Annotated in this window: 27 protein-coding genes and 3 pseudogenes (1 of these 30 only partly in view); 18 read left to right on the top strand and 12 right to left on the bottom strand. The window is 34.9% G+C overall.

Annotated elements, in window-relative coordinates; all coding sequences use genetic code 11:
- From uvrD to tusA, 3 genes and pseudogenes are all read left to right on the top strand, one after another.
- Positions 1-93, top strand: a pseudogene (uvrD, locus tag GFK82_RS02910) (DNA helicase II); its annotated part reaches 1947 nt to the left of the window's first position; the annotation flags it as partial.
- Between the two features lie 428 nt (positions 94-521).
- On the top strand, positions 522-1472 hold the full coding sequence (gene corA, locus GFK82_RS02905) for a magnesium/cobalt transporter CorA (RefSeq protein WP_226810434.1): 951 nt from the start codon (positions 522-524) through the stop codon (positions 1470-1472).
- Positions 1473-5818: 4346 nt separating this feature from the next.
- A complete protein-coding gene (gene tusA, locus GFK82_RS02900; protein WP_226810432.1) occupies positions 5819-6076 on the top strand; it encodes a sulfurtransferase TusA in 258 nt (85 codons plus the stop codon).
- Between the two features lie 27 nt (positions 6077-6103).
- Here tusA and GFK82_RS02895 read toward each other — a convergent pair whose 3' ends face one another.
- On the bottom strand, positions 6104-6730 hold the full coding sequence (locus tag GFK82_RS02895) for a lysoplasmalogenase (protein ID WP_226811292.1): 627 nt from the start codon (positions 6728-6730) through the stop codon (positions 6104-6106).
- Between the two features lie 393 nt (positions 6731-7123).
- Between GFK82_RS02895 and GFK82_RS02890 the strand changes: the two genes are divergently transcribed.
- The gene (locus GFK82_RS02890; RefSeq protein WP_226810430.1) at positions 7124-7294 is read left to right on the top strand and encodes a hypothetical protein; all 171 of its coding nucleotides are present in this window, start codon (positions 7124-7126) and stop codon (positions 7292-7294) included.
- A gap of 2054 nt (positions 7295-9348) precedes the next feature.
- Here GFK82_RS02890 and rsmD read toward each other — a convergent pair.
- Entirely contained in the window at positions 9349-9957 is a 609-nt protein-coding gene (gene rsmD, locus GFK82_RS02885) for a 16S rRNA (guanine(966)-N(2))-methyltransferase RsmD (RefSeq protein WP_226810429.1), read from the bottom strand.
- A gap of 1557 nt (positions 9958-11514) precedes the next feature.
- On the opposite strand from rsmD, the pseudogene ftsY reads away from it, so the two are divergent.
- Positions 11515-12435, top strand: a pseudogene (ftsY, locus tag GFK82_RS04110) (signal recognition particle-docking protein FtsY); the annotation flags it as partial.
- A gap of 2343 nt (positions 12436-14778) precedes the next feature.
- Here the strand turns inward: ftsY and GFK82_RS02875 are convergent.
- Complete coding sequence (locus tag GFK82_RS02875) at positions 14779-15003, bottom strand: hypothetical protein (protein ID WP_226810427.1); 225 nt, start codon at positions 15001-15003, stop codon at positions 14779-14781.
- Between the two features lie 416 nt (positions 15004-15419).
- Here GFK82_RS02875 and epmA point away from each other — a divergent pair, with 416 nt between their 5' ends.
- Positions 15420-16397, top strand: a complete 978-nt coding sequence (gene epmA, locus GFK82_RS02870) for an elongation factor P--(R)-beta-lysine ligase (protein WP_226810426.1) — start codon at positions 15420-15422, stop codon at positions 16395-16397.
- 1466 nt (positions 16398-17863) lie between these two features.
- Here the strand turns inward: epmA and coaD are convergent.
- The 5 genes from coaD to GFK82_RS02845 all read right to left on the bottom strand — a co-directional run bounded on the left by coaD (position 17864) and on the right by GFK82_RS02845 (position 25656).
- Positions 17864-18346 carry a pantetheine-phosphate adenylyltransferase gene (gene coaD, locus GFK82_RS02865; protein ID WP_226810425.1) on the bottom strand — a complete coding sequence of 161 codons (483 nt, stop codon included), beginning with the start codon at positions 18344-18346 and terminating at the stop codon, positions 17864-17866.
- Positions 18339-19121 carry a glycosyltransferase family 2 protein gene (locus GFK82_RS02860; protein WP_226810424.1) on the bottom strand — a complete coding sequence of 261 codons (783 nt, stop codon included), beginning with the start codon at positions 19119-19121 and terminating at the stop codon, positions 18339-18341. The genes coaD and GFK82_RS02860 overlap by 8 nt, the downstream gene beginning before the upstream one ends.
- A gap of 12 nt (positions 19122-19133) precedes the next feature.
- On the bottom strand, positions 19134-20390 hold the full coding sequence (gene waaA / locus GFK82_RS02855; RefSeq protein ID WP_226810423.1) for a lipid IV(A) 3-deoxy-D-manno-octulosonic acid transferase: 1257 nt from the start codon (positions 20388-20390) through the stop codon (positions 19134-19136).
- Positions 20391-22020: 1630 nt separating this feature from the next.
- Positions 22021-22716, bottom strand: a complete 696-nt coding sequence (queC, locus tag GFK82_RS02850; protein ID WP_226810422.1) for a 7-cyano-7-deazaguanine synthase QueC — start codon at positions 22714-22716, stop codon at positions 22021-22023.
- A 1326-nt stretch (positions 22717-24042) separates the two neighbouring features.
- Complete coding sequence (locus GFK82_RS02845) at positions 24043-25656, bottom strand: ABC-F family ATPase (RefSeq protein ID WP_226810421.1); 1614 nt, start codon at positions 25654-25656, stop codon at positions 24043-24045.
- Positions 25657-28263: 2607 nt separating this feature from the next.
- Here GFK82_RS02845 and GFK82_RS04105 point away from each other — a divergent pair.
- Genes GFK82_RS04105 through GFK82_RS04095 form a run of 3 tightly spaced genes read left to right on the top strand, consistent with a single transcriptional unit; the run spans position 28264 to position 28929 of the window.
- Complete coding sequence (locus GFK82_RS04105; protein ID WP_420885619.1) at positions 28264-28452, top strand: histidine phosphatase family protein; 189 nt, start codon at positions 28264-28266, stop codon at positions 28450-28452.
- Between the two features lie 8 nt (positions 28453-28460).
- Complete coding sequence (locus GFK82_RS04100; protein WP_420885612.1) at positions 28461-28640, top strand: hypothetical protein; 180 nt, start codon at positions 28461-28463, stop codon at positions 28638-28640.
- A complete protein-coding gene (locus tag GFK82_RS04095; protein WP_420885611.1) occupies positions 28582-28929 on the top strand; it encodes a histidine phosphatase family protein in 348 nt (115 codons plus the stop codon). Before GFK82_RS04100 ends, GFK82_RS04095 begins: the two co-directional genes overlap by 59 nt.
- Before the next feature lie 2607 nt (positions 28930-31536).
- Here the strand turns inward: GFK82_RS04095 and bamC are convergent.
- Both bamC and dapA read right to left on the bottom strand, forming a co-directional pair.
- Positions 31537-32583, bottom strand: coding sequence for an outer membrane protein assembly factor BamC (bamC, locus tag GFK82_RS02835; RefSeq protein ID WP_226810420.1), 1047 nt, complete (start codon positions 32581-32583; stop codon positions 31537-31539).
- Between the two features lie 16 nt (positions 32584-32599).
- Positions 32600-33478 (bottom strand): 4-hydroxy-tetrahydrodipicolinate synthase, encoded by an 879-nt coding sequence (gene dapA, locus GFK82_RS02830; protein WP_226811291.1) that lies wholly within the window; start codon positions 33476-33478, stop codon positions 32600-32602.
- Between the two features lie 2782 nt (positions 33479-36260).
- Here dapA and tehB point away from each other — a divergent pair.
- From tehB to mreD, 6 genes and pseudogenes are all read left to right on the top strand, one after another.
- The gene (gene tehB / locus GFK82_RS02825; RefSeq protein WP_226810419.1) at positions 36261-37130 is read left to right on the top strand and encodes an SAM-dependent methyltransferase TehB; all 870 of its coding nucleotides are present in this window, start codon (positions 36261-36263) and stop codon (positions 37128-37130) included.
- 1003 nt (positions 37131-38133) lie between these two features.
- Positions 38134-38751 (top strand): ribosome biogenesis GTP-binding protein YihA/YsxC, encoded by a 618-nt coding sequence (gene yihA, locus GFK82_RS02820; protein WP_226810418.1) that lies wholly within the window; start codon positions 38134-38136, stop codon positions 38749-38751.
- 1426 nt (positions 38752-40177) lie between these two features.
- Positions 40178-40782: pseudogene (gene fabR, locus GFK82_RS02815) on the top strand (HTH-type transcriptional repressor FabR).
- 837 nt (positions 40783-41619) lie between these two features.
- The gene (locus GFK82_RS02810; RefSeq protein WP_226810417.1) at positions 41620-42663 is read left to right on the top strand and encodes a rod shape-determining protein; all 1044 of its coding nucleotides are present in this window, start codon (positions 41620-41622) and stop codon (positions 42661-42663) included.
- A 97-nt stretch (positions 42664-42760) separates the two neighbouring features.
- Positions 42761-43834 (top strand): rod shape-determining protein MreC, encoded by a 1074-nt coding sequence (gene mreC, locus GFK82_RS02805; RefSeq protein WP_226810416.1) that lies wholly within the window; start codon positions 42761-42763, stop codon positions 43832-43834.
- A gap of 2 nt (positions 43835-43836) precedes the next feature.
- The gene (gene mreD / locus GFK82_RS02800) at positions 43837-44325 is read left to right on the top strand and encodes a rod shape-determining protein MreD (protein ID WP_226810415.1); all 489 of its coding nucleotides are present in this window, start codon (positions 43837-43839) and stop codon (positions 44323-44325) included.
- A gap of 2412 nt (positions 44326-46737) precedes the next feature.
- On the opposite strand, the gene rppH is transcribed toward mreD, so the two are convergent.
- On the bottom strand, positions 46738-47256 hold the full coding sequence (gene rppH / locus GFK82_RS02795) for an RNA pyrophosphohydrolase (protein WP_226810414.1): 519 nt from the start codon (positions 47254-47256) through the stop codon (positions 46738-46740).
- 2023 nt (positions 47257-49279) lie between these two features.
- On the opposite strand from rppH, the gene GFK82_RS02790 reads away from it, so the two are divergent.
- Positions 49280-50536 (top strand): glycoside hydrolase family 10-like protein, encoded by a 1257-nt coding sequence (locus GFK82_RS02790; protein ID WP_226810413.1) that lies wholly within the window; start codon positions 49280-49282, stop codon positions 50534-50536.
- A 2039-nt stretch (positions 50537-52575) separates the two neighbouring features.
- On the opposite strand, the gene rpsT is transcribed toward GFK82_RS02790, so the two are convergent.
- Positions 52576-52839, bottom strand: coding sequence for a 30S ribosomal protein S20 (gene rpsT / locus GFK82_RS02785; RefSeq protein WP_226810412.1), 264 nt, complete (start codon positions 52837-52839; stop codon positions 52576-52578).
- 1816 nt (positions 52840-54655) lie between these two features.
- Between rpsT and murJ the strand changes: the two genes are divergently transcribed.
- Positions 54656-56188 carry a murein biosynthesis integral membrane protein MurJ gene (gene murJ / locus GFK82_RS02780; RefSeq protein ID WP_226811290.1) on the top strand — a complete coding sequence of 511 codons (1533 nt, stop codon included), beginning with the start codon at positions 54656-54658 and terminating at the stop codon, positions 56186-56188.
- Positions 56189-56931: 743 nt separating this feature from the next.
- Positions 56932-57150, top strand: coding sequence for a translation initiation factor IF-1 (gene infA, locus GFK82_RS02775; protein ID WP_226810411.1), 219 nt, complete (start codon positions 56932-56934; stop codon positions 57148-57150).
- Positions 57151-57671 lie beyond the last annotated feature (521 nt).

The raw sequence follows: 57671 nt of genomic DNA, 5'->3' as shown, positions 1-57671 counted from the left end.
AATGTGAGTTATCCAAGCACTTATTATCCGATGGGGATTTTTCTCAAGGAGAACGATAGTGAGTGCCCCCTTACTGAGAAAAGTACATCACCTAACATTTTAGGTGAATACAGTGGTTAAGATGGAAAGTAGTAGCAATATACCCGCTGATAGATTTTGTTAAAAAAGTGAGGTATTAATGTCTATTTGAAGTATCTTTAATACTTCCGTATGTCGTATATTTAACTTGAAAATAGTCAAACGTTTTTTCATATATTGACAGTCTTTTTCTTATCAGCGTCACATGCGCGCACTACTCGTAGTAGTGGGTCTCTTGGAGACCCTTAGTATATGTTAGCTTAATAACTAATTTATCAGATGCAACTAATAAAGCTACCTCCGTGGTTGTCAGCGACCTACAGTTAGCGGCGCGCAGAGTCTGATCTTGAACGATCTGAAACTTAACGGTGATTATTGCTCACCCCGTCTTTCTACGATCTAGTGCGTTTCCCATTTAGTTACCGTAAAGGAAACGAGGGTTTATGCTTAAGGCATTTCAACTAGAAAACCATCAGTTATCGCGTCTTGACATCGATGAGCTGGGAACTTTACCTGAAGCAGTATGGGTGGATTTAATTGATCCTGCTGATGATGAACGTGAGCGGGTGCATCACGAGCTAGGGCAGAGCTTGGCGACACGTCTTGAGTTGGAGGATATTGAGGCATCGGCCCGATTTTTTGAAGATGAGGATGGGCTCCATATACATTCCTTCTTTTTTTACGCTGATGCGGAAGACCATGTTGGTAATGCTACCGTAGCATTTACCATCCGTGATGGTCGACTTTATACCTTGCGTGAGCGAGAACTACCAGCATTTCGCCTGTACCGAATGCGTACTCGAAGTCAGACGCTCATTGATGCTAATGCTTATGAATTGCTGCTGGATTTATTCGAGACAAAAATCGAGCAGTTAGCAGATGCTATTGAGAATATCTATAGTGATCTGGAGGCGTTAAGTTTGGTTATTATGGAGGGGCACCAAGGCGATGAGTATGACAATGCCCTTTCTACGCTTGCTGCGCTGGAGGATGTAGGCTGGAAGGTAAGGCTGTGTCTGATGGATAGCCAGCGAGCCTTGAATTTTCTTGTGCGAAAAGCTCGCCTTCCGGCAGGACAGCTAGAGCAGGCAAGAGAGATTCTACGTGATATCGAATCGCTACTCCCCCATAATGAATCTCTATTTCAGAAAGTAAACTTCCTGATGCAGGCGGCAATGGGATTTATTAATATTGAACAGAATCGTATTATCAAGATCTTCTCAGTGGTGTCTGTGGTTTTTTTGCCACCAACACTGGTGGCATCAAGTTACGGCATGAACTTCGAGTTCATGCCGGAGCTTAAATGGCCTTTTGGGTATCCCAGTGCGATCATATTAATGATCTTAGCTGGGCTAGCGCCGTATTTGTATTTTAAACGAAAAAATTGGCTATAGGTTTCCAAGTCGGAGATGTTTATTGCTGGATAATTTACGTGACTCTGGTGTTAAGGTTAAGTGTGTGTAATTTTTCTTACAAAAACACGATCGTGAAAAATTGATATCGCCTTTTTTTATTTTAGAGAAGCGAGAGACGAAGATATAAGAATTATTACTATCAGAACTTATAGGCACCTCTAGTTAGCGGTGTCTATTCCATCAAATATTTTGGTAATCCATCGTATTGGATTTGCAAAACAAAGATGATTTTTCGTGTCAGATAGGTATATAAATTTCAGTAAGCTCTATCGATTGCCTATAAATACTTATCCAGATGTAATAAGTGTGTATTTTAAATATAAAAATAGACTTAGACTTGTGTGTTTATGCTATTTTCTTCTTTAAAAAAAATTACCACTTCATTTATAGTGTTGCTATCCAGAAATCTGCCAGGATCACATTGTAGACTAATACAAAGCCACATTTCCATGCGTCTAGAGCTAAAGTTATTAATGATCATTTGTATATAATCTTTCAATCGTTGTGATTGGAGAGTAGAAATAAGGTTAGGATCTTTTAAAAAAAGTTTGTAGAGCTGGAATTAAGTGAGTGAAGAGCAGATATCTCTGCTCCTGAACAGCATTGTTTTTACTATTGGGGAGAGTAGAGATTCTTGCATCGTTGCGTTTTAGCTACTTAATATTGATGATACTACTGTAAGCTTAGAAGAAGGTGTCTATTTATAACGGATAGCTATTTTATGATTCCTATCATTTCAATTGCATCATGCTTAATTTAGTTTATGGTAAAAAGAAACATTGAGATGCATGATCTAAATATACCTAAAATAAGAATATGTTTGTCTTAATTTTCCTTTTCTTTACAAGGAAAATTCTATCATCTGTATACACTCTTATTAAGGTTCTGAGATGAATATTAATCGGTAAAACCCTGGGTTACCTAAGGAGTGACTGAAGTATCTAAAAGTATTTTATTAACAGTAACGGTATGATGATTAATGTAGACGATTTTTGATACGGTGCTGCAAGTATGTAGACGTCTTTTACTATAACTAATAGATTTTAAAAACTTTTTAAAAATAAGAATCAATATTCCTAGCTATCCACCAGGAAGAATGTGATTGCTAATAATAGCAGAGGGGTTTAGTAGATAAATCGTAGTTATCTTTTTTCAGTGTGTTTTAAACAGGTTATAATTGCGATAGAGGAAATTTTCCTCTGAAAATTTTGTTTTTAACAAACTATTATTAATATAAAGTATTTGTTAATCATGAGATATACTGTTCAGTATTAGACCTGAAGGTCACTAAAAATAGTTATATCTCTTAATTAGAGGCGTTCTTCTATGTTTAGTATATAAGATATCGCGCTAATTAAACGAATTGGCGATATGATTTAACATGTCTTTTTGAATTAGTTTTATCATACTGTATATGTATATGTATATGTATATGTATATAGTTAATAATGTTGCTTTAATAGATGTTATTATGACTACTGAGTAAAGCATGGATTTCTTATATTAAAGAATCTAAATTTGATTGTGTGTGAAGTATATCTAAACTGGAATGGGTGTTGTTTTTTACGTTTAAGTATGTGAATGTTGATATCGAAGCTAAAAATATTAGTGTTGTTTTTCACATTCTTTAATGCATGCTGAAATGGATGTACCCGGTATTTTTTATACGTCAATTACATTTATCCACTATACTCGTTGTTCACAGATTATGTCGTGAAAAGAGAATGCTTCTACATTAAGTTTTAGGTAAAGATTGTTAAATTTATATAGGTCTATAATATTGTATTTTCCTAGGTTAACAATCCGACTTGAAAATAAGTAACCGGTTATATCATTCTAATCTTTTTGCTGTAAATCAGAAGAAATGGGTAAAGCGATGTAGATAAGTAATGCTAGATGAAATATATCATCTGAATTATACGCAATACATATTGCAGTATATTACTGTCTTCCGCGTTTACACATAGTTTCCGTCTAATCGAGCAGAAAAGATAACGGAAAACTTCCTGACCACGAATAATCGATATTATACGAAGAGGGGGTCAAGCATACTCTGGTATTAAAGTATATATTATATCATTTCTAGACTAGTAATGGCTATTAAGCCACTGCCTTATATCCGTCAGGATTAATCCTTCTCTTTCACGTTTTTAATATATTAAGCTGTAATACTGGTATTAGCATACATAGTCGATACGTACTATCTATTGCTGGGCAGGATGGCTGTAAGCTATACAAAAAGATATAATTACTCTTTACTCTTCTTACCCGCATCGTGACAGTTAACTCATACTTCACTTGGCTTATGCCAGTAAAAATCAGGCCTATAGCTTGTGGCATAATGATCTGGGGACATCAGAGTGCACATATTATTGATTAAACATAGTAAAATAATTCAAGAGAAAATTCTTATAGACCAGGTAGTTCAGCTGGTGAGCTCTGGGAACAGAGCGTGATGAGGGATACATTTCTTAGTATGAGATGCTAGGCTAATTTTCTAGGTCCCTTCAGTTTATTTACCCAATTTTTACTAGAATAGGATAAATGGATGGCGAGGATATATTATTAAGATAAGAGAAATATCTATATCTTTGTATACTAGGGAAGAGTAGTGAATAGGATTCAGAAGAACTTTCGTCAAGTATAAATTAAAACCTCTATTGCTCTTAGCCGTGCCATGTGTCTGGGATACTGCTGTAGTATAGACGATTTTAGCGTGTGTCTTCATTACGACGTAGGGTTATCGTGGTATGTGCGTCTATAGCACGTTGAGATGGAATTTTATTCCAATAGTTTCCTGGATCATAAGTGATGGTAATTCTTATAGTCCAAGATACTCTAGTCTTAAATGGAGCTGGTGCAGGATGGTGGCCACTAATATTAGCGAACGCAATCCCTAAAATCGAGTTTTACGAGTTGGGTAAGCCAATGTTCCTATGTAGATCGTAAAATTTTAGATTTGAAAGATTTCTTTCTCGCCGAATAGTGCCGATGTCCATCACCTCCCTCTCGCTCCTGAGCAGTAGAGATCTAAGGTGGGGTAATGGTTCTGGCGAAGAGGGGTGCTATGCCTGAGAGAGAACTTAAAGGGAGGTGCTCTAGATTGGTGGAGAAATTACTGTAATTTTTTGGATTGAATAAAGGGGAATATTGGCATGATACTCTTAAATTCCTATGTTAAGTGAATTTAAAAAATAATTCCACCCAAATTATTTTCTGGAACTTTATTGAGAATGATATTATGTTGGAGTCTAGAGATGCTATTTATACCGTGATATGCGGAGGGTTTTGTTGAAATTTATTGAGTACTTAACTGCGTGGAAAAGTAACAGGGGATTTTTCTAAGTTGTGATTTTAAAGGATTGACTTACATAGTAATTACTAATTGCATCTTTTCTATTGGTTTGAATACGTGCATAATAAAAATTATGATTTTTAATCAATTTAGATAGCTAAGAGGGGTAGGAAGAGGACAGGAGGAAAAAACAGATTAAAGACATAACAAGAGTATCTGTTACTATATAAATAGTTTTTTTTGATTTTTAAAATCTGAGTGGTTATATTAACTCTCCTTGCTTAGGTTGATTCATGGTAAAAAATTAATGCGAACGATATGTCTTAAAGACATTAACGTCATGCAAGAGGCGTGTTGTAGCCAGGTAACGATACATTCTAAAATCAATCATTTTAGGTAAGGAATAATCTTAGATTTACTTTAGGTAAATGTTGCTAGATTTAGAATGAATCATGGATTTTATAGGAGTATTTAACTCCAAGTGATTGTACAGTATTTAAAATTACTTTGCTAATCCATCTGCTAGTAATTTTTTCTAAAAAAGTGACAGTGAACAATCTTTATCTAGATAAAGATTGTTCACTGTTATATTGAGTTTTTTATTTTCCTTTAAAAATCAATTGTAGTGAATATATTAGAGTTTTTTGTTTAAGCTCAGGCAGCAACTTCCTATTTATATTTGTTAAAACTACAAAAGATCATGATAAGAAATAGATAAAATTTTTTAGGATGTCTACCCGTAATTCATCAACCGAAATATAAATTCGATTATCATTATTTCAACCTATGACCTATCTGAAAGGCAGGTGGTGATCAGGTATTACATTTGTTTATTAAAACATCTGAAAGAGCCAGATGGATTTTAGTAAAACATTGAGATTCTACTAATCTACTCTATAATTAACAGCGTCTTTAACCAGTATGCCTTCATAAAATATCATGGTACGCCGTGAAGGATTTATGGATATTTTGAATCTACATGCTTAATAATGAATTATGTTTTCGCATAAAAAGTAACAGGAAATTCGGCATGTTTGATATTCTTACCGCTGCAGATCAAACCTTAGATGTAAGTGGATTGCGCTGTCCGGATACTATCGTGAGGATACGTCAAGCTGTACGAAAGATGGTGGATGGCCAGACATTACTGATCATCACCGATGATCCGGCAACCACTCGTGATATTCCGGCTTTTTGCAGGTTCATGGAACATACTCTACTACTACAGATTACAGCCCACCCACCTTATCGCTATTTATTACGAAAAGGAGTAACGACGATGTCTTGACGTCTTTACTCCCTTCGCAATAGGGGATTACAGATAGAGCGAGCGCACTATAAGAAAATGTCCGGCGAAGTAGCACGCGGCAGTTATCCCCCGGGCAGCATTAAATGGATAGCGATAATGGTTAATCAACCATACCCCCGCGGCTGTTCCCAGCAACATGGTACCCAGAAGCAGTGAGATACTGTAGTCATCACCGAGGCGGATATATTCTTCGCCTGCGACCCATATCATCAACAGTGTAATACCAATATAGGTGACAATAGGCCAGCGTGATTTCTGAAGTCGAGGCCAAAGCATCATACTTATGGCGATGCCGACGATAAGAAGCGCGAGCGGAAGTGGCCAGTACGCTGATAGCGTAATATGCTTAGCAAAAGCAATGGTATACAGAAGATGAGAGAAAAAAAACGCGCTTATAGCGTGCAGTGTTCGTTTACTGGACACCATCAAAATCGTGTTTCCAATGAGTGTGGAAAGTAAGCCGAGGATAATCAGATACCCACTTGCAGTGAGGTTCGGTGCTTCCCAGGCTAGAGTTGGTAGCAATAGCAAAGTTATGGGTTGAAATAGCCATTTCTGCCAGACCGGCCCCCGGTAAGAAGCGTCCACATATAGCCATCCCGAGAAAACTACTGCCATAAAAGACCAAAGCATTGGCGTTCCTTTTAGTGCGTGGTGAATTGGTTGTGGCATTTTACTCCGTATGTTCGATGGTCTCTGGCACATGGAGAAATATTTTTTACTTTGGCGTGTTTACATGTCAAAGTGCTGTACTTAGCATGTTTCTAAGTATCATAATGCTATTATTAGTACCGCTTTTCTCTAGAGAATTTAAATCTATACAGGATAAAATATATAGTGAATCATGGACTGATTAGCAATATTTTTATGATAACAAGCTAATTTTATTTTTTCTGCTGCGTAATTGATTGCAGCCTTCACCTTAATAATATTCTTGCATACATGCCCAATGTTGTAAGCAAGTTATATAGTAGTATACTAATATCTTGGTTTGTTGGCCAATTGAGAGGTAGGCCTGATTGCTTCTTGCTAACTAAAAATGGATTCATTATAAGCTCAGCGGGGTTATGTTATCGACGCCGAGTTAGCTGTATTGCTGCTATTGTATTAACAATTTTTCTTGTTGATGGTCGTGACTTTCCTCTTGAAATCTTTAATTTCCTCTGCTACAAGAACGGGATATTTAATCTTCTGTAACAGCTCAGAATGCAAATGCAGTGCATGTAATAAGTAAATACAGAGATTTTTTGTTGAGGTAAAACATGATATTTAATTGACTTATTATTTTAAAATTTAATCCGCTTTAATGGAAGCGAGCTCTTATCGCATTCATTCTTTTTATAAATCATGGCAAGGATATACTGTTTTTGAAGGATTCTAGTATGTATAGACTATCACATTAAAGTGTATCCCACGTGAATAATTTTATGTACTAGCAGTACAGTGAAAAATAAACCTTAAATTATTTCTTTAAAAGCAGCTATGAAAGATAAAAATCGTTAAAACACACATGTAATCATAATTATGTTTTAAAAATCAATGATTGTGATTAAATATCGTCATTTCAAGATAACCAATCTCATTCTTTCTAAATTTTATAGCAATTATCAATTGTATGCTAAGATAGCATTATATTTCAGGTAGAATGATTTCAAAAGATTCATATTACGACTCCATAACTGTTATTAATTTATATTGTTTCTTTTCACTTAATCAGCTTAAAATTCAATAAAGATGTCAGTAAATAGTCTACTGGATATCAAACTAATCAATGTTGTTGATATTATTAATACATGGAGTTTAACTAGGACTGACAGGAGCATATTGCTCCGTTTCTCTATTAAAGAAGTAAGTGTGTTTTTTCCATTTTATTATCAAAAACAGATTATTTACAAAATGATGAAGAGTCATTTTTACGATATTCATTACATTTAACATACTATCATAGTACACAATATCTCCGGAGTGCTACTTTTTTAGATATGTAGTATATCTGAACTTAATAAAATATAAGAAAAAAAGATATAACTCTAGGAGTTAGGTACTCTATTCTCCGTCTCTATAAACAATAAAAATCAAATCATTTAACTATATTTTTCCTGTTCAACTATGGCAGTAAGTTTAAAAGAGTGTTTTATGTTACGCTTTCATACAAGCACTTCAACTCATATTTTCCTGTGCCAGGGTATTTTTAGGCTGTGTAAAACTTTCCATAAATTTGTTCTGATTATCTATATGCTACTATAGATATAGTAGAGGAACATATAGTAAAGATTATGTAAGAAAAATCATGTAGTTACTTTTATATCCATTTGTTTAAAGATAGATATATTACGATCGCGTTATATAAGTTACATCGATGATAAAGGTAGACGTATGAGATTTTATTGAGAACCTTCAAATAAGAGTGCACATCGAAAGCTGTATGAGAAGATGCATTGAGGGTGAAAGATTCATGCTGAGGTTGAAGTATTTAGTGCGGTATAATATAAATATTTTTATTCTATATCGGTATATGCAGAAATGTAATCTAAATAGAAATATAATAGCAGATGGATACATAGGTATTTTCTCTAGAACATTACCTAGGGGGGAGAAAAGCGCTTATGTAAAGAAGATGTCGTAGAGGAATGATTAACATTCTTAATGTTATCATATATTTTATATTAATGTATCCTGAAGTAACATACTTCAGGATACTTATGTAAGTAGGTAGGGGGGGTGTCAATTTTTTTTGAGGTGTGAGTATAATCTTGCAAGTTGTTCTAGTCTTTTTATTTAGACTAATCAGAATCACTGTATATGCCATGAATGAGACTGACGAAGGAGCATGTATATAAGAATTTGGATTTGAAAAGTGCTCTTGCTAATCTTCTAAGTGATTATTTCGTGGGATAAGTGGTTGGTAAAGCTCAGAGATTGTTTAGGGTGCATTACCCCGCTACCCAAGCGGTATAGAAAATCCTTTTTGATTTTGTGTCGTTTATGCTTAGTATTCATAGATAGTTAATGCTTGCGATGTCCGCCGTGTCTGCTGTAATATACCCAAAATCCATGCTTGAACATTCTTTTCAGCCTAGCTACGCTAGTAGCTGGAGTGTATCTTTTACTCATGTATAAGTCACAGTATGAACTATAATGGAATAAATGATAAGCTAATACCAACGAAATAGTTTATCGGTTTATATAATGGTGCAGTCAAGTTAAACAATAAAAATTCTCAGATTATCAACATTACTGGATACGCTAAATTAATTATTAGCAGCATATGACTTTTCGCTTATGCGGTGACGCATATAAAGTCTGTAGACTACTTGCCCGGCAATCTTTTCTCGATATAACTTCCAATAGATAGGAACATCGGGGGCGGGAAATGTTATTTCAGTTTCAATATAAATCCAGGCATGGTCCTTCAGACGCCGGTAGTGCTCTAGCGCTTCTATTGTATTAGCTACCATAGCCTGATAGAAGGGAGGATCGATAAAGACGATATCGAATGTGTCGCCTGGCTTTGCAAGCCAGGCCAGACTATCAGTGGTTATTATCTCAACCTGCTGAGCCTCTAATATTACTATATTTCGAAGAAGTAGATCGCTAATTGTCCTATTTTTTTCTAGTAGCGTTACACTGGCAGCACCGCGCGAACGTGCCTCCAGACCCAAAGCCCCGCTGCCAGCAAAGCAATCTAGGCAGAACGCATCTTTAATAACTGGTGCTAACCAGTTAAATAGTGTTTCACGTACGTGCTCCATGGTCGGTCGAAGACCGGGACTATTAAGCACTGATAGTTTACGACTGCGCCAGTGCCCTCCAATGATACGGATTTGACTAAGCAAAAGTGTAGGCTTAATATTTACCATAAATCGCTTGTTGACAGTTATCGTGGATTAGGAGAAAAATGCAATCAATCTCCAAGAAAGCAAATTTTCTAAAAATAGGAATCGAGGGGGATTGTAAGCTTCATTTCATCTTTCTTTAAGATCAAATTTTCTTAAATTACATGTTATTCTCTAGGGAGAATGATAGATTATTAGAGTCTAGCGTAGATGAACGTATGAAGTAAAATCTATTTTTTAAAAAAAAATATGGTAGTGATCCATGATATTTTGTCTTGTTTTAATGAAAGTAATACAGTTATATGTAAAGTGAATTAATATTGTATTCTTCACGTTATATTTATAAATAATTTTCAATATATTGTAGCTATATTTCTCTTGTGGATAAGTGCAGCCTAGGATATATCAGAGTATAATATATATGAATAAAACCGATTTTAGTGTGAGGTATTATCCTAAATGATATTCTAATTCATAAAATGTGTCCAAATAGTGTCGTGATACTATAAAACCTAATATAATGAAGTGTAACTTTCTATTAAAAACAGATGAGTAGATTATAAACTGTAATAAATAATTCTTATTGGCTATTTTATCCGCATTGGTGCTATACTTATAAAAAGTATTTGGCTTTTGTTTTTAGACCGATATAATCGTAGTTGCCATAGTAATTATTAACGTTTCCAAATTAATCAAGATGGTTTTATACAGCGTAGATATATTTATTTTGTAATTATCATCTTAACTTGAGTAAGATTATTCGGTAAGTAATAACGGTTCCTAACCGATAGGCCGCCCTAATAAAAATTAGGTGTTCACATCAAGTATCTGGTACATAAAATCATCTATGTAAAAAACATATCAGAAGATAATTCTATTATCTTACCATTTTCTATCATGATAGCTCTAAATCTAAATCTAAATCTAAATTTAAATCTAAATCTAAGTTTAAGTAAACTCTAATTTTTATCCATTGTCTGTTTTGAATGAGGATTGTAATAACAAATGGAAAAAGGGAAAAAAACTGCTTTATTTTCATGGCTAGGTTTAAATCGTCATAGCAATATAACGGATAGCAAACTAGAAACTCAACAAGAGACTGATGTCTTTGATAAGGCAGTTACCCTTACTAGCATGCAAGACACATTAGTAGATGTCTCAAGATCGTCGTTGCCACATGCAGAAGAGGAACTTCCTTTTTCTGTTATTCCACCATCTCTACCGTGTACAGCTGTAACTGAATCTAGCTTGCAGAACTACACCACCACGTGCTGCGAATCAGAAATAGTTACTCGTACCGAACCGGTACTAAAGAAGAAGACTAATACTGTCGGTTCGACCACGCTCATGAAAGAAGAGCCGAGTTATAGTTCCCGAATAGATGTTTTCCATAAAAAAACCTCTATTGACGATAAGAGTCTCTCTACCCGTTTCTCCAGCGCTACTGCGAGGTTGAGTGCGCCTCTTACAAATGAGACGCCTTCGAAAAATTTTCAGTCTGTTTCTGAAGAGCGAAAGATGGTGTCGGCCTTCAGCTCAAATGAAGGTATTGTTCCCCGCCTAACGGCAGGGGGGGTGAGGTTCTTTAGCCGATTAAAAAACAGTCTTGCAAAGACCCGAAATAATTTGGGATTTGGGTTCATTCAATTATTTCGTGGAAAGAGCATTGATAATGCTCTATTCGAGGCATTAGAAGAGAAACTGCTGATCGCCGATGTAGGAGTCGAAACTACTCGTAAAATCATTAACAACTTAATCGATCATGTTAATCGCCGATCTCTAAAAGATACTAAGGCGCTATATAGTCAATTACGAGAGGAGATGGGAGATATCCTCGCTAAAGTTGAGGAGCCATTAAAGGTGGGGGGTAAAACTCCATTTATTATTTTAATGATTGGCGTTAACGGTGTGGGGAAAACCACTACCATCAGTAAATTGGCACATCAGTATCAGATTGAAGGTAAAAAGGTTATGTTGGCAGCAGGGGATACTTTTCGTGCGGCGGCGAGAGAACAGCTTCAGGTCTGGGGTGATCGCAACTGTATCCCGGTAATAGGGCAACACACCGGCGCTGATTCCGCGTCGGTTATCTTTGACGCTATCCAATCGGCTAAAGCGCGTGCCATGGATGTGCTGATAGTGGATACCGCAGGTCGTTTTCAGAATAAATTACCCCTGATGAATGAGCTGAAAAAAATCGTTCGGGTGATAAAAAAGCTTGATCCTGAAGCCCCGCATGAGGTTATGTTAATCCTTGATGCCAATACCGGTCAGCATGCTATAAGTCAAGTTAATTTATTCAATGATGCGGTGAAACTAACTGGTATAGCGCTTAGTAAGCTAGACGGCACCGCTAAAGGTGGTGTCATTTTCGCTGTGGCTGACCGTTTTGGTATCCCGATTCGCTATATTGGTATCGGGGAACGAATTGAGGATTTGCGATCCTTTAAAGCTGACGATTTTATAGAGGCGCTTTTTGTCCATGAGGATTACAAGGGATAATTAGTTTTTAAATAAAAACTTAATATTTTATTTTAACTAAAAAAGATTTAATGGGTAACAGAATATCCTATTTTCTAGAGGTATTCTCTTAAATCGAGTATAACGAATCTGTGGAAAGAACTTTAAAGAAACTTATATATGGCGGATTTATCGAGAAGGAATCATATTCCCGTTAAATTATTAGTTTCATATTAAAATAACTTGCAGTTATATTCTTATGTTTTATAGGCTAATGTGGAATTTCACCCCCCTACATTTTTATGTAATACATGATGATACATCTGAATATTGATTCTTAATAGCAAGCGATTTATTAGAAATATCAATATGGTTTTTTAAAACACGTTATATACGATTATAAATCGATTTGACTATACCTTTCCTTTCTCTTTTGGATAGGACAAAAACTTCCCATACCCCCTCTTAAGGTAACCCGATGAAGACATGTCTTTCTGACTTATAGAAGTGCATTATGGGTTCACAAGAAAAACTATTAATTTTTTAGTATTGAGTCTCAGGATTGAATATTATGAAAGATGCACTAGAGGCTATCGCGATAAGGGATAGCTACATATTGCACGTGTAAAAGATAGTTGGTAAGCTTTGTTTAAGTTGTATCTGAAATACTAGATATGTAGAGAGCATGATCTGGTATAAATTTTGCACTCTAGGTTTATGTGAAATGCGCTTTAAGCTTGTTTAAGGCGCGGTTTAGGAATATACATAAGACTACCGGAAAATAGTTTGGGGAGAAGAAACATCTTATTCAGGTAAATTATCATAGATAATCTACTTATTTATACACAATCAAAAAAATGACCTTTAGGATCAAAAAAATAGAATGTCTATTCTATTTAACCACGATGAGCGCTGAAAACTCATAATGATAACTGAAACTAGACTGAGATTCATTAATTACTAAAAGTGAAGCTTGGTGGTGTATATTTATCGTTACCGAACAATATCAGTAGATTATCATAATACTTTACTCTGCACTATATGCCTTACTTCCCTTCCTCCCCACAAATAACTAAGTGACTAAAACTTATATAATAATCAGGCATGGAAAATATAAGGAAGCGTTAATCGATTTTAAACGGTCTTAATATCACCAAGAGTACAGTGAATGTAAGATAGTTACTGACTGATCTTAATCAATTTTTCCTGTGAAAATCTATTGCATAGTTATATATAATAATTAGGAATTAACACAGCTGTTTTATTATGAAATAGCTGATGCAGGGAAATCTATATCCATTGATTCGTGTGTCGTGCATAATATAACGCACTGTTTCAACTCGTTTATTTAAATAAGAAATAAATATTTTATTAAGTGATTCATTAGGTATATATGAACTCTACTATGTATTCACTATATTAATTTTATCAATCATATTAGAATATGACTGCATTAATGTGTTTTAATTTTATGATTAAATCATCATTTTGATTAGAGTTCAAAAATCAAACTAATGTTATTACAAGTTAAAATATTTACTTAAGTAAATTAAATTTTTCATGATGTGTCCTAGAAATTAGCATCGATAGTTACGAATCAATATTTGTAAGGATACAGTAAGTACTACTTGATATAAGGATCGAAAGAGTTTTAGTTATTGTCATGCGAATATTTTCTGTTTTTAATCTTACGGATAGACATCATGTTGTATTGTCTGGAAATCTAATAAAACAGCGCGATTTAAGATAGAAAATTATTTAGAAGTCAGGTGTTTTGCTTTCTACCGCTAAGTTTAAGAAAGTGTTTTTAGTGCGTGTGGTACAGGAATAAAACAAAAAGTTGCTGTTACCATATTTATGGTACTAAAACCTAACAAGTAGTCCATTTCTTTTAATTCTTTCCTCGTAGAGGGAAATCTAAAAAACGAATGGTTAAATAGGAGCGAGATGAATTGTTCGTTGAAAAAATTCACTTGATCCCTGGTTTTCCCTTCCTAATTCGTACAATACTGTAAACTTATTTTTAAAGTAATCACGTGTTTGAATTAATAGCGGATTAGCAATGGTTTTTTGTTGATTGATTACCTGAATGATTGTAGGGTGAATCTTGTCTATAACCTATTCGAATCAAAGACTAAGAAAATGTTATAACGTTAGCAGTACACTAGTAAATAGAGCAAAGCTGCTTGAGGCTAGATGTGCTCTCGGTAGCGTGTAATACGATGGTTGACAGCGTTGTCTAGTCTCTGACCTACCTTTATTGGTAGTGATACAGGTATCGATAGTATTTATGCGGAATTCTGGATTGATACCCGCGACATGGTTGGCGATCACCGAATTTTTAATTTTCCCATGCAGTCTCGAAAATCGAGACTCTATCAAGTATTATTGGCGATGCATGTCAGATAGAGATGTAACGCTGATACCAATTCTAGTTGATGCTTCTATCTCCCAGGATCCTACCCCGTCCATGCCGATTATGCATACTGGAGAAACTGCGAGAACTGATAGAGTATCCCCGTTTGTATAGTCTGGCCGAAACACCCCTGAAGTGCTGTAGCAGCCATACCTGCGATAATGGATCTTACATTTACGTATGAATTTATACATATAGTGTAGTGTCATTTTATATTGAAAAAACGCGAGACGGTACTACTTGATGGAGAGATGTAATACTGTGCTAGAATTATTCTCTAAACTTAAAATTTTTAATTTTTCCATGGGTGTGTAATTAATGTTCATATGACTGCCTATTATTAATATCCGGTATCTAGTTAAGTAACTTTTTACAGATTCTCTAGATCTGAATTTAAGTCAGTATGAGTAAACGGTTACAATCTCCCCTATAATGTTAATACAAGATAATGGGATTAGCAGATATTAATTAAAATATATCATTTGATTTATGATAAATAATATCAACGTATTTTTTTACAATCGTGGCTTCCTTTGAAAAAGGAAATGGTGATTTTTATTTGTACCCATAGATACCAAGAGAGCGTGACTCTTTTATAATGGAGAAAAATATGAGTGATTTAGCTGATTGGCAACCAAGTGCGCCTATTTCTGTTTTGCTAAAGCGTGCTAAAATTGTGCATCATATCCGACAATTTTTTATCGATCGCGGATTACTTGAAGTAGAAACACCCACCCTAGGTCAAACAACAGTAACGGATGTTCATCTTTTTCCTTTTCAGACAGGTTTTATTAAACCGGGAGAAAGGAGTGCAACACCACTATATTTAATGACCAGCCCCGAATACCATATGAAACGGCTATTGGCAGCTGGTAGTGGTCCTATATTTCAGCTTTGCCACAGTTTTCGCAATGGAGAAATTGGTCGTTACCATAATCCAGAATTCACTATGCTTGAGTGGTATCGTCCACATTATGATATGTATCGCTTGATGAATGAGGTTGAGGATTTATTACTCCCAGTGCTAAATTGCGATAGTGTAGAAACACTTTCTTACAAGCAGGCTTTTACACATTATCTTAGGATAGACCCTTTATCGTCAGATAAGAGTGAGTTGTATGATGCAGTAATTAAATGGAATCTGACTGAAGCAGCATCGATAGACGACGATCGAGATACCCTCCTGCAATTATTATTCTCTATGGTGGTTGAGCCAAATATCGGGTGGAATAAGTTGGTTTTTATATATCATTTTCCTGCTTCTCAGGCTGCGCTAGCCGCAATCAGCACTGAGGATCATAGAGTTGCAGATAGATTTGAAGTGTATTTTAAAGGTATTGAACTGGCGAATGGTTTCCGTGAGCTAACTGATGCAGGTGAGCAACGAGCGCGATTTCAAAAGGATAATATCAAGCGAGCGGCGATGAATTTGAAACAGCAGTCTATAGATGAGAATTTACTGTCGGCTCTCTTACAAGGAATCCCGGAATGTTCTGGCGTGGCGTTAGGGGTAGATCGGCTAGTAATGCTAGCTCTAAAAGCAGATCGATTGAGTGAAGTAATGTCTTTTCCTATGGAGCGTGCCTAACTGTTAGTTATTATATAATAATCCCTTAGATTTTTTTGACATTGCCGCTGTGTTATCTGTCTTATTTTAGTAAGGCAATACTGATTTCAGTATCTAACAATGATTTGTCGTCCGAAATAGCATATTACTACTGAATCCTGATAAAACTTATACTCTAAGCATAATATGAAAAATATTGCTGAAATATGATATTAAGTATTTTTCAAGTTTTTCGACTATGCTACGGCTTTATATTTTCTCTCTATTAGACAAATATAACTAAGTTAAAAATATGGTCCTTAAATTTTTTGTTTTTATTTATATCAATGGCGATCAATGTTAGAAATCTTTATGTCTTAAAAGATACTGTTTTAAATTTCATTTAGAATTTGTAGAAAACAGTTTATATTCATCTCTAGAATACCAGGATTATCAGTTTTTAATTTGTAATATTTCCTTGTTTTAATTTTCTTCTGTGTTGAAAAATCTATTTTCATATTGTATATTTTTACGAAATATTTATCAAAACATTATCACGTGGTAGATACATGAAGAGAGAGGATGTTCAATGCAATATCCTCTATTGGAGTAATTTTATATAGTTTTTATTTATCGTATCTTAGGTAGATACAAGTGATTAGAAAATAGTAAAAAAGGAAAAAGAATAGAGATTTTTACAATAGAGTTGCTAGAGAAATATTGTCTATAAATCCTTAAAAAGGATATAAAATATACCGAGTGTCGTAAGAATATTTAAAATATCAAAAAAAGGAGAGAATACATTCTCTCCAGAGAAAAAGCGCCGCGGTGTCTATAAACCATCTAAAATGGTCAAGAACGTTTTAATAAATTCAGAGAGTCAATGAATTTTAGCTCAAGTGATAAAAAACTAGTGATTTATTTATACTGTATAATTCAAATCTTTGGAGTGGTATTTTCTGGATTTCTTAAAAGAAATTATTATGCAATTCTTTCTCTCACTAATAATCTTGCTAACTTAAGATTAATCTATGATGCCATAATCATCATGGCATCAATATATAAAGATGAGTGTATATCACAGTTTAACATAATAAGAATATTCTCAAGTTTGAATACGGCTGAGCCACTTTTAATGAAAAATTCCCTCTGCTTATTTATTAAATCGTTACCAATAAAGCCATAAATTTTTAGACTATCTTTTGATTTCAGAAAAAACATCTCACTAGATTCGATTTTCCTCCTCCCTAACTTTACATGTATAAAAATATGTAATCGAGGTATTTCTCATATTATCATAATTAATGTATTTTGTATTCTACAATGAGTCTCAATATGAATTGATGTGTATATACTGCTATATTTTATATAAATTATTTACTTAGTAAACTCTGACAAATTTTTTAAAAATATACTTTAGTATATGTTCGGTGCTCCGACCGGAGAACTGGATCCACTATTTGTAGTGATGGGTATATATTCTCAACGTGGCATAGCGGTTTTTGGTATTAGGGATGTAGCCTCGCCCGCACCTCTTGAGCGATCTTTGTGGGTAGAAAGTGTTCGACATCTCCGCCGTGGAGTGCAATCTCTTTTACGAGTGTAGAGGAAATATAAGAAACGCTCTTAGCAGGCATCATAAATATAGTTTCTAATTCCGGCATTAGATGTCGATTTATTTGCGCGAGCTGTGTTTCATACTCGATATCCATCATCGTTCGCATACCTCGGATTATGATATTTCCCCGTTGCTTACGAACAAAATTAGTCATGAGATCGCTAAAACCTATAACTGTGATATTAGGCAAGGAAGCGGTAGCTTGGTTTGCTAGAGCTACTCTTTCATCTAAATTAAAAAGCAAGCATTTACTAGGGCTTTCAGCAATCGCTAGTACTACTCGATCAAATATTTTCGCGGCTCGGCTTAATAAATCCAGATGACCATTGGTCAATGGGTCAAAGGTGCCGGGATAAATGGCTTTCTTAGTCATGAGTTTTTTCTTTTATGGTGTTATTTAATGCCCAGAGTATGGCATACTTATTAAAAGTATATTGCGCATTTATCATCGCGAGCAACCAGCCTTGCTTACCGTCTAAAAAACCAGCGCGTAAGATCCAGGTTTTTAGAAAAGCGCTGTAAGTATGGCTGATAATATTTAATAGGCAACACTTATGCTGTTGATGATAGTGTTCTCGTCCCCACGCTTCAGCATACTGTAGTTGTTTCCGTTGAAAAGTTACTAAATCACGACATGCTAAATGCTGTAAATTTCCCGAGAGGGCAACGACATTAGCACTCCCTCTCTCGAGAGATTCGTGAACGGGTAGTGTGTTGTAGATAAATCGCTCTCGCGCATACAGCCGTATTACCCAATCCGGATACCAGCCGCTGTGGCGTAGAAAGCGATCTAGAAATAGATTTTTCCGTGAACAACTATAGACAACTTCTGGGTTCGGTTGTTGTAGAATTTTTTGGATTTCTTGGCGTAACAACGGAGTAACGCGCTCATCGGCGTCAAGCATCAGGATATAATCGCCCCTGGCATACCCTTGAGCCCGTTGCCGTTGAATACCGAAACCTGGCCATTCTGTGGATTGAAATACAAGTCCGCCTTCTCGTGCGGCAATATCGCGTGTTGCATCGTTGCTACCGGCATCCAGGACTATTATTTCATCAGCCCATCTGACTGATGCAAGACAATCTGATAAAACCTCAGCTTCATTACGAGTAATAATCACCACTGACAAACGTTGTCTTTCCGACATTTACTAACTCCATTAGGGTAGATAAGGCTCGAGTAAATGCAGTAGATGTTGTAGCGCTCCTTGGTTTTGTTGAAGAACTTCAACGGCATGACGACCGTAATAAAGGCGATAATCTTCATCTTTTAGTAGAGTAGAGGCTGCATTTACTAGAGATGGTACGTCGGTTACGGTAATTAACCCACCAGCTTTCCACAGTTTGCTACATATATCTTGAAAATTCAAAGTATGTGGTCCCATCAGGACTGGAATCGCGTGTGCTGCTGCTTCGAGAGGGTTATGGCCGCCGCATGCGACTAAACTACCACCAACAAATGCTAGATCAGCAATACCGTATAGCATCATGAGTTCACCCATTGTGTCACCAACCACCACCTGCGTGTTTTTGGATGGAATTGCTCCGCTACTCCGCATAATGTAATTAAATCCTGCCTTCATCGTCATTTCCCGTGCTGCTAGGAAACGCTCTGGATGGCGAGGTACCAGGATCAGGAGTAAATCGGGAATATTCGCAAGAAGTTTACGATGTGCTTGTAATAAAAGTATCTCTTCTCCTTCATGAGTACTACTGGCGATCCATACTGAGCGGCAAGGTGCCCATTGACGTCGCAGGGTAAGCGCCTTTTCCGCTATTTCTGGAGTAACGGAAATGTCGAATTTTAGACTGCCGGTAACTACTAACTGATTCTTCTTTAGTCCGAGTGCAAGAAATCTAGCACCGTCTTCTTCGTTTTGTGCAGCTATGAGTGTGATACGACGCATGATATCGGCAACAAAACTGCTAAATATTTTATAGCCGGCAGCAGAGCGAGCCGAGAGGCGAGCATTAGCGATAATCAACGGTATACCTCGGCGATGTAAGCTTTTAATCAGGTCCGGCCACAACTCAGTTTCCATAATTATAACTAGTTTCGGATTAACGCGATCGAGAAAACGGCTGGTTGCCCCCGGCAAATCATAGGGTAAGTAGACATGATGTACATCATTGCCGAATATAGACTGTACCCGTTCAGAACCCGTTGGCGTCATCGTGGTGACCGTGATCGGAATCAGTGGATAGCGCTGACGAAGGGTGCGCACTAGTGGTATGGCTGCCAGTGTTTCACCAACTGAAACAGAATGCAGCATGATGCCACCAGGTTTTACTTTCCCCCGGCAAAATCCGTAACGTTCAGCCCATCGATGTCGGTAAGCAGGAGATTTTCTGCTGCGCCATAATAACTGTATCCATATTATTGGCTGAATTAGGTATATAATAATATTATAAATCATGATAGGTAGGTGTTATAAAACAGAGCAATTCATATCATAAGTGAGTTTTTAACTGGATAATGTAAACATCATACAATCGAAAACATGCTAGCAGATAAGTCATGATCTCTCATTATCAGGGAGGTGTTTATCTGATTAGTAATAAAATTTGATATCATTATATCAATGATTATCACTTTCTTATAAGTAGATGATTAGAAAGATATAGTTAATATAAATACATTATAATTATTAGTTCAGACTACTTCTGTTTAAACGATTAGATCTGTATTTTGGATAGGTATACCGAAGCAATTTATTTTTGATCATAGTATGTAGACAGTGATCCATTCTTTGTATTAAAAAAATATCTTTTAAATTGTTTGATTATCTCTATTTATACTGAATTTAGTTATCTATCAGCATAGTTCGATCTAGATGAATATTTTCGAAGAGATTCAAATCGAACATGCTAGAGAAGCATTGGGCTAATTTATCTTTTTTGACATCTTGTAAGGTGTCATGGTCTGGTAAGTAATTCATATTTCACTACGTGAAGAAATTTTATAAATCTCAATTGTCTTGCTTGTCTGATACTAATGCAGGTATTTTTTAATTGTGAAGTTATAAATATAGGATGCGATGTGTATCTTACGTTTTTTAGAAGAATAGAAAAAGATAAATTGTAGAGTATCTCATGAAATATAATCATGTTATGAGCTTGCTTATTTATGAAGATAAATGTAGAGGTACATTAAGAAAATACCTGGTGTTTTCTTAAAAAACAGTCGTGTTTATGTTTCTTTTTTTTCTGGATTTTTATAATATAACTATGGTTTATTAGAATAAAATAGAAAGATATAATAGATATACGTCTGTATTTTCATATGAAGCATTATAGCTTGACTATAAGCATGATACCTTGAATTTTTTATTTTAATGAGATATTTAATGTAAGTGATGAAATTGATTTTAGAGGTGACGCAATATCCACATAGAAGATATCGAAGAAGTACTGGATTTTACTGAATTGACATCAAGTAGTTTTATAAAACATGGTTAAAATTATTACTGAGTACTATAAAACAAGTCAATTCAAAATTTAAAATGTGCAACAATATGAATATTTTACTCATTATAATAAATAAGTTTTTTAATGGTATTTTTTCATAAAAATATAAGACTTCACACATCCTCATATTATACAAAAGATAAGGGAAAGGTATTGATGGTTTTGCAATAGACCACAGGACCAAAATAAAGAACATTATTATTTTTTCTAAAATTATTTTAGAAAAAATATCTTATAAGTTCGTGATTTTTTAGCCTAAAAACTCGAAAGATCAGAGGTGGAGAGAATGTTATCAATATTTGAATCAGTTGGATATTATCTGTTTAGTAAAGCATTTTATAGTGATGAAAACATTTTGTTTTATAGAATTCATAAAATCTGTTTTTCTATAATTGATATTAGGTATTCGCTTAAATATCTTATATGATTTATATTAAAAATCAATTATATAGTAGTGATGTATGGGTATGCTATATATATTTTAGTTGGTGTTGTATTCAGCATTTATTGCTACTTATCGTAAGTTTCGGTTTTCAGAAGATCCTCTATCCCCTCTTTTAGCGTAACTATTTTAAGATTTTAAAGTAGGCCGATTTTGGATTTTAACGAGGTCATTACCATCTCCGGTTTCTCGAGATATGTGGCCAATCCACGTGCACGTAAATGGCAGGCTGAGCATTGTCCGCATCCGTCACCTTTAATTCCGTTATAGCAGGTCAGAGTATCCTGACGCACTCGATTAAACTGATGATAATAATCCGCGAGCGCCCAGATTTCCGCTTTATCTAACCACATCAATGGTGTAGTGAATTGTAGTTCACGTGCCATACCTAGATTGACTGCGGTGTTTAGGGCTTTTATAAAGTCATTACGACAATCTGGATAACCGGAAAAATCTGTTTCACAAACGCCAGTAATAATGGTTTTTGCCTGGACTTGATAGGCATAAATAGCGGCTAGCGTTAAAAACAGGATATTCCGACCGGGTACAAAGGTGCTGGAAAGACTCTCAGAGAGAGGCTGGTAATCAGGAATTGGAATATCGTCGTGCGTAAGACTGCTGACTGCCAGCGTATTGAGTAGAGACACGTCAATTACCTTAATTTCGTAGGCGCCTAATTGGACTGAGAGATCTTTGGCGATACTAATTTCTGCTCGATGACGCTGACCGTAGTCAAAGATAATGCAATAAACCTTATTATACTGACTTAGTGCTTGGATTAGGCAGGTTGTTGAATCTTGTCCCCCACTCAATACAACTATCGCTCGTTTCATCTATTCAGTTCGCCATGCATAGAAAAAAGGTATAAAACACTATCACCTTCAAGGTGAATAATAATGTATTGGAGTGATTTTTATGCTAATTATCTTAGATAAATAATCTGTCATGTATTTTAGTAATCATGATTCTATCCAACATAGACACAATAATTCTTTAAATCATTGGAATTAAAGTATATGTCTGTTTTTTATAGACTGATATGGGATTTTACTCCCTACAATTTGAAGTGATTGAGAGTATGACAATGTTGGATTTGCTATATATAATAACCAAATCACTTCATCATGCTCTTTGTACATAGATAATCAGCAGATTACCTGCATGTTTTATATGAAGCTAGTCACTTTATCGGGTACATTCATGTTTTTTCTTATGGTAATGTTTTTTAGAAATCCAATCTATAGGCTATACATTCCTTAGTAGTGTAGTTCACTGTTAACATCCGATTAATTTATATGGAAAATACTTGCTTAAGAGTGAAAGAAGAAATTTTCGGTATTTACTATACTCTTAGTACCATCAGCATGGTAAACATGATTACTATATTATTTTTATCGTTTTTGCAAGTTAATACTTAGATGATTACTTAGAGAGATTGTCTAGGCTAAAAACGTGATAGCATTGAGGTCAGTTGTATATTGTCATGATTTTCAGAGGAGCAGTTCGCAACTGCAATAAACGATTGTCTTTCTTTTAAAGAAAGACAGTTCCTTCATTTTTAAAAACTACTAATCATCGTAGATGAATTTGTGTAATATAAAAAGATTGGTTAATCTTGAAAGATTTTTTTACATATATAAAGAATTGAGGATATTCTTGAAAGAAAAATAGAAAGCACTATGGTCTTACCATCCAGTGTTTAAAATTGATGAATTAGGTTATCCGCGTTTATATTTCAAGTATCTTTTAAAGATAGCACACATAATTACATGGCGTCCCCTGTTTATATCGTGTGATTATTTCTATTATATGGGTTTTTATTGGTCTTGATAACACCAAGATGGTTAGTCAATATTTCATGCTGTTTGTGCGTTCCAGATTACATTTCTTCCATCACTATATTTGTTGAGTATTGGTAAATAACGGTTTTATAGCGCACTATATCCGAAAAACATGGATTACTGATAATGTACTGAGATCAGATAGAAGATATGTTAAAAAATCGGCATTTCATCTTACGATAAAGATGATTGAGATCACACCATACCGATATATTGACCTCTATAATAAGAAATTATCTCAATTAGTAGTTAAGCATAAAACGTCTCTAACGGTTAGAAATAGCCGTATTTAATAAACGTTAAATATTTTAAAAGAAGCTACATCCCCTTCCGGGATGTAATGAAACTATAGCTACGTACATAATCTTCATAGTTTCCGATGAAATCGATCACCTGGTTCGGAAGTATTTCTATAATCCGGGTTGCTAATGAAGTAACGAATGTGCGATCATGAGAGATAAATAATAGTGTTCCTTGATAAAGCTCAAGGGCGGTATTGAGCGCTTCGATAGATTCCATATCAAGATGATTAGTCGGCTCATCCATCAGGAGAATATTGGGCTTTTTCAGCATTAATTTTCCACATAGTAGTCGGGCTTTTTCTCCACCGGAGAGTACGTCGACTAGCTTTTTCATATCATCCTGGCTAAATAAAAGACGTCCTAGGAGATTACGTACCGCCTGTTCATCATGGCTCGCTTTCTTCCACTGGTTCATCCAGTGGAATACGGAGATATTCTCGATGAATTCGCGACTGCGATCCTGGGGATAGTAGCCGATATCAGCGTTTTCAGACCATTTAAGCTCACCTGTTTTCGCTGACAACTCGCCTATAAATGTTTTTAGTAACGCGGTTTTACCAATACCGTTAGCGCCGATAATTGCAACCTTCTCACCTACTTCCACTATCATATTCAAGTCACGAAACAGCGTTCCTGGTATTTCAAAGCCTTGAGTTAATTGCTTAACTTCTAATGCATTGCGAAATAGTTTTCTATCCTGTTCAAAACGAATAAACGGATTTTTTCGATTGGATAACTTGATTTCATCAAGCTTGATCTTTTCGATTTGTCGAGAGCGGGATGTTGCCTGACGAGATTTAGAAGCATTAGCGCTAAAACGATTAACGAATAATTGTAACTCAGTAATTTGCGTTTTTTTCTTGACGTTATTGGCTATCAATCGTTCACGTACTTGAGCTGACGCTGTCATATACTCGTCATAGTTCCCCGGATAGATATGCAAGTCGCCATAATCTAGGTCCGCTATATGGGTACAGATCATATTTAAAAAATGTCGGTCATGGGAGATAATGATCATGGTGCTGTTGCGTTCTTTCAGCACCTGTTCTAACCAGTGTATGGTATTTATATCTAGGTTGTTAGTTGGTTCGTCAAGCAATAGAATGTCTGGATTACCGAAGAGCACTTGTGCGAGAAGCACACGTAGTTTCCAGCCAGGTGGGATCTTACTCATAGGGCCTTTATGTTGTTCTAGTAGAATACCGACGCCAAGTAGAAGCTCACCTGCGCGCGCTTCCGCGCTATACCCATCCATATCACCGTATAGAACTTCTAAATTTGCTGCGCGATACCCTTGTGCTTCGTTTATCTTAGGTAAAGCGTAAATTCTGTCACGTTCTTGTTTTACCGCCCATAGCTCTGTGTGCCCCATCATCACGGTATCAAGCACGCTATTTTTTTCAAAGGCAAATTGATCCTGGCATAATTTGCCAAGACGATCAGTAGGATCTCTATTAATATTACCAGCGGTTGGTGCTAGATCGCCGCCTAGAATTTTCATCAAAGTAGATTTTCCGCACCCATTAGCGCCGATGAGCCCATAGCGGTTTCCTCTACCAAACTTAACTGAAAGATTCTCAAATAGGGACTTGTTTCCAAATTGCATGGTGATGTTATGACTTATTAGCAAAGGAGAGACTCTTTAATTAAATATAATTTTCCATATATTATGTCATAAAGCGAAGTGAGATAATACCTAGTCCAATGACTATAAATGAGATACTTTCCTTCCGAAAAGAAAGTTCTTTTAAATGATTTAGAATAGCCTATGTGCTAATCTTGAATAATCGGAAATGCTATTGTATTTACCAATCTTCATTGAAGAGCTGTTTAAGCGTAGAAGTGTAACTTTTGAATACTCTATTAGTTTTTCTCTTTATTAGCATGGAAATGGTGATTTTTAGCATATTTTATTCATGTGTTTAATTGTGTAAAGATAGATTTCGTTTTCAGATAACGTAGTAAATCAAGTTTTTATTCTATACTTACTCTTATAAGTATTAGGGTCAGTTTCTGTTGCCTCGTAGAGGTATTCTTGTAACTTGCTAAATACCAATGTATACATTCCCTACTGTTATTGATCTGCATTTAATAGATGGTTATAGAAAACCCGCAGTATAAAACATGAAGAAAGAATTATCTATTAGAAGTGGTTTAGGTTGTGGAGGTGTATAAAAATCATCTAGATCATTGATCTATTTTAAGAATAAACAATAGAGTGAGATAGTATTTTTCATGTTGATTATAGATATCTCACCATTTCTCTATTTGAAATCTTTTTCTTGCTGATATGTTTCATATGGGTTTCATACTTTACTTCCTCAATCATCCAGTGATGTCGGTTGTATTTAAATGCGGGGGGGTTAGGAGGTTGCGTAGGACTACGAAAAAATCTTACATAGAGATAAAACGTTTTTCACAGAACTATTAGCACGATTTTAGTATAGAGACGACAGCGTTATCTTAGTAGTATCAAGAAACATATTGTGATTTTAAATAGATATTATTATATATTTACTATGAATCCTCTTTCAGAGGAGCGGGTGGATTACGTTTAGGAACAGGTATCTAGCTTTCTTATTTACCTTAAATATCATTCCTAATCTTGGAAATCATTGTTACTGAAGTAACAGGGGTAATGTAATTAAAACTATATCGTTTAGATGTGCTGATGATAACGATACTGATTTAAACATGTCTAATATTGACAGTGGTTTTTGTGGTGGCGTTACAGTATATATTATAAAATATACGATATTCAATATGCCATATTCGACCGTGGGGTGTTTTACTTAGTAAAAAGAAAACAGGTATCTAAAATAGACATTTTATTTTTAGTCAAGAGAGTCTATAAAAATGAAATTATTGCATTTTATCTAAACAAGGAAATGTTAATTCAACTGAAAAATCGTAGGTTATAATGCATTATTTCTTTATTAAAATAATAGGAATAATTCTCTGCGTACTTAAACTCAACATCATTGCACGCTGGATATTGATAAAGTTTTGTTTATGACTTATAGAGTAGCGATAACATCTCAGATGTTTTAGATAACGCTATCCAAGCCACCAACTGTTTGATTTAGATGAAGCAGTGCATCGATAGAAAGAAATATAGCCTAGAATGCAACAAAAAATAGTCTTAAAATGGTATTTTACATGAGATGATGTTAGAGTAGTTATCTTTCGATTAAAAACAGAAATTTCTAGAGAAATAGGTATCTTTTTTTGAGCCTCCCTGTAGTCATTCAAGTTCTTGGATAGATCAGATAAGAAATAAAAACAGAACGAAATCCGCATTGCTAAATTCAAAATCACACTCTTTAACTTTATAAGTTAACAGAGGTAACCACCATATTAACATTTATCGATTATCGGATAAAAATCTACCGAAATTCATTTTATATTCTGATTAAAAATTTAAAATTATCCTCTTCATATATCTATAATAAAAATCCGATTTAATTGATATTAAACGGTAAATCGATAGTCTGTCGTGTGCGGAAGATTGTTGTTTAATTAGACCAGATGTTCAGACTATCGGCAGGCTGATACAATACTCTGTGATCTAAACTATCAGTATTGAAATTCTAATAGATATCGAAGTTAATAAATATCGTAGCTATGAATAAACAGTATTCTAAAGATTGTGTGATAGAAAGTATTGGGTCTGATAATATTGCTTTGTTCTATATGACGCTCCACATTAGACCGTTTTTAATAAAAAGACAAATGGTTTAGTTTAGTTGATTAATTAGTTAATTCGATATGTTATGACTAAATTTTTATTCTTCTAGATTTTTTTGTAATAGACTGTTACTTAATATTAAATTTATGCAACGCTAACTCACTTTACAGATATGTAGACTCCCTTAATATTCAGACAAAGAGTATTTTTTTCATGCTGATCGAGACATAAAGTCAAGACTCACGTACTAAATTAACCCTGGATGAAATAGATATCTAAATTTCATGTGTGTCTAATTTTTTTAAGGATTAGGAATAGGTTGAGGTAACAAGTTTCTATAAATACCTATGCTAGTATGTGCTCATGGATCGAACTGTATTTTCAAAACGCGGAAAATTGAGCCAATTTGAACTAGGTACTAGGAAATCATGATCATATCTTACATAATGTCTCATGAATCCCCGTTTTTTTATTTAGGATGAAAGAAAATTATATTACAAGTTTATCTTATTTGTCATGTAGAAAAATGAATGGAATGCGTTACGCCGTATTCAAGGGAAATCTTATAGTGAATTAGCCCCTAAAGGTAAACGTCAAGCAGAACAGGTCGCTAAATGCGTTCTATTATTAGGCATTAGTAATATTATTAGCAGTGAACTAGGCTGGACACGTCGTACCGAAGAGATGTTTTCCGATATATTAAAGTATCCCATTATGGTAGATATTAGGATGAAATAGCGTTAAATATGGGTATATTAGAAACCCGTGATATCCATACCGTAACAAACGAAGCACAGCATCAACGTCAGAAATGGATTCACGGTACTGAAGGTAGTTTCACCGCTGGGTGGTTAGTCGATGACAGAAATGGCGTTGCGTATGTGTGCTGCCCGACAGGCACGCTTAAGGTTGCCTGTCGGAAGTAAGCCGATTTTAGTGATTCATGGTATCCCGTTAAGCTATGTAATTAGTATGGTTTTAAGGCTGTTTTTTGTTTATGCCGGGGATCGGCTATGGTTAGGTAACTGTTCTCTCTCCCGTATAGATTATCAACAAAGTCCGCGGCTAGCGTCAGGTCGGGTAGTGGAAACTACCGGTGATATCGCTCATCTGAACATACCCAATCGGGATGAATACTACGTTAGTAGTGTACCTAAATCAAATTCCCGTTCAGGACTTTGTGGCTACACAGTCACTTATTTTTTTGTTGGATAAGAATCCTTGTTTGATGTTGTATCCCTTAAGGTGGATAGGGGTGTTAGCGGAAAAGCGATATTCTGCTATAAACGATACGATACAGTCTTTCACCCTGTAATGATAGCTATAATAAACAAAAGTAATGTTGGGAAAAAGTCATTATTTTTCTATGAGTCTTTTATACCAACTTCTTTTTTTATTGTTATTATCTCGATAAGCTATCTATTAACAATAGCCAGGATTTTTTTCATAACATAATGATAAATAATCATTTGTATCTCAAAATTATCAGTACATATGGTTGATAACCTGAATGTGCGTTTCTATTATATAGAATATAAAGATGCGATCCTTAACTCTGAAGCTTTAAATGCCTACATTGCATCATTGTTACAACTAACGTGTATATCTGAAGTTGCCTAAAAAATTATCGTTCTTTTCCGGTAATCAAAGAGATAATTCCTCACAAATGTTTACTAATACCTGTAGCAGAATAATCGTACCATTGTAACTCACTGATTTCATTGTTATTATGGTGTGTAGACTGGAAAAAAAAATTCTTCTTTCATGCAAGAATTTTTTTGTTTTTCGTTTCCATCAGTTGGATTGAGATTCGAAGATACCTAGATCTTCAGTCCTGAATCTTCATATAAGATCTTTTTTAGTTTTATGCATAATAACGCACTTTGTAATGCATATAGTTTTAAGAGAAAGTTTAAACCCCTTCTTTTCGTGGGTTTATAACTAGAATTCTAAAGATTAAGAATGTGTTTTAGAATAGTGATAAATATATATACATTTTATTACGGCGTTATAAAAAATTGAACAAACTTTTTATGAATCGTATAAAATAATGAGGTCAAGGATTACAAGAATTTTCTTCTTTCTTGTATAAAGAAGGATATTCTCCTGTTTATGACGCTTTGTTAACTTTCTTCGAAAATATTTTCTCTTTTTTGAGAAGAAATGAGAAGTTATATGTAATTTTTTTGAATCCTATACTATTTTAATCAGGTATAGTATGGGGTCTGTGCTAGACCAGACTTTAATCTTAAAATGCTATTTTAAAAGTAAAGTAGCATTGTGAATGTACATCTGGATATAACGTCTCTTTTCCATAAACATCGCATGAAACCCCCACATTGTCATTTTTTACTAGTATTAATCGAGCAATACAATAGTTTTTTCGTATGCATTGCCCCCATATGTAACCTAGTGATTATCCCCAATACTTCTTGAATGTTTCTCATGGGTATTTGGGATAGCTATCTATCAAGTATTGGTTGGCAATAGTTAGCCAAAGATTTGCAGATTGTCTTTAATTGACGAAACCAGAGTTGATATAAAAATGAATTACATCTCTGACTGGAAGATGTTAATATAAATTAACGTATTTGTTTTATGATAAATAGAGTGTATATATTGGATTATATTTACTAATAAATTCGTTCTGCTTGCAAAGCAACATCCGCACGAGAAGAGCAAGTGCTTGAGTATTTATGGTGAAATATTGTGGTCTTATTTTAACTGTAAGTCAATATTGATTTATACAAAAGCAATGAAATACATCATTAGATAATACTATTGCTTTAATAGTAATAAATCCAAATATACATCAGATATTAAAAAATATGAAGATATGGTCATAGAAACAGAATAAAAATTAGCAAAGTGCATTTCTTTTCAAGAAAATCCTTTTTATATAAAGCATATGGACTTATATATTATCGATAAACGGTGAATCTTATTCAACTATTAAAATAATGAGTAAAGTAAAAAAATATTTTTTGGTAATTTACTAAGTCTCATGTTTGTTTTTTAAAAAACGTTTATAACGCTATAATAGCGTGGGGAAATATGATTTACTAATTAGTATACCGTTTAAACAGTGATCGTAAATATTGGGTATCTGGTTAAGCACTTGTTTATTTTTTCTATAACCACAATCAATATAATATAAGTTAAAATAAGAAAAAAGATCCTAGAATCCCGTACGATATTTTCTGTTTATTTCAAACGGAGCTTATTGTTTATGCTGAATAATGTAATTTTTTATAAAAAGTCTTTTTTTGATAGTTTTGAGTGATCAATCTTAGATTTCCGAAATCCGCTTCCTCTCGTGCAGGTTTATATTAATGTTTACCTAGGTATAGAATGAATGGGCAAACTAAGCGATTTGGTATTCTTTCATATCAGGATAACTTACTGAAGTCATCAAGGGTGACGCAATAGACTTATAAATCTTATCATTGATATTTACATCATTTTTAGAAAAAAATATTAGATATTAGCGAGATTAACAATCAGCTCTGCGTATGTTTTTAAACTTTCATCGATTAATTAATAGAGCACTTGCTTACTAACCATAAGTGTATTATACACACTCCTTTATAAGAAAAGGATGCAGACGTTCTAAGTTATAAATCTGTTCTTAGCGGGTGCATGTTCCTATAAAAGCTCTATCATACCAAAATATATATTTGCTATTATAGAAACGTGTTAGGGTGATATTTGTTGATAACATCAATTATTATTTATTTTTAAGTATGAATGTGCGAAGTAAATTCCCTTACATAGGGAACAAGCTGCTGGAAACAGGCCCCCTTTATGGTTTTAAGGGGGGAATCATGTTTGTTTCAATGTCTTCTGGAGTATCGTTAAAAGTGTGTGATTTTGTGCTTTTGTTAGAGCGCGTCCTTTTGAGTTGATAAATTGTAATGTACTATGTGAGCCTAGATCACCAACTTGCAGTGTATACTCACCGTTTCGCAAAGATGGATCATTGATGCCTAAATTTTTCCAGGTGCTATGATCTGGAGCTTTATAGGTGAGTGAGAGTACACCAAGAAGCCGGCTACTAGTTCTTATTTTCATACCAATACATGTTAATGACATTGGGAGATGGTTCCATATAGTGTTATAAGGTATACTCGCAACTAAAATTGGGAATCCGTTTTCATCGGTTCGGCTATTAAGGTGTAGGTCTCTTATTCCTTCCTGAGTAATGCGTTGGTCTTTATTGTGATCAAATGACGGTAATCCGTTCTCAATGCTATTAAGCATTTCGATGGTGTAGTGTTGTATTAACGCGGGGTTAGTTACAGGGTAATCATGTTCTTGTAACTCAAGGCACTTGATCTGCAAGGAGATTTGATGGCCATGAGTAGAGAGATTTATCTGATAACGGCCACTATACTGTTTATCTTTATCATCATCGTTTGTCCAAAAAATCCAATTAGTACTCAATTTTTTCTGAGTATCCTGACATGATGCGATTGGAAAGTTTTTGTGTTTTAAAGCCATCACTATCTGTGACCATAGAGCAGCATGACGTTTAGTGTTGTTCTCGAGCTGGAGAATGGCTCTGTTGGAACTATATTGAGCTTGAGAGCCTTCTAGCAGCGCTAGTGGCTGCTGAGGAGGGCGAATATCTAATTTTTTACCTATTTCACCGGTATCGGGACTGGGGGGAATTGCATAATCACCATTTTGTAGAGGGAGAAGAATATCTATAGGACTGATTAGCGCATGGAGCGCAGGTGATTTTAGATAGTCTTCATTTCCGTTTAGTTCACGTTTATGGTGTGGATTGCTGCTACAAGCTGGAAGCAGTATGGTAAGTGAGATACCCAGTATTTTCATTAACATTGACTTTTTTATTGCATAAGTCATGAAATTTTCCTAAAAGTTAGAGTAAACCGGCATCTATTAACGCCTGCTTCACTACGCAAATACCCGTCTCTGTCAGGGGCATCATCGGGAGTCTTAGGGTATCTGTTTTTATTAATTCTAATACTTTACACGCCCATTTAACCGGTATGGGGCTGGGTTCGAAGAATAGTGTCTTATGTAGTGGCATTAGGCGCTGATTTAGACGCCGCGCATCAGTATAATTACCTTCGGCTGCCAGTGCACAAAGGTGCGCCATTTCCTTTGCGGCAATGTTTGCTGTTACGGAAATTACTCCTTGACCACCAAGTTGCATAAAATCTAAGGCACTAGCATCGTCTCCACTTAGGAGTAGGAAATCAGTATTGAGTAAATCTTGAATCTGACTAACACGGCTTAAGTTTCCGGTTGCTTCCTTAAGACCAATAATATTGTTGATTTCCGCTAGCCGAGCGACAGTCGGTGGCAACATATCGCAACCAGTACGTGTTGGTACATTGTACAAGATCTGCGGTAAATTACTGCTTTCAGCGATAGCTTTAAAGTGCTGATATAAGCCTTCTTGGCTGGGCCGGTTATAGTATGGCGTAACGCTGAGGCACCCAACTACGCCGCTGTCGTTAAAGCGTCGGGTCAGAGATACAGCTTCGGCGGTAGAGTTTGCACCAGTGCCCGCGATGACAGGAACGCGTCCATCGCTCAGCTCCAGGGTCCACATTACCATATCACCATGCTCTTCATGGGTCAGGGTAGATGTTTCTCCGGTCGTTCCCACAGACACAATCGCTTTGGTGCCGCTGGCGACATGATAATCGATTAATTTTCTCAGACTGACCCGGTCGATGGCACCCTTTTCGTCCATCGGAGTAACTAGTGCAACTATGCTTCCTGTAAACATTGACCATTCCTCCAAAAACAGGTTATTCATGGTACTTTTGGCACCTATCTAAAAGCAAGTAAACATCGACTCGCCCAGCCTTTGTAACGTTTTTTTTAGGACGCTCGATTTAGTCCTAGATCAAGATCTATATCAGGGTCATTTACCATCTTCTAAGAAGCATGCTAAATAATCTACTTTAGAGAACATCCTCATGATGTATTTCTATCGCGAAGTAACGAATAGCGCCAAAAATCAGAGCTGAATTTAAGGTAAGCTTAAAGTCTATTATCCACTTTAACTAAGCGAGATAGCAGTTTAAAACTGATCGTTTATGAAAAGTAATAATGTGATGGTGTTGAGAAGGATGACTGCATTTCTGATTCTTTAGAGATGACACTGTTTTCTGTATGCAAGGCATAATGGTTTTCCTACGTTATCAACCATGGATTATTGGGTTTGTATGAATTTTAAAAAACTTTTGACCCGTATTTTGAATGTGATTTGCTCGATATTTTACAAGATACGGAGTGAGAGCATTATTTGAAATCATAAAGTCAAATACATTGAAGATACAGCATCACGCTTCCAAAAGCGCTAACCATAATCATCTAAATATCAATATGAACATAATTTGAAAATATTAACCAAAAATTTACATCGTTATCTTTTTATTGCGAATAATGCGATTTATCATTTTTAATAACGTGTGATCAAAGTTTTAAACTGCAAATTGCGTCTAACGATAGATGGTGCATATACAATTTTACATAACTAATCTCAATTAGTTACTCTTGTAGTATCAGGCAATAACAGAGTACGAGAAGGTATCTATACAATGCTTTTCAGACCCGGAACAATCTATCGCCATAAAGTGATAACAATTTGATTGTTTATTGCTGAATACAGATTACTGCATTATGCTATTTTCGCGTTTGTATAAAAAGAAGCACAATTGAGTAATGGAATAAGTTACGTAACAATGGATTTGAAAACCATGTTTTCTACTCTAGAAAAAAGGTTGAGAATACGCTGAATTGGTATATTTAGAAAAAAGTATAGAGCTTGTTTTGAATGATACCAAGCGACTAAATTGCAGTAAGCTTATCTAGACTGAGAACAGCGCATCCAGAGCGTAATAGATATTTTCCTTGCTTGTTTGTTATGCTAAATTGGCTTCGGAAATAGAAAAAATATAGAGATATAGCTAACAGGTCTGTGCTATCTATCTATGATAGAAAAAAATACGTCTTTTTTCATCAACACTATAGTCTATCAAGACTAGAACATGTCATCTCAAAGAGCAAGTGAATTTACTATATAAACACAATAATTAAAATTAAGTGGATGTGATATCTTTATAAAGAAATCGCATTTCCATTCTTTAGGTAGCCTTTGATTCGTCATTAAGAAATAACCGCTCGAATAGCCACGTTAAAGAATGTTCTGGGTTTATTTCTATCATAAAGTGCCTTTACTAGAAAGATATTGATCTTCATTAAGATTCATATATACTTAAATAGTATTAGAACATACTGTTCTACATGGTTTTTTTTGTAAAAGGCGTATAGTAAGGAAATGATTGAAGATGGAGCATACATTGTATTAAGGGCATACACCTGGTAGGTGTATTTTTATTATTAGATTAGTTGCTGAATTTAAACATCTCCTACAGAGAATATTGGATTTCATAGCTGGAAAAATATTTCTGAATACATTTAAATAGCATGATTAACTATTGTAGTGTCTGTGCATATATGAGCTACCGCTCTTTTTATATGTGTACTTATAAAGGTTGGTCATACAGCGAGCTAAGATTGCCTTTATCTTTTATCAAAGATTATTTTTTGGCCGGTGCTATTATAGCTGGCAACTTATAAGCGTTACCCATTTCCATGGGTAAGCTGCTGTAGTTTAACTTTTTGAATAAATTACTACAATATTTAAAGCAGTATCTAAAATGTATGCCCCATCACTTCATTTTGGGTCATTTATTACCAGATTAACGATAATTAAAGATGTTACAGACGTAGCTCTTAAAGAAAGAATTTATATTCTGACTAACAGGAGTTAATTTTAATCAAGATATATAGGCTGTCTAGGGAGGCTATGTATGGTAAAGAATGCGTTTACTTTTGCTAAACTTTTTTAAGTTTAGATCCGCAAGATATATAGCTTGTTATTTTCCAGATGACTAATCACGATAATGAATTTTTCCCCCTTACTTGTAGAAAGTGGGAAGGGAGCTAAGCTAGGATCCCATCCTTTTGACATAGGGTGTTACACCCACGAAATCTAAAAACGATGCTAAAGCTATCAAGATAGCTGGTTTGACGTCAATAATAAATTTGTTAGGCAGAGTCTCAAGTTTATCTGTGATTTAAAAGTTATATATTAGTAGATTTTACTAATGGAATTAATGCGTTATATAGCAGAGTGAAATATTCGGATAAATGACAGAGTATATGTTTTCTAGACATAAAACATAATTGATCGCGAGACAAAGCAAAAAGATATCGAACTCAGCACGAAATATGTTCATATTAGATATATACTAAATTAATATTCAGTTCTTATACTCGTGAAATTTTTCAGGCACTATTTGGCGGTATTATACCTCTAATATAACCATGATTGTTAGATTAGGTAAAATATACCGAGAAATTCTGGTGAAAAAAACCAGGCTCAATTACAGCTAGATACTTATATTATAAAAGAACAATCACATTATATTTTTCTAGAGATATGCTTATCACCAACAAATGAGGACGGTCCTAGTCAGTTAGGCGGCAAAACAAAATCTATGAAAGATCTATTTCCCTATCAAATTATGCCGATATGGAACAGCAGAGATCTACGGCAACGCTGTAATCTCAGATATAAAACAGAACAAGATACGTGGATAAAGTTCACTATTTTTCGTGGGGCCTTAACCTGCGTTTTTGTAACGGAATCTGGTGATTTCACCAAAACCTTTATCTCCAAGGTTCACAGTAAAGCAGATTTTATTGAGCCTCATCAATACTATCGGATACTATCCTTCTCTGAAGATGTGCAGTTTCAATTAAGTTTATACAGTTCTGCTGAACATTATTTCTATAAAAAATATCAGTTAATCACAACGCATTCCGATGTCGTTGATGCTGTCCGAGTTGTCGCACCTGGCCAAGCACTAGATTTGGGTTGCGGATTAGGGCGTAATGCACTTTATCTGGCTTTAAAGGGTTTTAATGTAACTGCATGGGATAAAAACCAAGCGAGCATAGAATGGTTACAGACTGTAATACGCAGAGAGGCGCTGTCTTTGGTAGTGAGCGCTGACGTGCGGGATTTAAACAGCGTAATTATTGAGGGTATCTACGATTTTATTCTTTCTACCGTGGTATGGATGTTTTTAAACCCGGCTCGTATCCCGTTATTGATTACTAATATTAAGGCATGTACCGCAGTTGGTGGATATAATCTTATCGTTACGGCGATGGATAGTGATGATTATCCTTGTGTTCTGCCTTTTCCGTTCAGGTTTCAAGCCGGTGAGCTTAAGGATTATTATCAAGACTGGAAAATTATGAAATATAATGAGGATGTGGGGCAATTACATAAAACAAAAGTTAACGGTGAACGGATAAATCTACGATTCGCAACGTTATTGGCCTGCAAAACAATACAGTAGATAGTAATTAATATATTATATCATGATCTGTTCATGCATATATAAAATTTTGAAGAGAAATAGTTAGATAAGATAGAGGTTATTGACAACGGTTTGAGTGTAAATGATCGAATTTTATTCACCAGTGATAATAGAAATCTGCTTGAATTCGATGAAATCGAATATACAAAAAATATATACATCTATGATGTAAAAATATATAAAGACTGTCCTTTATCATATTGACAATTTTCCACTATATCTATGGATTTCTCAATTCACTAATATAAGTAAAATACTTATTTTCTGATATAATGTTGTGTATAAAATAGTGAATTAAAATCATTTTGTATTGTATCTGAATACATTATGCATTTTTTATATAGAATGATACAAGATTTCAGTGCAGAGAGTGACTCTTACTAAGAGGTTGTCATATAATATTTGAAATGAATTTAAGCAGTCTGCGAGTTAATATTTACTATCTGTGTCGTCTTTTGATCCTCGGAATCATTCGAATTTCGATTAATTAGTTTATGGCTTTTTAAGCAAAATACTCAACAATTCAAGTGTTCATGATCTAATTTTGTCATGGTAACTAAATGAAGTGAAACATATTCTAGAATCCGATTCTAGTTACATCGGTGCACTATTGCTTAACATATAGTGATCGATTTCAGATATCTGAAATCCCTCTTGTTTAATTATTTTCTAGTGTGAACTCAGTCGGACGGAAGGAAAAGTTATAAAAAGAAACGTGCGATACGATACCGATGCTCGCTGCTTACTTGATAACCTGTGATTTACATCAAAGCGGTGAGCTAGAATTTAAATGAATATGGGTATCTTTAATGGCATGCTTGTAAAATTCTCTATTGTTAAAGATAAATATGATGTGCGATAAAATCGCGACACTATATACAACAATAGACAATCATAAGCAATTTTCATTAATCACAAAATATATCATTATCATTAATAATATATAGCAACATACTAATATGTTCTTTTACAAAGAGAGAAGATGTCGTTGACAAAATCTTATAATTATCACATAACTCATTTTATGAAAAGCGCGGCGACAATTCAAGATTTATCAGTGGATAACGGGATTGAAATTGCCTTCGTAGGACGTTCTAATTCCGGAAAATCTAGTGCGATTAACATCCTGACAAATCAGAAAAACTTAGCAAGGACTAGTAAAATTCCGGGACGCACGCAGCTTATTAATCTATTCGAGGTAGAACAAGGTATTCGTCTGGTAGATCTACCTGGTTATGGATATGCGGCAGTACCGGAAAACGTAAAACGTAATTGGCAGCAAGCTATAAGCGAATATCTACAAAAGCGAGATAGTCTAAAGGGACTAGTGATATTCATGGATATCCGTCACCCAATGAAAGAACTTGATCGGAAAATAGTTGCCTGGGCTGCAAACGTGAATATCCCGATTCTAGTTTTACTTACAAAGGCTGATAAATTATCTCCTGAAAAATGTAAAGCACAGTTAAAGCTGGTACGTAAAGTAGTATTAGAGTTTATAGGAGACGTTCAGATTGCAACGTTTTCAGCCGTAAAAAAACAGGGAGTAGATACATTGTGGCAGAAACTTGATGTCTGGTTTGGTAATAATCCCTATTAGGATCTCCATATGAGATCCTATAAGCTGCATAAATTACCGGGATGCAATATCCCCAGTGTTGTTATAGATAGATCTGTGGTATGGCATTATAGTGCTGAATCGTTTGTTCTGACGATTAGTGTTGGAATGGTGTCTGTGCTGGTTATGAGAGTATCTAATTAAAAATATTTCTATGTTATAGAGTGAAACGAGTGAGTTCTCAAGAAATGCTATATAGCGTTTGATTGAATTAGTCACATACGTCAAATAATGTTTTTATCTACGCAGATATAGATTCCAGTCTGCTAATAGCAGTAAATCCGTTTTATATCAACCTTGCATCTCAAATGCGTTAAACTGCTACATTCATTTCAAATAATGATATAAATACTTATCAGCTAGTCTTTTTTATGTATACAGTTATTGGGTAATATACTTAAGGGTAAAAATCATGATAATGCGCCTTGATGGTTAAGTAATCACTTTTTCTAAAATAGGGCGAAACTTCAGGAAAGTTAGAAGACTTGTGTATACTTTATAAGTACGATTAAAGATATAAGCTGACCGCTTATTGATAATGAAACAGCAGAGTATCTTCTATATCGATTGATTTTATATTAGTGGATGCTTTCTTATGAAAGAAAACGATTTTATTACATGAGATAGATGGTAAGACCATGTTATTAAGGGCATACTAAAAACTAGAAATTCAATTATCTCCATCCGGTAGATACAAGTGTTTTCAAAAATGTTTAATGACATCTCATTTAGCCATCATATTGTATCTATAAATTTTTCAACTTTGCATTCTTGACCAGCCCACTTGCCTTATCTCTTCATCGGGGTACTCAGGTACTAACGGAGAATAACAAGGAATCGATAAAGTATTTTGTTAATCTGAGTAATGATTTTGCTATAAAGAAATATAAATTTGGTCGCTGATATTCAGAGATTAAACAAGAACACTTCATTCGTCTAATGACTCTATTTTTAAAAGCATGGCATCATCCAGAAATGTAATGAGTACGTGGAAGATGTTTTATAAAGCGACTTCTCAATTCATATAAAAGAGGTATGAATCGCATTAAACGAATTTTGCGCACTGGAATTTAGGAATCACCTTAATTAACATCATAAAGAAATATATCACTATGTTTTGTAAAAACATCAATATATAGTATTATAAAAAATCACTTCAGAAGAAGCTATACTATTTTGGAGACGCAATATCGTTTATATACCGTCATATGATTTTCCGACGCGCCTTCCATGCAGGTCGTGGGTTTAAATCCGAATACTTAAAACGTAGGTATTGATACAAATCGATATTTAAAAAGTCAATATTTTATAACACTTCAACTTAATACACCGAAGCTGTGTCAGGTTATGGAAATATATTTTAATATAGTGGTCGATTTACGTTGATTAGGAGGGAAAGATCGTTTATATGGGCGTTAGAGTGAAACAAAAAGAACGGACCCGGCGTTCGCTTATTGCGCAGGATGTAGTCAGTTAAGCGCAGAACGCAGCCTCACCAGTTTGAGCTTACGCTAAGTTTCGCGAGAAGTCGGTATTGCACCCACCTCGTTTTATCGCCATTTACGAGATGTAAATTAGTTAGGTCTCACTATGGTAGATGAAAGCGGTCTCATGTTGCATTAGTTAATGTGTCAACCATATCAGTGGATCGGTAATGGTGGGAATGTGATTTGCACCTCAATGGTGACATTTATGGAATTTCTTGATAACAACCCCAATGCTGTTCGTTTCTTTCTTCATAAATGCTCCGGCACCTCTCGCGCCTTTCAAGCAGTAGTAGTGCGCGAAATTCAGAAATTTATTATGGAGCCTCCCGATTATTTAGAAATTTTAAACTATATGCCTCGTAGCTTCATCGAAGTGTAGGAAGAAGCTATGCTGATCATTGTTTTTAATACCGATCCAGGGGTTTTTGAGATTGCTGTGGAACAGCGCCGCTACATTAGAAGAGCATTAGTACTGCCAGCTACGTATGATTTTTAAGGGGTTTTTCATGGTTATCGTCGCGAATAAGAGAAAAATAACGACCTTGATTTATAATAATAGTTATTACTATAGTTCATCGACTTGATCTTGATTATACTATTTAAAATAAAAATAAACTTCTTTCCTTGAAAGAAACATCTTTTGTATTTTTTATGCTGTTTCAATGAATTTTGTTTAGGTATAGCGACTTTATAGGATAGATTAGGATTCTACTTGATTCATCTTTCACAAGAAAAACCTAAGTGTTAAATTTGGTATATTGTAAAGCTTGATATTAAATTGTTATTTAAAATTGATTAATGATAATTGATAGTCTCATACTATATAAGTATCATGGAATATAGATATTCCATCTATTAAAAATAGATGATTTAATATGCAAGACTTGCAATATCAATATCTAACTGTAAGTTCTTTCTCCCTATCCGTTTCTTATTAGAAATAATAGGGTATGCATAACGAAATAATTTGAGGTATATGTTTTTTAGTATCAATAAATTATTGATCATAATCAAGGAAGTGTTAAATGGTATTCAAGATTTGAGAGTGATATGAAATTCCCTCAGTATTAACGTACAATTCGGATCACTAATCCACTGATGATTATCAGGGTAATAAAACATTTTAATGGTGTAATATATAGAATTCCGACTCTGATATCTCTCAGGTTAGATTTTGAGAAAATCTTAAACATGCGCGTTACCTACATAAAATCTATAGAAAACATTTCACCGTGAGTTTTGAATGTTTATTGAGATGTATTTTCATAGAATCCGAGCTGTTTTACAGCTTGTGACTGTCTCTCGTAGTTGGTAAGGTGAATGAATTGTATTTATTCCTAATATTCAGGATGATTCTTTAGTTATGTTGAAAAGATTTCGCGGTATGTTTTCCAATGATTTGTCTATTGACCTGGGTACCGCTAATACCCTGATTTATGTAAAAGGACAGGGTATTGTTTTAAATGAGCCTTCTGTCGTTGCAATTCGTCAGGATTGCGGGGGCTCTCAAAAAAGTGTTGCGGCTGTTGGTCATGAAGCAAAACAAATGTTGGGGCGTACACCAGGTAATATTTCGGCCATTCGTCCCATGAAGGATGGGGTTATCGCCGATTTTTTTATTACCGAGAAAATGCTGCAGCACTTCATTAAGCAGGTTCACAGTAATGGATTTATGCGACCCAGTCCGCGTGTACTGGTGTGTGTACCGGTAGGAGCGACTCAGGTTGAGCGACGTGCGATTCGTGAGTCTGCACAAGGAGCAGGGGCCCGTGAAGTATTTTTAATTGAAGAACCGATGGCCGCGGCGATCGGTGCCGGCCTTCCTATCTCTGAGGCCACCGGTTCAATGGTTGTAGACATCGGTGGTGGTACCACTGAGGTGGCGGTGATTTCTCTTAATGGCGTGGTGTATTCTTCTTCTGTACGAATTGGGGGTGATCGTTTTGATGAAGCCATTATTAACTATGTACGCAGAAATTACGGATCCCTAATTGGCGAGGCTACAGCGGAGCGGATTAAACATAATATTGGTTCTGCTTATCCAGATGATGAGGTTCGTCAGATGGAAGTTTGCGGTCGTAATCTGGCTGAAGGTGTACCACGCAGTTTTACCCTTAACTCAAACGAGAGTTTAGAAGCGTTGCAAGAACCGTTAACTGGTATTGTTAGCTCGGTGATGGTGGCGCTAGAACAATGCCCCCCAGAGCTGGCTTCTGATATCTCTGAGCGTGGTATGGTTCTCACTGGCGGCGGTGCGCTCTTGCGTAATCTTGATCAGTTACTAATAGAACAAACTGGTATTCCCGTAGTGGCTGCGGAAGATCCGTTGACCTGTGTCGCACGCGGTGGCGGTAAGGCACTGGAAATGATCGATATACACGGCGGAGATTTGTTTAGCGAAGAATAAATCTTCTCGTAAAAGGGAGGAGGGCATTAGTCCGGGGTAATGCTTGAATGATCCATGTTGGATGATACCCTCTTTTATTAGGGGAAATAAATAGCTTATGAGGATTCAGTTTGGTAGAGGTTCTGCTCTGCAATTACGACTTCTTCTAGCGGTCATTGTGGCTATTGCCGCTATCATTGGTGATAGCAAATTGGGGATATTTCTGAAGATCCGCACCGATCTTAATATGGTTGTTAGTCCTTTTTATTTTCTAGCCCATGCTCCAAGCCAGATACTAGATAACATATCGCGGATACTCGCGAGTCATACTGAGCTTATGTTGGAAAATCGGCTTCTGCGAAAGAGTTTGTTGTTAAAGAACAGCGAGCAGTTACTGTTAGGAGAGTACAAGCAAGAAAATAATTTACTACGAAAACTGTTAGGGGCACCATTACGCCAAGATGAAGAAAAAATATTTACCCAGGTCATCGCTATTAGTACCGATCCTTATCGAGAACAAGTGCTAATCGATAAAGGGTTGGATAATGGTGTGTATATCGGGCAACCTGTTATTAGTGATACAGGCGTTGTGGGTCAGGTTATAGGTACCAGCAAACTTAACAGCCAGGTACTGCTGATATGCGATGCTGCTCACGCATTACCGATACAGGTACTACGTAATAACATTCGCGTAATCGTTTCTGGTAATGGTTGCATCAACGATTTACAGTTAGAGCATGTGCCAAGTAATACCGATATTCGCATTGGGGATGTGTTGGTGACGTCTGGCTTGGGTGGGCGCTTTCCGGAAGGCTATCCGGTAGCAGTCGTGTCTTCGATAAAAATTGATACCCATCGGGCCTATAGCGTTATTCAGGCACATCCCGCAGCATACCTACAACGATTACACTATCTGCTATTACTCCGGGTACCCAATCGAGGAAGGAAAATTCCACTCTCATTCGAAGAGGTCCGTAAGGTAGCTGATGAGCGATTAATAAAGATGATACTACCGTTACCTCAAGATATGCCTCAGCCGGTGATTCTTGATGTACCTCCAGCTTGCGGATTCAAATGCAGTCTAGCGGCTAGGGGGTATAATATTCAGGATACACCAGCAGCTTCGGATCAAGAAATAGGAAATGCGCGTATTCAGCGATGGTTATTATCATATGGAGTTGCAGGGGAGTGAGGATGAGCGGGTATCAGCGCCATGTTAGTTGGGTGATTTGTCTTTCATTTCTTATTGCAATTGTCTTGCAAATCATGCCATGCCCGCGTCAGTTTGACCCTTTTCGACCATCTTGGATTAACCTTATGCTGATTTACTGGGTAATGGCGTTGCCGCACCGGGTTAATATTGGTACTGGATTTTCCCTCGGATTAATTATGGATCTGATACTTGGCTCCACCCTTGGTGTACATGCGCTCTCGTTCAGTATTCTCGTCTATCTGGTGGTGTTTAAATTTCCATTTTTGCGTAATAAGGTTCTTTGGCAACAATCCCTAATTGTAATGCTGCTGTCATTAACTACCCAGATTATCATATTTTGGACAGAGTTTTTAGTTATTGATATTACATTCCGCCCGGAAATATTCTTTAGTAGCGTGATGGATAGCATATTATGGCCTTGGTTATCCCTACTAATGCAAAAAATATATCGTCAATTTTCCGTACAGTAAAAACCGAATACAATTATGATAATATGATGTATAAATACTAGTTATTTATTTGACCTCAGTATGTTAATTACATTAGGATTTTTAACTACAGTTAAGCTGAATTTCGAATTTTGATGCTATAGCATAAATGCAGCGGTTCTTTCTAAAGAAAATATATCTTTTAGTATATTAATTAAACTATAAAGATATTTTAAGGATAATTTTTGATTTTAAAGAAAGATATCACTGTAATTTCATATAAAACTTTACATTTGCATGGCAAGACTTATGTTTCATTATGAGTCCTTCTTTTTTCTATTTTAGAAAGCGAATATTTTATCCTATATCAAATTCTATAGATAACGGTTAGATTGATATCTTCTGATATCAAAGGGAGATATGGCTGTGTGAGATTTTATATGGTATTTTGTAAGATATTTTCGCTTCTTTTTTGGGAATACTTTATCTTTTTATCTTCATGATTCATGAAGAACTCCAGTCAGATCCTTGCTCCTTTTTAACATCACGAGAGATGCATGTCTGAATCGAGATGCGGTAGTGTTGGTGGGGGTATATATAAGTAATAGATGATATAAATCTTATCCTCAATATTAGGTTTCTTGTATCAGTGCTGTTATCAGGGTAATAGAAATTCATTAGTGTGCTGTTGTTATTAATACGCTCGCAGTGAGAATTAGTGTATCAAAAGATTAAGAAAGGAAGAGGATATAATCGTATACACTCAACATTCCATCAATCAATCTGAATTTTGTACTCAATATAGGAAAAATATTATACAAATAGGTGAATAGATACGATTGTATGAAGTGGTTTTATTTATCTAAGCATCTTACTTAGAGTTGCTATGAGGAACTGAAAAAGTGAAAGACGTATACGACTGTAAGTCGCTACTGTGAGTAACGCTTTAATTTTCGCTAATATCGCTAAATAATAGATAACACCGCTAGGTGTAATAATCTTCTTCCTTAGCACCAGCTCAGAATGAGATCACCTAAAAATCACCGTTGTACATACATTGTTAGTCAATGGTATCAGGAATACTATGTTTGATGATGATAACGCTTCGTTGATTTCTCTGCTTTGTCCATTCCTAAATTAGGCCGCCAGGATTTAAGGAATCTTAGGCTGTGAGTGTTAATTCACAGTTTATGATACCAACTAGTTATGAGTTCAAGTGGGATGCACAGTTTTAGATAACTAGGCTATTTCTCTCTCTACATGTTCTGAAAAATAAGCTTTTCTGTTTGAATATTTTCATATATGTAGTAATTCTACTTGTATAGCTTGATGTGTCTTATCGCCTATTTAACTTCTAAGGATTATGGAATCCTATTTTTATAGAACCAAAAGATAAACACCTTCATGATAATTTTTAAAAAATATCAATAAATTATTGTACTTCATTGCTTGCATTGAGTGCACGTATAATCAAACGCAAGATCATCTTAGAGGATAAGAGGGGTCTTGCGACAAAACATTGCTTATATTGAAATTATAACCATCTCTGGTTAAGTAGAAGTGATGCAGATGTTGAGTAAGCTTCGATATGTATTTTATACTTCTCAGTATATAAGAATTGACGTTGATAATAATAGGTAACGTTCTTAGCAGAACGTTTCGAGGATTGTTTTAGAAATAGCTTTGGAATTTTCTTAATAGAATTTCCCCCTGTTTTCTAAAAGAACGATATTTTCTAGCTTTCGGAGGACTCTGTGAGCTAAAGATTTATATCCTCTACCAATCATTAAGATTTTAGTCATATTGTGCGCTTAAATCGGTATTGAGAATAACTGTGATGTTTTAGTATTGTGCGGGTTATCCTGCAGTACCCCCATCAAGTTTCTCCTAATTTATTACGGAAAATGAATCAGATGTGACATTTATGATTATCTGTATGAGGTTTTAAGTTACTCAATCGGATTATTTACTATCATCAAGATGCAACATCCATCGCTCACTCAGGCTATTGATATACCTCATGTGTACGAAAAACAAAAAGACATACCGGTTACTAAGTTAGTAATACACGATTGATTTTTTTATCATACGACCAATACCTAAACCGTTGCGTTGCTCTGTCAGAATGAGTATTAGCCACTTAAATAAGTGGCTAATATATCCATATTCTTTTCGACAGGTTTTTAACCTGAGAGGAATCTCGGGATCTCGAATCAGCTTGCAAATAACTCCCTTGTTTACTATCATTTCGCATGTAGGGATCTGGAATTTATTTGAAATAGTATTTTTATACTAGGTAATAGAAATGACGATCTGTTTCCTTTAAAGAAAACCAACAGATTTTAGTATATATCCCTTCAAATGTGTTGTTTAAGAAAAGCGAAATAGAGCCGATAAATTTTCTGTGATGATGACTTTTTGAGCATGTCTTAAAAATGTATCAGTATTATCTGATTATTTAGATTTTTTTCGTCTGTGCGGAAAGACTGAAGAGTGCATACCTGACGTTATAGCCGCAGAAAATTCTTTCATTACCCGACGATAAACGTCTCGTTTAAAAGAAACGACCTGACGTACCGGATACCAGAAGCTAACCCAGCACCACATATCAAATTCAGGGATTTCTCCCTGGCGCATATTGATAGCTCCATCTGAAGATATAAGTCGTAGAAGAAACCATTTTTGTTTCTGACCAATACATATTGGTTTTCTATCCCAGCGCACTAATCGCTTGGGAAGTTTATAACGTAACCAGTAATGCGTTGCAGCGAGGATATCTACATCTTTTCGGCTTACGCCGATCTCTTCAAATAACTCACGGTACATTGCCTGCTCAGCGGTCTCGCCAGCATTGATACCCCCTTGAGGGAATTGCCAGGAACGCTGACCATAGCGCTTAGCCCATAGCACTTGCCCGTTGAGATTGCAAATGACAATACCAACATTCGATCGGTAGCCATTATTATCGATCACTGGACTACCTCGATTACAGAAGATGCAAGATCTTCTAATTATTTCATACTCGTTCTGTACGGTAAAGTCTATGTTTAGAAGCTTGCTCATTTTCTTCTAGAGCAATTTACAAAAAGTCCTGTATTGAAATTATTTCTGTTTAAAATAAAGGCTCATAGCCCTGAGAATTTAATAAACAAGATAATCCTATATGCCGAATATTTATCATTTTAACTGATTGATATAGTGGTGAAGATTTTGATTGTAATTAAATGAGTTGCTTAGAGCACCTAATAACATATTTTTACTGTATGTTTTTCTGATTTTTAAATAGATTATTACATTTGATATAGTAGAGTAAATTTGCTTAATGCTATTATCTATAATAGATCTACGGGTGTGAGTGCTAGATGATTTAATATGCTTTATTAATTTCTATTAATAACTAAGACAAAATGTATCTTGTAGGTTGTTTTGAATTTGTTGCATAGTGTTAAGAATTGTTTTGTATATGTGTATATGTCTTGCTTAAAACAAATAAGACTAGTCTCCTATGCTTCTATAATAATCATTAAGCATAAGTGTTAAAAGATAAGGATAGGATCCTGTTACCTAAGATAGGATTATGTTGACTTTAGTGTGATTTAATATGGATGGATTCAGCACTATCTACTAAACTAGTAGATAGTGAGTAAGCAATCATATTTCTGCTAAATAAGTTTACTATTTGATAAAAATATCAATATTCATTAGAATTTTTGAATCAAGAGCTAATTTTTGCTATATTTAAGGCATAAATATATGCCTTGATTATTCGATTAATTTTTATCTATCAATCTTCTTTATAAAAGAATGCCTATTAAAAATCTAGTTAAGTAAGATACTATCATGCTTTGTCGATACAAGCATGAAGTGATGACGCCCAATATCAAGGTTGCACGTCAGATCAGTTATAATCTTTTATTTGCTTTTGCTCAGGGCGATAGGAGTGATCAATGAATGTTTTGTGAATGGTAACAACATGATCAATTTTAGAGAGTGGGTGTTTTTAGGATACAATCCTATGCTATCTTTTAGATGTAAGCGTTAGGGACGAATACTGATATCTGTCAGTAATCTTTTGATAATTAAGTAGTAGTTTAATCTAAATGGGGATGCTTTTTTATATGAGAATTCAGATGAAAGTGCTGATTACTGAATCAGAGAGTGAGAATTTTTTGTGAAATACATGAGAAAATATTATGTCTACAGTATAAAATATATAATAGCATAATCAAGCATTGCTTAATGAAAAATGTGTACGCGTAGATTATATAATATAATCACTGTTAATCCCTGGTGATAAAGTGAAGAGGATGAATAATTCATAATGAGTTTTTACATGTGTTTATAACTATACGTTAAGTGCTAATAAACAATAATCAAAAAACAATTATAGACTTTTGCTTTTTCCAAGCAAGCGCATTTTTATGGAGAAAGGAAATATGCACTTTCCTTAGTTAATGTCTACATTTTGTAGCAAGCAATGTATTAGTTCATTGTAATATCCCAAAAGGAAAAATATAATCTAGCAATGTATATAGGTATATAAAAGATGTGTTAACTGAAGTATTATTCAGTACTTAAGATGATACTGTGAGAAAATCTTTCTCTTTGCGATTAAGCAAAGATTTGATTATTATCAGATCGTAATAACTTTATTAAAGTCAATAGAAGCCTAAAAATTTTAACATAAATGACTTGAAAATAAATACGATTATCTTTAGGGATATGCTTGGGGGTGACAATAAGTTTCGTAGCGGCCATGCTCTTATCCCTATTAATTAGTGTAGAATTGGTGTAGAAAATATTTTCTGTTTTTCTCTTATTAAGATGTATAGCTAAGTATCATACTCTTATTACATCTCAAAAATATGTAAAGTTAGCTGTGATGATGAGGGAACAATATTTCGAAATCTTTACATAGAAAACTTAATAATCAGTGCGTTATGTGTTTATTTAGAGGAGAATAGATCTGCGTTATAATAAAATGGTACGTAGCATCATGCTAGTATTATTCTGCTTGGGGTTTTTGCTAGGTGCTAAGCATGAACGATCGATAGAGTTAGCGCCGTTTTCAACTAATAAGTCTCAGGAACTTGATGTTCGTGGTGTCTGGTTAACTACTCTTTATGGGCTTGATTGGCCTTCAATCTCTAGTCTTGATGCAAAAAATGATGTTTTGCGGATTCGATTGCAGAAAAAAGAGTTGGTAGCTAAGTTGGATAATCTAGTAAGATTAGGGATTAATACAGTTTTTTTTCAGGTCAAACCCGATGGTAATGTTCTGTATCACTCTGCGATTTTACCCTGGTCTGAGGTTCTAACAGGAATAGCAGGTCAGGACCCGGGCTATGATCCTTTAGAATTTATTCTTGAAGAAGCGCATAAAAGAGGTCTAAAAATACATGCGTGGCTCAATCCATATCGAGTTACTCTAAATACGCACTTAAAAACCTCTTTAAGACTCCATGTAATGCTTGGTGTATCACCCGCGAGCGTTTTCTCATTGCATCCTGACTGGATCCGGATAGCTCGTAGCCATTACGTTCTGGATCCGGGACTGCCAGATGTTCGAAATTGGATTACAAACATAGTTAGGGAACTAATCAATAATTATCAAGTTGATGGGATTCAGTTTGATGATTATTTTTATGATGAAAGTAAAAACTCTCAGTTGGATGATGATGCTACATATCATCAATATGGACAAGGTTTTACTGAAAAAGCTGATTGGCGCCGCAGCAATACATTGTGCATGGTGCAGCAGGTATATCACGTAATAAAATCCCTTAACGCGAATATTAAGTTTGGTATTAGCCCTAACGGGATATGGCGTAACATAGCAGATGATCCACGGGGTTCAGCTACTGAAGGGGGGGGGGCTGCATACGATACCGCTTATGCAGATATTAGGCAGTGGGTAAAAAATGGACTTATAGACTATGTTGCCCCGCAGTTGTATTGGCCTGTAAAGCACAAGAAAGTCAGATATGATGTGTTAGCAAAATGGTGGTCTGAGGTTGTGCGCGATACCGATACTCAGCTTTATATTGGTATTGCGCTATATAAAATAGGAAACCCTACAAAATCTGAACCGGATTGGGGGTTAGAAAATGGAGTGTTAGAGTTAAGGAGAGAATTAGATTTTAACGATAAGTTACCAGAGATAAGCGGAACCATTCTATTTAGGGAAGCTTATCTCACCCAGCCACAGACTGCCACTGCGGTAGACTATTTAAAATACCGTTGGAATCCTTAAATTGAGATAACTAAAACAGATATTGGTCGTTAGGTTATCAAAGTACCATATAAGCTCAAGATAATATTAAAGCAACTTACATGCAAGTATGCATGTGTAACCATTTATTTTTATAAATAGTAAAGGTATTATATACCTTAAACAATAATCTAAGTAATAAGATAAAAGCTATTATATTTAACAATCGAGTATCGATGTTTAAGAACTTTTCTAGATTACTAGCCTATATATACCCAAGCTTAGTTTATATTAGAATGCATGGATAGAAGAAAAATATGAAATATGAGAAATATCGTGCGATATAGAATCTCTTTTCGGAGTTTAGATGCTCTCCTTAAGTTTAAGTTATAAGCGAGATGATCTATTCGCCCGATAATATCATAATATTACTTCAGTAAATAGGGTACTCTTGATGCTTATTTGATCTTATTTAAAAAGCAAGATGAGTATCTTTTCCTTATATTTTTACTGATTGGTATACAGATGCTATAGGAGTAATTAACAAGATGGTTCTCGTAGAGAACATTCCTATATGAGGAATGTATAACCTATTGAGAGTGGTTAAATTAAACTGATTTATTACATAATAGTCAACAAGCGTTTCCACTTCAAAATCAATATCATTTGTATTTACATACTTAGCTTGGCTATTTAAATAATAAAACTATTTTCTTCAAAATCACACACCACACGGGCAGGATCATTATATACTGTAAAATATATATAGTTGTTATTAACAACTATATATTTCCGCGTTTATTTATCATAAAAGATAGGAAGATCAAAACGATAAGTGCGATGTGTCCTACCATTCTTTGCTGGAATTTACTCGGCCTAGTCGAAAAAAAACAAGATGTTGTTTTTCTGTTTCATATGCATCTCTAATTAGTATTAAATACAAAACAGTTTTTCAAAGATTGCAGCATGTTATATGAATGATGTTTTAATGTCGCTAGGTTGACTATAATGCTGCTAATACGACACTTATTTTAGATAAAGTGTAAAGTTAGCTGTTTTGATCTTGCGATGAGTTTTTTTTCTTACCGCTGACGGACACGCAGTTGTGTAAGCTAGAAGCGATTAGGTCAACACTATTAAAATTTATGTTTATGTCATGAACTTTAATAGTGCCGTTGTTTTGACTAAGTAGCTTGACTAGGGGTTTTAGCATTGTGTTCTTGTTGTAGTTGTGTGTTTTTAGTAAAAACTATTTATAGCATGAGTTTTTTTAGTACAAGCTGCTGAGCAGATCTATTCATTCAATACATGGCTCGTGCATAATAAGCATGCTATAAACGGTATAGACATTTTTACGCTAAGGTGTTGTCCTGATGATCATACCGGCTTGATTGATGTTGAGACAATACTGTCTATTTAAGGATGATGGGGGGAGGATATTGTGTTTATCTGAATAACCTTAGCGAAGAGAATTTAAGAACAGATAGAGTTGATGCTGGCGTAGGGTTGAGAACTAGTAAAAGATGTTATGCTATATTCTTTGCCTAAACGGCTAACACCTAATAAAATTTTTAGAAAAAAGGTTACCCATACTATATATTCTTTAATGATAAATGAAATAATCGTGGAAACGATTAAGCGACAGGTTTAAAGTGAAGAATTATTTCTTTCATATTTATCTTTACCGCTTTTTCTAGTTAAGGGCTATTAGCCTAGAAGAAAAAACGGCAAGGATCAGGATGAGTATGTAATACTGGTTTTATCCAGAACTAGTATGGACTATCGTACAAAAAAAGAAAATCATAGTTGAAGTGAAAAAGATAAAGCCCATCGTGATTTTATCTGGTTTAGTGAACTATTCACTTTATAAGTGAGATTTATCGTTGCTCATTTCGACTAATGGATACAAAAAATCCCACTTTTTTTTAAAATTGGAGCTGTTGAAATGAACTAAAAGTAAAAAATATCATTTTTCTTCTATACAAGCACTCGTTGATTTACATATATTGTCTGGGTTAAAGAATCTAGTTAATTTGGCAGCGATTTAAAAGAGTTTTTAGGTTAGATCGAGATGGCAGAAATTACTGCATAGCGTTGATTTTTGCAGTGAGATTTGATTTATAGCGCGCTGCTTTATTTTTGTGAATTAACCCGTTACTGGCTTGACGGTCCACAATTGGTTGCATGACAAAGAAGGCATTCTGCGCTGCTTCTTTATTACCGGTAGCAATAGCAGTATGAACCTTTTTGACAAAGGTTCGCATCATAGAGCGCCGACTTGTATTATGTTGACGACGCTTTTCAGACTGTAGAGCACGTTTTTTAGCAGATCTGATATTAGCCAAGGTTTCACTCCTAAAATTTAATATTTAATAATTTAAAGGTTAAGGAAAGGGCTTGTTTATTCTTGTCAAGAAATTTTTTAAAAAATGACACTCAAACATCTATTGTCTATTAGCAATAGAATTCTGAGTATAATAGCAGTATTTTTTAGCAGAAAAAAGTAATAAAGTAGTTTTTAGCCAGAAAAAATAGCAAAGACATTATTATAGACATTATGATAATAGAGTTATTAAACTAAATGTTCTATTTTGAACTTTTCTTATCAAGATGTAAAACGATTAAATTTGAATCATGTTTTTTATGTAAGTGATTTATTTTACTGTAGATCTAAATGATGGTATTACGAATAAAGGATACAACGACTAAGATACAGTTAAGTTAATTGATATAAATTTAAAATATATCTCTTATTAGAGCAACTATATAAAGGTAAAATTATCAGCTACAGGCTAGAAAAAGATTTGGAACAAGATCTAAAAGCTTACTTCATTATAAAAATAGGCACAGTGTTTTAAGGGGATGATTGCATTTCTATTCCATAGAAAACAAGCATATTTTAACCTAGAGAAGGAGAGTTGGATAATAAGTAAGAATGATTTTGATATTTTCTGTTTTTACAAAGTCTTGATTCAGTACTACTAAAAATTTTTACTCTTGATAGAGTAAGCTACTTTATTAAAAGCAGATGCAATTTTTATTGATTAATACTAAATATCTTCGATTGTATTTCTCTGTATATTCTTTATATACAAAATTATATGAGGTATCGAGTAGGATACTGGAAAATCGAAAAAATAGTTATCTGTTACGTAAAGGATATTCTATTTTAAGTCTTTAGGCTATAATAAACTCTTACTAGAGTAGGGATTAAACTTTATTCATGACCTGAAGAATATAAAAGATGTGTATATAGTAAAGCATTCTTGATTTAGATTGATTAACAATAGTATGTGATAGTGTACAAATTATTTAGCTAGATAAATATTGTATTCTACATAACACTTTTACCAAGTATCATTAAGATAAGTATCTTTAATTACATAATCATAAAATTCAAATAAGAAGCGAGAGATATCTTTTTCAGCACGAAATCCATTTTTTATTTTATTCTTCGGTAGAATATATTTTGTTATGAGTATTTTGTTTTAATAAAATTAAAGGGATGCTTACGCCACTTTAGAAGTTTTATATAGTGTTTCTATACTTTAAACAACGGATGTTGTATTGATCATTATCAAATTGATACTCATTTAAGCGTCTCGATAATAAAAATAATCTAAATATTTTTAAGATATATACTGTATATCTGAAGTTAAATGATATATCAATATTTGATTAAATGGATTTTAATAGTTAATGGTTAATAGTTAATAGTTAATAGTTAATAGTTAATAGTTAATAGTTAATAGTTAATAGTTAGTAGTGAATAGCATTATTATTTGGTAAAAGATTATGCTTTTACCTTTTTCCTCACTAGGGTAAAGATACAAAGCAAGTAGAGAATTGTTACATCGTATCTTAGATACTCTCTTTTTATCTTTCTATATGGATATCAAAATACACCTAAAATTAATCAGATTTCTTCGATAGAAAATCTGATTTAAATAACCATATTACATATGGGATGTCTAGAGACTGATTACCCATCCTAATTATGTAATAACATTTTGGATGATAGTCTGGGTGATATATCACAAGGTTATATTAGCGATTATTTTTGAACAGGGTATACTAGTGCTCTCTAGTAGTCTTAAGACTACTAGAGAGATATATTTACTTTAGGTGGGTAGAAATCTGGTAGAAGCAAAAAATAACACTATGAATTTATTAAAAGTGCTGACGGCAGTCAGCACTATGACTTTTTTTTCTCGTATATTAGGGTTTATCCGTGATACTATCATGGCAAGAGCATTTGGGGCTGGTATGGCAAGTGATGCTTTTTTTATAGCCTTTAAAATCCCAAATTTGCTGCGACGCATTTTTGCCGAGGGTGCTTTTTCACAAGCGTTTGTGCCGATTTTATCGGAATACAAGAGCTGTAGAGAAGATGAAGAAACGCGCAGGTTTCTCGCTGGTATCGCTGGGTTACTAACATTGGTGCTAGCGTTAATCACTATGGCTGGTATGTTGGCGGCACCTTGGATTATAATGATCACCGCGCCTGGATTTACGGATACGCCATCGCAATTCGCTTTAACGACAGAACTTTTACGTATTACGTTTCCCTATATCCTTTTGATTTCGCTCACCTCGTTAGCAGGTGCAGTCCTGAATACCTGGAACTGTTTTTCAGTACCAGCCTTTGCACCAACGTTGCTTAACATCAGCATGATTGGTTTCACTCTACTTGGTGCCCCCTTATTTCATCCGCCGGTTATAACACTCGCCTGGGCAGTAGTGGCAGGCGGTTTCATGCAGCTCGTTTATCAATTACCACATTTAAAGAAAATCGGCATGCTCGTTCTGCCAAGAATACAGCTAAAGAATGTGGGTATTTGGCGAGTATTGCAACAGATGGGACCGGCACTTCTAGGTGTATCTGTTAGTCAGATTTCTTTAGTAATCAATACTATTTTCGCTTCTTTTTTAGTATCCGGTTCAGTGTCTTGGATGTATTATGCTGACCGTTTGATAGAATTGCCTTCTGGGGTTTTCGGAGTGGCATTGGGAACCATTTTGCTGCCTTCGCTATCCCGTAGTTTTAACCGCGGTAATCATGATGAGTACTCCCGTTTATTGGATTGGGGGCTGCGATTATGCTTTATGTTAGCCTTGCCCAGTATGGCAGCGCTTATTATTTTAGCACACCCCTTAACTGTAGCATTGTTTCAGCACGGGAAGTTTTCCTCGTTTGATGCTTTGATGACGCAGAAAGCAGTCATGACCTATTCAGTTGGCCTGGTTGGTTTAATCTTGGTAAAAGTATTAGCGCCTGGATTCTACTCGCGTCAGGACATTAAAACGCCAGTACGTGCCGCGATAATTACCTTGTGTATGACACAAGTCATGAATCTACTTTTTATTGGTCCACTACAACATGCTGGTTTGTCGCTCTCTATTGGCCTAGCTGCTTGCCTTAATGCTAGTTTGTTATATTGGCAACTTCGACGGAAAAAACTGTTTTATCCGCAACCAGGTTGGTTTGGTTTTTTTTGTCGACTCTTTCTAGCAGTTATGATTATGGCGGGAGTATTGATTGGATTACTCAGAGTGATGCCAGAATGGGCGCAGGATAGTATGCTCGTATATTTACTCGCCGTAGTAGTGATAGGGATGGTTGTCTATTTAACCATGCTATGGCTTTTAGGATTGCGTCCGGATCACTTCCGGTGCTTAGTACAGTCAAACTAAAAGTATTAAGTATTTTTCACTAATACTGTTTCAACCTTTATCGTGTAACAATAATTAAATCTATATTTAATGATGGCGCTAAACATATTACTATAATGTAATTACAAGCTATTATCCCATTCCTCTAAAATGAGCTCAATGATAGATCTTAAGACTATTTATATAAATTTTTACTATAAATTGGTGAATGAATATTCCTCTGTGGGGAGGAGGTATTAAAAGCCAATAAAAGAGTCTTTCCATTCCTTTGGATGCTCTATTACTGGTTAATGAAAATTGTAGGCTATACTTCATTAAGAAAGATAGCCATGTGAAGATTTACGTGGCATTAGTGTAAAATACTATATATTTATGTATTTTTAATAGGGTGCAAGCAATAGGAAAAAACTGTGATTTTGAATGTAATTATATCGTAATTATTTATTAGCCATTACTTCATTTATCTACTTATACGTAGCTCTAATAAGTTTAGGCTCCTAACTTATCTACAGTCCACTCTGATTTTAAGAGTGAGTGTTATCTCATTATAGAACGCGATATATAATGATTAAGAAGGAATCCTTCTATATATTAAATATGAGTTAGAGATTACTCAAAACTGTTAGATATCTTTATTGTGTTTCCTAGTTATAAAGGAAGAGAGGATGGGGTTTGCTTTATCATTTCTTTACATAAAGAGGGTTTTTCGGCATTATCTTTAACGTTCCCGTTTGACACGGTGATATTCAAACTTAGAGGATGCGATGGTTAAAGAAGATAATATTGAAATGCAAGGCACCGTACTAGACACGCTACCTAATACCATGTTTCGCGTGGAATTAGAAAACGGACATGCAATAACTGCACATATCTCTGGTAAAATGCGGAAGAACTATATCCGGATCCTGACAGGCGATAAGGTCACTGTTGAGCTAACTCCTTATGATCTAAGCAAAGGTCGTATTGTTTTTCGCAGTCGATAAGATTGTCGAAGTATTTTATTTCGGCTGGTTCCTGCGATAATTATCGTCGGTATAATATAAAATTATTTACTTTATACTGGGATCTTGCCGATTTTTTTATTTTTCACAATATCTAAAGAGAAGTCATGACTCTATCATCCGGTACTTGAACTTTTTCTTATCGCATGCTTAAAGATTACTCGCCTCTTGATTTCAATGTCAGGCCTGGAAAATTCGCATCCTCGTTATTTCAGCCATAAATCTGTTAGCACTTATATTTTATTTTGTTTTTCCTTGATTTATTTCGGTTGGCTTTTACTAATCTTGGATCTGTTTTGATTATCGATTTTCACTATATGAAAGTAATCCTATACGTGCCTTCGCATCTTTGGACAGGAACGAATATTGATAGATCATCTAAAATTAAACGGATAGATGGTTCTCTATATTTGGAATTATTAAAGAGAGGGATAAGCTGGAACAGCATACGCTGGAGTCTTTCGATAAAACAATAGAATCACTTTGATTTTGAGTATAGTACC

Origin of the sequence: Candidatus Steffania adelgidicola (genome assembly GCF_020541225.1) — a bacterium.
GTDB classification, from domain to species: domain Bacteria; phylum Pseudomonadota; class Gammaproteobacteria; order Enterobacterales; family Enterobacteriaceae; genus Steffania; species Steffania adelgidicola.
The sequence above is the reverse complement of the archived record's forward strand: the minus strand, read 5'-3'. Positions and strand labels throughout refer to the sequence as shown.

Excerpts from the sequence above, each read along its gene's own strand:
- coaD (WP_226810425.1), bottom strand. The coding sequence starts at position 18,346 with ATGACTAAGAAAGCCATTTATCCCGGCACCTTTGACCCATTGACCAAT.
- GFK82_RS04095 (WP_420885611.1), top strand. The coding sequence starts at position 28,582 with ATGGCGTTGCGTATGTGTGCTGCCCGACAGGCACGCTTAAGGTTGCCT.
- GFK82_RS04100 (WP_420885612.1), top strand. The coding sequence starts at position 28,461 with ATGGGTATATTAGAAACCCGTGATATCCATACCGTAACAAACGAAGCA.
- GFK82_RS02810 (WP_226810417.1), top strand. The coding sequence starts at position 41,620 with ATGTTGAAAAGATTTCGCGGTATGTTTTCCAATGATTTGTCTATTGAC.
- queC (WP_226810422.1), bottom strand. The coding sequence starts at position 22,716 with ATGAAACGAGCGATAGTTGTATTGAGTGGGGGACAAGATTCAACAACC.
- waaA (WP_226810423.1), bottom strand. The coding sequence starts at position 20,390 with ATGATTTATAATATTATTATATACCTAATTCAGCCAATAATATGGATA.
- dapA (WP_226811291.1), bottom strand. The coding sequence starts at position 33,478 with ATGTTTACAGGAAGCATAGTTGCACTAGTTACTCCGATGGACGAAAAG.
- mreC (WP_226810416.1), top strand. The coding sequence starts at position 42,761 with ATGAGGATTCAGTTTGGTAGAGGTTCTGCTCTGCAATTACGACTTCTT.
- GFK82_RS02860 (WP_226810424.1), bottom strand. The coding sequence starts at position 19,121 with ATGTCGGAAAGACAACGTTTGTCAGTGGTGATTATTACTCGTAATGAA.
- infA (WP_226810411.1), top strand. The coding sequence starts at position 56,932 with ATGGTTAAAGAAGATAATATTGAAATGCAAGGCACCGTACTAGACACG.
- bamC (WP_226810420.1), bottom strand. The coding sequence starts at position 32,583 with ATGACTTATGCAATAAAAAAGTCAATGTTAATGAAAATACTGGGTATC.
- rsmD (WP_226810429.1), bottom strand. The coding sequence starts at position 9,957 with ATGGTAAATATTAAGCCTACACTTTTGCTTAGTCAAATCCGTATCATT.
- GFK82_RS02875 (WP_226810427.1), bottom strand. The coding sequence starts at position 15,003 with ATGTATAAATTCATACGTAAATGTAAGATCCATTATCGCAGGTATGGC.
- murJ (WP_226811290.1), top strand. The coding sequence starts at position 54,656 with ATGAATTTATTAAAAGTGCTGACGGCAGTCAGCACTATGACTTTTTTT.
- mreD (WP_226810415.1), top strand. The coding sequence starts at position 43,837 with ATGAGCGGGTATCAGCGCCATGTTAGTTGGGTGATTTGTCTTTCATTT.
- tehB (WP_226810419.1), top strand. The coding sequence starts at position 36,261 with ATGAAAGATCTATTTCCCTATCAAATTATGCCGATATGGAACAGCAGA.
- GFK82_RS02790 (WP_226810413.1), top strand. The coding sequence starts at position 49,280 with ATGCTAGTATTATTCTGCTTGGGGTTTTTGCTAGGTGCTAAGCATGAA.
- corA (WP_226810434.1), top strand. The coding sequence starts at position 522 with ATGCTTAAGGCATTTCAACTAGAAAACCATCAGTTATCGCGTCTTGAC.
- yihA (WP_226810418.1), top strand. The coding sequence starts at position 38,134 with ATGTCGTTGACAAAATCTTATAATTATCACATAACTCATTTTATGAAA.
- tusA (WP_226810432.1), top strand. The coding sequence starts at position 5,819 with ATGTTTGATATTCTTACCGCTGCAGATCAAACCTTAGATGTAAGTGGA.
- epmA (WP_226810426.1), top strand. The coding sequence starts at position 15,420 with ATGAGTGATTTAGCTGATTGGCAACCAAGTGCGCCTATTTCTGTTTTG.
- GFK82_RS02895 (WP_226811292.1), bottom strand. The coding sequence starts at position 6,730 with ATGCTTTGGTCTTTTATGGCAGTAGTTTTCTCGGGATGGCTATATGTG.